Source organism: Petrotoga sp. 9T1HF07.CasAA.8.2 (genome assembly GCF_002895585.1).
Lineage (GTDB): Bacteria > Thermotogota > Thermotogae > Petrotogales > Petrotogaceae > Petrotoga > Petrotoga mobilis.
The window spans coordinates 115,343-167,736 of sequence record NZ_AZRI01000012.1 but is presented as its reverse complement, the minus strand read 5'-3'; the positions used below and the strand labels follow the sequence as shown (position 1 = coordinate 167,736).

Sequence of the window (52,394 nt, the reverse complement as noted above, 5' to 3'; positions counted from 1 at the left end):
AAATTACGAAGTTGTTCAACCTGAAAAAGAAGCTGAAGCTGCACAAGAAAAATCTGTCGGGTAAAAAAATAAAAATAGTAAAAATAAAATAACCGGTACTGTTTTAAAACAGTACCGGTTATTGATTTATCTATTGGTTAGAAAAAGCGTTTTGTATGTACAATCCTTGTGCGTTCAATTGTTGAATGGCTTGTTCCATAGCTGAGAACTGGGCATAATATTGTGCTTCTTTTCTTTGAAGCCTGTCTAATAGGTTGGTCATTTCATTTGCTAGTCGTCTCATCTCGTTACCTATGGTGCCGTTCGTTCCGGCAATTTGATCTATATAGCCATTGAACTTAGTTACTTCATACAAATAATTCTGAACAGATTGAGCGTAACCATATTCTTTATTAGTTGTATCGTTTGTTGCAAACAACTTCCAAACATCTTCAGCATTAGTATTCAAAGCCTCTCTAAGTTTATCTTCATCGACGCTCAATAGTCCTTTCATTGTATTCTCATAACCAGCCCCTAAATCTCCTGAGGTTATGCCAATATCAAAAAGCGCATTATATTGAGAACCAGACTGTTCTATATCTACAGGTGAGTAAACCATATTTCTTAAATTATAAAATATTTTCTCTAAGTTATTATCCCCTTTTAGCATCCCTTTCATATAATCTTCTTCTGTCATCTCTTCAGTAGGCTTATCGGTAACTCGGTCTTCATGTAATAAATCATAAACATAATTAATCGTTTCGTTGTACTTATCGACAAATTCCTTTATCTTTTCAACACTCTTGTCTATATCTTGTTCAATAGAAATTTTCACATAACTACTAGAGGTTGATTTTAAATCGATCGTTGTACCGAAAACGTTCAAAGTGTTTTCTGTTAGGCCGTCATAAGTGGTGATAGTCATGCTCCCATCAAAAGACAATTCAACCTGTCCCAAACTCCCTAAGGTCCTAACAGTATTATCGCTGTCTGCTGCAGGTGTTCCATTTAAATTAAGTTTTGTAATTAAGGTTTCACCGTTAGAGCCCGAAGTGGCAGATAAGTTAATATCAACATTTCCATTTTCTTTGTTGAGAATAAAAAATTTACCGTTTGCATCATCAAATTTTGCTTCTACTCCCAAGGTTGAATTGTTTATTTTGTCTATGAGGTTTTGAATTGTTTCACTGTCTGAAACGGTTATAGTATCAGAATCACTTCCTTTTGTTATGGTAAAAGTTGAATCCCCTGTTGTACCTATAACCTCTCCTACAGTTGAACTTTTTTTAATCGTTGAGTCTATGTTCTCCCCTAAAAGAACGGTAGGTGAAGCCAAAGAATTAACTTTCAGGTAAAAAGTTGAGTTATCAGCATCTGCAGGAGCAGTAGCGGTTAATACACTTTCGTCAGAAGATATGGCACTTTTTGGGATCAAAGTACTTTTCAATTTGAAAGTGATCAGATAATCATAAAAATCCTCCAACTTGTTGTCAACTTGCATCCACAGATTTTGTTTGTAGGTAAGAGTATTAAATTTTTCTTGAGCTCTATTTAAAGGTTGTTGTTCTACTTCCATTAATTTTTGGACCATTGCTTGTGTATCCATTCCTGAAACGGCGCCAGTTAATTGAAAAGTACCAACATAAGGGTTACTATCCATGGTCTTCACTTCCTTTGTATTATTTCTCACCTATTCATTATCGACTTATCTTAAGAAAACTTTAACGATTAACCCAGTCATACTATTGATTCATTTTATTAATTCTTTATGGAAGTTTGTGTATCCTAAAGGAAATACCATAAAAATTATGAAAAGAATAACTTCTTTATATAATTTTAAAGCCCCTTAACAGCAAATCTATGCTATAATAATTAAGAACAGAAAAAAACATATAATAAACGGAGGTAAAAGATGACCGTTCTAAGTGGAATGAGAGCTACTGGTAAATTACACATAGGAAACTTTGTTACCTTAGAAAATTGGGTAGAGATTCAAAATAAATCAGACAAAAATTTTTTCTTCGTCGCTGATTGGCATGCCTTGACCTCTCATTATGATACACCCGAGATAATACAACCATCTACTTTTGATATAATCAGGCATTATGTGGCGGTAGGGTTGGATCCTAAAAAAAGTGTTTTATTTGTTCAATCCGCCATAAAAGAACACGCGGAACTTTATTTAATTTTTAGTATGATAGCATCTGTTTCACGATTAGAAAGAATACCAACCTATAAAGAACAAATAAGCAACATATCAACTAGAGATTTAACTAACTTAGGTTTTTTGGGATACCCTGTTTTACAAGCTGCAGATATTTTAATATATAAAGGAGATAGTGTGCCTGTTGGTGAAGACCAAATTTACCATTTGGAATTCACGCGAGAAATCGCCAGAAAGTTTAATATGAAGTACAAAGAAATATTTCCTGAACCACAACCGATCATTTCCAAAGTGCCAAAACTACCGGGTACAGATGGAAGAAAAATGTCTAAAAGCTATGGTAACGTTATAAACATAGAAACTAATGAGAAAGAGTTGAAAGAGAAAATTCTACCCATGATGACCGATCCGGCTAGGATAAGAAGAACAGATCCTGGAAATCCTGAAAAATGCCCAGTATGGGATTACCATAAGGCATTCACCAAATCCCAAGAAGAAAAAGATTGGGTATGGAATGGTTGCACCACAGCCGGGATCGGGTGTGTTGACTGTAAAAAGTTGTTGATCAAAAACATGAAAGAAAGACTTGAACCAGTTTGGGATAAATTAGCTTCTACTTCTGTGGAAGATGCAATAGAAATAGCTGAAGATGGGAACGAAAAGGCAAGAAAGGTTGCCAGCCAAACTATGCAAGAGGTTAGAGAGAGTTTACATTTAAGATGGTAAGGAGGAACGTATAATTAACTTTAACTATGTTGATATAAAATTAGACATATTTTCTGGCCCTTTTTTTAAACTCGTTGAATTAATAAAAGAAAAAAAGATTCCTGTTAGGAAAATCTCTGTGAGTTACATCTCAGATATATTCGTTGATTACGTCAACGATAACTTCAATGATTTAAACTCCATAGGAGAATTTTTAGAATTAGCGTCTTATTTGACATTTTTGAAGTCCAAAGAATTACTTCCCAATTCTAATAACGACAAAGAATTTAGAAAACATAGAGAGGTCATATACGAAACCATTGAAAATTACGATGTTATCAAAAAAGTTCAAGAGGTTATTAAAAAAGATTTTGGTGAAGATAAGAAAAAACCTGTTGGAGTTAAGAATAAGGCATCAATAGAAAAAGAGATCGTTGAAAATCAGCTGGTAAAGTTCTTCGATGATTACATCACAAAACAAAAAAAACTCGAGATTATCAGGGAAAGTTATCGTATAGAAGATGCAATAGGAATGCTCGAAAAAAAAGACGAGTTTAATATTCTAGATCTTTTCGAATATGCCCAACATAAAAAGATGAATTTTTTGGTAATGTTTTTAGCTTCCCTAATTTTGGTAAATCGTGGTTTTTTCAAATATGAAAAAGGTCTCTTCATTAAACTCAGCTCGCAAAATCTCGGAAGTGATTTGAATGGCTAAAGAGAAAATAGATGTAGAAATTCGAATGATAGAAGCATTAATATTCTCAAAGCCCAACGGTATATCTTTCAAAGAGATCTCCAAGCGTTTAAAGATAAAAGAAGAAGAATTGAGACATTATATAGAAGAAATAGAACTGCATTATATCGGTGACCAACACGGTGTGGAATTGATAAAAAACGGCAACAAATACAGATTTGAAATAAAGCCAGAAATAAAATCTATGATCTTTCCAAATCCTCGAAAATTTGAATTAACACAAACTCAATTCGAAGTATTAGCGATACTATTTATGAATGGAGATAGCAGGGTTGTTGAAATGGAAAAAATCAGAGGTAAAAATAGTTACTATCAACTAAAGAAATTAATGGAATACGATCTAGTTAAAAAAAGTAAAAAGAAAAACCATACATACTACCATCTTACCGAAAAATTTTACGAATTCTTACCAGATAAAACGTTGAAAAAGTTGGAGGAAATGAAAAAGAATGAAGCTACAAAAGGCTCTTCAAATAATATCTCTGAGTAGAAGACATTCCTCAGAGTACATATTAACTAAAGGCGTGAAAGTCAACGGTAAATTGGTTAAAGAACCGTGGTATGAAATAAAAGAAAATGATTTCATAGAATTTAACAATAAAAAATATTATCTTTCCGAGCTACAAAAGAAAGCTGAAAGCAAAGTTTATTACCTTTTGAACAAACCCAAAGGAGTCTTGTGTACTTTCAAAGACCAATACGGCAGAAAGACAATAAATGATTTGCTGAAAGGAAAGATTGAAGAAAGAGTTTTTTACGTTGGTAGGCTTGACTACGATTCAAGCGGCATTTTGCTTCTGACAAACGATGGTGAGTTAGCCAATTATCTGTTAAGACCTGAAAATAAAGTCACAAAAGTTTATGAAGTATTGGTAAAAGGTACGCCTTCAAAAAAAGAATTGCAGACGTTGGAAGAAGGTATCACACTTGAAACCGGATATAAAACGATGAAATCCAAGGTGAAAATTTTGAAAAAAGAAAAAGATCTATCCCTTTTGCAAATCAGTTTAAACGAAGGTAAAAAAAGGCAGATAAAACTCATGATAAAGGCTTTAGGTTATCAAGTTATAGAATTGAAAAGAATCAAATTTGGACCATGGAGTATAGAAGAAGTCCCTAAGCCTGGAGATATAAAATCCTTAGGAGATGTGGAAGAGGTAAGAAATAGACTTTTATCGAACTTTTCATAGGCAAATAAGTGGGGGGAATAAAACAATGAGGACGCAAACGCGTCCTCATTGGATGGGCCGAAATATCAATCATGATGTTTCGGGGGGATGGGTATTTTTATTATAGCTAATTATTATTAAGGCTCGTATTCGAAAAAATTAAATTATTTTGCATTTTCTTTTTATTTGGAAAGAAAGTATTATCAAATTAATTTAGGAAGTTAAAAAAAATAATCTAATTTTAGATAAATATGGTATAATCTGATGTTTTAAATAAATTAGAGATTTTTAGGTTTTCAAAAAAACACAGGTACTTTCTGGTTAGTTGTAAGATGAAAGACTGCTAAAACAGGTTTTAAAGTTTCTAAAGGTAGCGAAAAAAAATAAATTTGGGGGTGAGAAAAATGAAAAGGTTTTATTATGTATTTTTGTTGTTAGTTGTAAGTATATTTTTGTTTACGTCCTGTGCACTTGAAGAGATTGAGTTAAAAATGGATCCAACTATTCAAGCACCTATTGCAACAGAAAGTATTACAATGTCCGATTTAGTGGATACTGAAGATATTGTAAGTAGTTTAAGTGAAAGTTTTGGTTCCGATGCCACCGTCACACAAAAGTCTGATAATCCCTTGACTTATGGGGTAGATTTGAAAATATTCGACGGACAAGAAATTTTGGTTAAAATAGCACCGTTTGATTTTAGTTCGGTTCCTGCGGACGAATATACTCTTCTAACTTCTCCTGAACCGTTAGCCTCTTTTTCAGGAATTGATTTGGGGATCTTGGAGGATATTCAGTTAACTTCCCTTCCAGCCACTCTTGTAGTAACAAATGCAACAGGGGTAACGGTTGACGCCACATTGACTTCAGGAGGTAGCCCTAAAAAATTAACATCAGGAGTTAAAACTGATTTGGCAGATCTTTTTAATGTTGAAAATGATTTGATTTTGGAATCTATGTCAATAACTTTTGCTAGTGAATCTACAGCGTATGCAACGACAACAATAGCACTCTTGGTGGATTTTCCTTTTGAATTCACAATAACTGAAGACATAGAGTTGTATACTAATGAAGATGAAGTACCCCAAGAGGATATCTTTGGCAGATCTGGTGAAGATTCTGATGTTTTGAGCGATATACTCGATGATATGGAATCATTAATACTTCACATGGATTACGACAACACGACTGGTTTGCCCTTAAAGATGGAAGTTCAAGGGTGGGATGTTGAAAATAATCAAGCTACTGCCTCAGAACCTGAAACGAAGGTAATAACGGTCGGTGAAGATAAAACTGTTGAATTTAATTTAACAGGCCTTATCGAAGATATGAAAGATACGGTTCCTTTCAATTTGGTGTTCACAGTAATATTACCACAATCAGAGACAGGAACTTTGAATATGGATGGTAGGTTAGATCTTAGCCTCTGGTTGGATCTTGGTACAGACATAACAATACCGATTCCTATAAGGGCACAATAAAGGAGGGGATGACTATGAAAAAATTGTTTATAATATTGCTAATAGTTTCTTCGATTTCTTTGATCATTTTTTCAGAAGGATTGAGATCTTTTGATAGTAGTTTGAATCCGCTTTTGTTAGAATCAATAGGTAAAAGAAATTATTTTGAAATTGAGCTCTCTCCAGATATAATGGTCTATCAAAACGCTTACAAAGTAGCAGACCTTTTACCCATATTGACCGCTACAAAGTTTACTGTTGATTTCGACGATATATATGCCTCCTTAGGAGCGGATGATTTATTCTTTATAACCAATGATAATGTTGAAGGACACTTAGTAGTAAATATCTTTGATTTGGGTGTTGGGGTTGTACTCAATGGTGATTTAAAAAGCGATTTGACGGTACCAAACGATTTGATAGATCTTATCGCCAATGGTAATGAAATAAATACACCTGACGAAGGTACGATGTTGTTAAATTTGGATACATCTTTTAAAGCAGGGGCGTACGCTTCTTATAATTTCGATGGTATGTCGGTTGGGTTGGTTTACAACTTATTTTTGCCCATAGTCTATACCGAGGAATCAGATATTGGATACGAGTTTTCTACAGATACAGAGGAAGGAACAATAACGGCCCAGTTGAACATGAACGTTGATTTGTACTCTCCTTTTAACAGTGATGAGCTTGACAGTATAACGTTTAACACCATAACAGATAAATTTTTAACCGATGCAGGACATTCCATAGATGCAGGTGTAACCTTTGGAGAGATTAAAAATCCTGTTGTGGGGATCGCTGTAAAGAACATAACGGTTATACCGGCAAAGGTTTCTTACAAGATCTCTTATCAAGAAACGATTAGTCTTTTTAGTGAAGATTCCAGTAGTTCATCACCTATTGAGGTTGAATCTGTAAATGAAACATATGCTTATCCAATGAGTGTTACTGGATTTTTTAGGATACCGGTAGTTTTACTTGATGTCATTCCATATGGTGAGTTCTATGTGGATACTCAAGAGATCGACTGGGGTGTACAAGCTAAAACTTCTCTTTTCAATTTTATCCCGTTGACAGTTGGTATTGAAAATTATCATGATTATTGGAGTACATTCTTAGGTTTTGGAATAGATAGCAGAATTATTGAAAGTAGAACGGAGTTATCCCTTACTGCAAAGGATCTTGAAAAAATTTTTGATTTGAACGGGTTTACATTCAAATCAAGTTTTGCCATAGGGTTTTAAAAACAAAGGTTTAGACAATCATAAAAAAGGGCGCTTGGCGCCCTTTTTTTTGAAAGTATTTTGCTGAATGTAGTATAATAGAAAAGAATCAATAAAGTTGAATTTTGTAATGAATTAAGCAAAAGGACTATAAATATAAATCTTTCAGGTTGTTAAAGGTATTAAATATCTAGTAGCTGTGAGGAGCAATATGAGTAGGCATATCTATAGGCTAAGGGGAATGAATTTGGATAAACTTATAGAACTTGCACAAATAGGAGACAACCAAGCCCTAGGCATAATTCTTGAAAAGTTTGAACCTATGGTGAAATCGATTGTTGGGAAATATTATGGAACATGGCTGGAATTCGAAGACTTTTTACAAATAGGTTTGGTGGGTTTAATTCAAGCGGTATATAATTTCAGAAAAGATGCAAACGCTAAATTTTCAAGCTTTGCCTATATGAATATCTCTTCGGAGATCAAGTCTTTTGTCACCTACTTGAACAGAAATAAACATAAAGTTTTGACAGAAGCTGTAAGCATGGAAAACACAGATGATGAATTTACAGAAAACGCCGATTATTATATAGAAAGCGTTGATACTGAAAAGAAGGATTTTCTCAAGGAATATTTTTTATCAAAGAGTCTTGAACAACTCGAATGCAACGAAAGGGAAATTGTTGAATTATGGATAGATGGATACTCATATCAAGAAATCGGGGATAAAATGGAAATAAATACAAAAAAAGTCGATAACACCATCCAGAAGATAAAAAAAATTTTCGCAAGAAATATAGAAGAATACAATAATATAGCGGAGATTTTCGGAGGTAAGTATGAAATTTAAGATAACTATCTTTGTGGTAAGTTTAGTAGCAATAGTTTTATCCATTGTCACAGAGATTAGAGTGATAGAACTTAGGAGGGATCTGCAAAGTCAATTCAATCGATTAAATTCAACAGTCAATGAAAAATTGGAGACTCAAGAAAAAGAGATCACTAATCTCAATAGATATTTTGAACCAGATGGTGTGGTTGAAAAATTCATAGTTTCAAACAACTTTTTAGAAAAAAATCTAAACGATCTGGACAAAATTATCACTAATTTAGATGAACCATCAGATGCCGGTTACATTCAGATATATATTATAGGTTCTTCCGATGTGTGGGTGGCGTTTAGAAATCCAGAGGGTAGATACATCTTTCAAGGAAATTTAAAACCAGGGTTGAATCCATACAAATTTTACTTTTTTAAAGAGCCTTCCATCGAAACTCAATATACCTATACACTTCCTTTTAACGCTTCGTTTAGGAGTGGAGTACCTGAAAATACCTTTTTTTTGATAAAAGAACCTGGTCAATACAGACTTATCAAACATCCCGATAAAGAAATTTCAAACATAATGGAAGATTTAAACCTCTATATTCCAACGGTTACAGGAAAATAGTCAATTGTGGTATAATTAACAAAAGAGAAATCATAGATAGCATTGGAGGAATGACTATAGATGGAAAAAACTTACAACCCACAAGAGATAGAGAGAAAATGGCAAAGAAACTGGCAAGAAAAAGATGCTTTTAAAGTGTCGAATGAAGAGTACCAAAAAAAATATTATGATTTGGTAATGTTTCCTTACCCTTCCGGAACCCTCCATGTTGGTCATGTAAAAAACTATGTTATTGGCGACGTTATAGCTAGGTACAAAAGGATGAGAGGGTACAGTGTCATGCATCCATTTGGTTTTGATGCGTTTGGGTTGCCTGCAGAAAATGCTGCGATAGAAAAGGGGAACATTCATCCTGAAGATTGGACTATGCAAAACATCAATATCATCAGAAATCAAATTAAAAAGTTAGGCATCAGCTATAATTGGGAAAGAGAAGTTATAACATGTAAAGAAGATTACTACAAATGGACACAATGGATTTTTTTACAATTGTATAAAAATGGATTGGCCTACAAGAAAAAAGCACCTGTTAATTGGTGTCCAAACTGTAAAACGGTTCTCGCTAATGAACAAGTTGTGAACGGAAGATGTGAAAGATGCGGAACGGTTGTGGAAATTAAACAGTTAGAACAATGGTATTTCAAAATAACTGACTACGCTGAGAAGCTGCTAAATGATTTGGAAAAATTGAATGGCTGGCCTGAGAATGTCAAAACAATGCAGAAAAATTGGATAGGTAAAAGTGTGGGAGCAGAAGTAGAATTTAAGCTGGATAATGGTAAAGGGAGCTTGAGAGTTTTCACTACCAGGCCTGACACCTTGTGGGGAGTTACCTTTATGGCATTGGCTCCCGAATCCCCTCTTGTAGAGGAATTAACAACTCCAGAATATAGTGAGAAAGTAAATCAATTTTTGCAAAAAGTAAGTTTGCAAGATAGGTTTAAAAGAACCGCTGAGGGAGCTGAAAAGGAGGGTGTCTTCACCGGAAGTTACGCAATAAATCCCGTAAATGGAGAAAAGATTCCCGTTTACGTTGCGAATTATATTTTGTATGAATACGGTACTGGAGCAATTATGGCTGTTCCTGCACATGATCAAAGGGACTTTGAATTTGCGAAAAAATATGATCTTCCCATAAGAATTGTTATTATGCCTGAAGATGAGGAGTTGACTGAAGAAATTCTAGAAAAAGCCTACGTTGGTGAAGGTGTTTTGGTCAATTCTGAAGAATTTACGGGATTAAATAACCAAACAGCTATTAAGAAAATCTCTCAATGGTTAGAAGACAAAAAGGTCGGAAAAGTTGTCACCCAGTACAAATTGAGAGATTGGCTCATATCAAGACAAAGGTATTGGGGAGCTCCTATTCCCATTGTATATTGTGAAAAATGTGGGGTAGTTCCTGTGCCTGAAAATGATTTGCCCGTAAAACTTCCTAGGGATGTTGAATTTGAGCCAACCGGCAAAAGTCCTTTGATCGATCATCCCGATTTTAAAGAAACAACATGTCCAAAATGTGGTGGGAAAGCTAAAAGAGAAGTTGATACGATGGATACCTTTGTGGATAGCTCATGGTACTATATAAGATATGTGAATCCAAAACTGGAAGATAAACCTTTCAATAAAGAGGATGTAGATAATTGGTTACCTGTAGATCAGTATATAGGTGGAGTCGAACATGCAATATTACACTTACTTTATTCAAGATTCATTACCAAAGTATTGAAAGATCTTGACTATGTTAGTTTTGATGAGCCTTTCAAAAATCTTTTCACTCAGGGTATGATATACAGGAACGGGGCTAAGATGTCTAAATCAAAAGGTAACGTTGTGTCTCCTGAAGAAATGATAGAAAAATATGGTACAGATGCCTTGAGAACTTACATTCTTTTTATGGCTCCTCCCGAAAGGGATGCTGAATGGAATGATTCAGGCATAGAAGGGACATATAGATTCTTGAATAAGGTTTGGAATACGTACATGAAAATACAGGAAAAGATAATTCATCTTGAAAATAAGCCAAAGTATCCTTTGAAAAATAAATCTGAAAAGGATTTAAGAAGAAAGTTGCATCAAACTATTGAGAAAATAACGAGCGATATAGAAGGCAATTTTCAATTTAACACTGCTGTAAGTTCACTTATGGAACTTTTGAATGAATTAAACTCATATCTGAATAACACGGACGATAAAGATTGGAACCTCAACTTACTAAAAGAATTTTCTGAAGATTTTGTATTGATGTTATCTCCTATTGCGCCCCACATAAGCGAAGAATTATGGAAGAATTTTGGAAAAGATGATTTTATATTTAAAGCAAGTTGGCCTGAGATCGATAAAAATGCGTTAAAGGCCGAAGAAATTACTATAGCTGTACAAATAAACGGGAAGTTGAGAACTCAGATAACGGTTGATGTTAGTTTAAACGAAGAGGAAGTAAAAAGTTATGCTTTAGAAGATGATAAAGTTCAAAAATATATCTCTGGTAAAAAGATTGAAAAGATTATTTACGTTCCTAAAAAGATTATAAACATAGTGGTCAAATAAGAAATAACAAATAGGAGGTGAAAAAAAGTTTTTCACCAGTTTGTAAATGAACTATCATTAACACGTTGGTGAGAACTTTCTCATGAATATGAAATCACCAAAAGTGCCTAAACCTACAATAAAAAGACTAGCCATGTACAATAGATTTTTAAGAGAGTTACGGGAGGATGGAATACCAAAGACCTCTTCTCATGAGATCGCTGAAGCTCTAAACATAAAAGCCTCTCAAGTTAGAAAAGATCTATCTTATTTTGGAGAGTTTGGGAAGAGGGGAGTAGGATACGATGTTGAAAATCTGTGTTTAAAGATTCAAAAGATTTTAGGGACGGAAAGAATTTGGAATGTTGCAATTATAGGGGTGGGAAATCTTGGTAAGGCTATCTCTCATTATCCTGAATTAGAAAAATACAAGTTTAAAATAGTTGCGGCGTACGATGTAGATAAAAGAAAAATCAATTCTGTTTTGTTACCCGGTATTCTCATAAAACATATTAAAGAGTTAAAAAATAAAAACAATGATCTTGATTTTGAAATAGCCATATTAACTGTTCCGTCAAATGTGGCTCAAGAGGTTGCAAATATATTGATAGAAGCCGGTGTGAAAGGAATATTGAATTTTGCTCCGGTAACTTTGAACTCCGACGATCGTGTTGTTATTGAGAATGTGGATTTTGTTATTTCTCTTAAAACATTAACGTATGAAATAGTCAGTAAATACGACTAAAATCCGATATTTGAAAGCCTAAGTGTTCTCAACTGAGTACAATTAAGTAGTAGGAAAACAATAAGGAGGCTCTTGTATTTTGCTTAACATAAATTACCCCGTTTCTCTAGATACATTAAAAAAATTAAAAAACGGTGACAATGTTCTGTATACAGGAAAAATTATATTTGTTACTCCTGAGGCTCTAAAAAGACTTGAAAAGTATTATCAATTGGAAGGGGCGCCTTTGTATAAATTTGTTGGTGAATTTGTTACTTGCGGAACTTTTAATTTAGCTCACGGTGAGATAAAAAACATCAATATCACAGAAATATCAGATTATTTTGATTTTTTGTTTGAAGGAGGAGCCAATTCTTTAATTGTAGATAAGTTCACCACCAAAACATTAAATCAACTGAAAAAATACAACAGGCCCATTTTTAAAACACTTTCTAAAACGATTAGTTTTTTTGATCCAAAAGTCCTTTTTTATAAAGATATTAAAAATGGCGGGATTATAGAAGTTTGGACAAAAAGGCTTCCTATAGAAGTGCTAGCATTTGATGAAAAGGAGCAGATAAGAGATATAAAAAATGCCTAATTTTAAAACTCACATATTAAGCGGTATTTTTGGATTTCCTGTATTTTTTTTATTGTTCAATATTGTTTATAGTCATTTGTTTTACGAGGTTTATTATGTTTCCACTGAGATCGTGATTTCTTATTTTCTCTTTGTTGTTGGGAGTGATTTCCCAGATATTGACCACCAAAGCTCTTTTATAAACAGATTATTAAGGTTGTTTTTAATCTTTGGAAGTGTATACTATCTCTTTGAATATGATTTCTTGTATAAAGAATATCTACCTTTTCCTTATAACCTTTCGAATTTTATTATAATAGTTTTAGGCACTTTAGTTGGATTACTTTTGGGAATAATTTTTAACAAACTATCGAAACATAGAGGATTGTGGCATTCATTTTTAACGGGTGGTATACTCTCTTTCCTTATTTACTTACTTAATTTAAAATATAGAACCCCTATAAACATACTTTACAGTTTGAGTTATTTTGTAGGTTTCTCATTGCATATTATTTTAGATAAGGATTTTAAAACAAAATAGGCAAACAGATATTCATCATTGACCTATTTTGTTTTTTTGCTTTTCTAAATTTTCAACCGCTAAAGGTTTTTGAAGATAAAGAGGTTCCAAGTTTTTTATTTTTACTCTCTTTCCTTTGATAACTTCTTCAATTAGAGACTTTTCATCAATGTTTGAATAAAGTACTTCATTTTCCAGTTTGTATTTGTTTTTAAAATATTCTGCTTCTTCATTTATCAAAATACAATTGTTCAAAGAATCTCTTAAAAACTCTCCAAAGACCATTTGTGGGCCAAAGATTCTTTTCCCATTTTCATATATGGCTGCATATGCGGCATTTTCTCGGGCTCTTTTCAAGACAGCCAACTTTTTTTCCTTAAGATTGGGATTGTTATTCACAGCGGAACGGTACAAAACATCAGAAGAGAAAAAGGTATAAACTTCTTTTTCTGGGTTATCTATTAAAAGCCCTTGTAAAGTAGAAATAGCTACTCTGATCCCGGTGAAAGATCCGGGACCTATATCTATACCAAATTCATCTATATTTTTTATATTTGTTTTTGATTCTTCTGCTACTTCCTTGATCGCGTTAGCAAGGTAATTACCGGATTTATTCTCAGTCAAAGTCCTTGTATAAATATTATTCTTTTCATCTTTTAATACAACGAGTATATTTTTTAGAGTAGTTGAAATTACTAAAAAATTCAACTTATTCACCTTCTTTTGTTTTGTCTTTTAATTTTAAAGCGGTCTTATAAGCATTGATTGAAGCGTTATACTTCCCTGCAACTTCATATGATTTTGCCAAAATTAGAAAAGCCTTATAATCTTCTGGATTTTTTAAAATGAGTTTTTCAGCCAAATGAGCAGCATATCTCCCTAATTTCAATGTACATAAAAAGTTGATTTTTGAATAAGAGGGGTACAATTCAAAATAAAAGAAAATTACAATAAAGGTACCTAAAATGGAAAGCAAAAAATAAACAAAGATTCTTCTTGCTGATGCTTCTTGTGGGTCTGTTGGTTGTTCTACCAAAGTTGCTTTGTCACTTTCTACCACAATGGGCAAGTTTTCTATTCTCGTAATATGCATTTGCAATTTCAAAATCTCGGCATTTATTTGTTCGTTGAAAGAGAATGACAACTTTTCAAAGTTTTCATCAACGACAGGTACTTTTTCTTGTATATTTTCTAATTTAGAATTCAAAGCTTTTAATAACGGCAAAAATATGTTGTAAAGTAAATTTTTTTCTATAGTAAGTGCCTTTAAATCCTCTCCAACTTTGTACACTTCAGATATAAAAGAAGACAGTTCTTGTTTTTCGACAAAGAAAACCTGGTCGTTTAATGAAGTTAATTTCTGTTTCAAAGAAAAATAATTTTTAAGTTGAGAATATGCTACTACAGATTCATTTATTGCATTGTGTTTATTTAAAAATGTCAGTAGTTTATATGCTCCTAGGTACTTATCTTCATCGACTAGATATTTGGATTCAGAAATAAACTTTTCAAACAAGATATAATTATTAGCTGGTACAAAAACTTCAATAAACTTTTCAACGTCTTCATCGAAATAAATTGGAGAAGAAAGAGAATTACTTATAGTTGTTTTGATGAAGGTTTCATAGGAATTTACTTGTAAATGTTCTTTCAATCCTTCTAATTTATACAAATATTTATAATAAGATTCTTCAAAATTCCCTGTGTTAAATATGTTATTCAAAATAGGGACAATTTCAGGAAAGATGAATAAAATTTTATTGGTATCATCTTCTGGAATGGAAAAATTGGTGCCTATTACTCCCAAGTTAATGCAAAAATTTTTTAAGTCTTCAGAAATAATAAAGTTGGCAAAATTATAATTTCTATATTTGTTAAACAAAGAGATTTTAGCTGATATCAATGAACCTGTATCTGTAATTCTAGCATCACTGGGATTTTCTATAATGTACTCTAAAAAATATTCCCATGACAATTCCAGAGTTGCGGGGTTTTTTGAAAGATTTTCTATTTCTTCGAGAGTTAAAGCCCATGAAAAAATAGATAGAGTAGAAAGAAGAATTATCAATAATATATTTTTCACTTAACTTGCACCTCTTCTAATTGGATTCATCCAGTCTTCAATATTATACAACAATTTAGCTTTTTTGAATCTTTACAAATCTTTCTTTAATATTTTAGTACTAATAATGTATAATATTTATAAAGAAAAAAATAAGAGAAGGGAGAAATTTAATATGGAGAGTAAATGGAAGGTTTTTTGGGACCCAAAGGCTTTTTACTATCAACAAAAAGATAAAGTTGCAAAAACCTTATCTAGTGCTTTGGGAATTTCCGACTTTTTGGCAAAATTATTAGTATCTAGAAATATTGAAACACCCGAAGAAGGAGATAAGTTTTTGAACCATTTAGAATTGGAAAGTTTTGACCCTTATTTGATGAAGGATATGTCAAAAGCCGTAGAAATTCTCAAACAAATTAAAGAAAAAAAGGAAAAAGTGGCGATCTTCGGTGATTACGATGTTGATGGGGTAACTGCAACTTCAGTTTTGTATCTTGGCTTAAAAAAAATAGGTTACGATGTAACTTCTTACATTCCATCTAGAATAGAAGAAGGTTACAGCCTAAACGTTAAAGCTATAGAAGAGTTAAAAAGTAAAAATTATAACAATATTATTACTGTTGATTGTGGTACAACATCCATACTAGAAATTGAGTATGCGAAAAGTCTTGGAATGAAAGTTATAGTTACCGATCATCATTTACCCCAAGAAAATCTCCCAAAAGCTGATGCAATATTGAATCCAAAGAGGGAAGACGATAAATATCCTTTCAAAGATCTGGCAGGAGTAGGCGTAACTTTTAAATTGCTACAAGCCTTATACAAAAGTTACGATAATTCTTTAGACCCCTTTGAATATATAGATCTGGTGGCAGTGGGTACTATTGCTGACATAGTATCGATAACTTCGGAAAATCGATACTTGGTTAAGATAGGATTGAACAAATTAAAGACTAATCCAACCAAAGGCTTAAAATATTTGCTCGATGAATTGAAAATAGTTGATTCTGAGATAAATTCGCGCACCATCACTTTTAAAGTTGCTCCGAAGATAAACGCTGCTGGAAGAATGTCAGACGCACGGTCTGCGTTTAATTTGTTGATTGAGAAAGATGAAGAAAAATTAAAAAAGGCGGTTTCAGAATTACTCCGACTAAATTCAAAAAGACAAAGTACTGAAAAGGAAATCTATCTGTACTCTTTAAGTTTGTTAGATTTGTACCCTGAATACAAAAAGGATCCGGTATTGGTATTAAGCGGCGAAGACTGGCATATGGGAGTTCTTGGGATAGTGGCTTCCAAACTATCAAATCAATTCAATAAACCCGTTTTGATGATATCAAAAAATCAAGAAATGGGTAAAGGTTCAGGAAGAAGTCCTCAGGGCATAGATTTAATGGAGCTCCTTCTCAAAGTCAATGAAAGAGGGATTTTTGAAGAGTTCGGCGGTCATAAGTTTGCTGCAGGTTTTTCCATTCTTTCTAAAAATATAGAAGCTTTGAGAAAGGAGATTAACGAGGTTTACAAGGAGTTATATGGAGATAAAAAATTAACATCTCAAATTGATGTGGATATGGAAATAGAAGGAATATGGGAAACGATGTTTGAAGATATAAACAAGTTAGAACCTTTTGGGTATGGGAATCAAGAACCAGTTTTTTTGATAAAAAACGCTAAATTAGAAAACATAAGATTCTTTCGTAACGGTTCTCAAAGTTTTTCAGGAACGCTCAATAAAGATTCCTTAATCATAGATATTTTAGGTTACGATTTGGGTTACAGATTAAGCGAGCTAACAGAGAATAGTAAAAGAGACCTATTTACAGATCTTGTGGGTACCTTTAGAATAGAGAACTCTTATAATTTAAAAAATAGTTACGTTAAATTTTACTTGCAAGATTTGATGGTTAATAAGGAAATACAACAAGGTGAAACTGCAAAATTGAACTTTGCATCTAATGTTCTTCATGATGAGCTGAACAAGATCATGAATATAGAAATATTAAACGATAATTTAACTAGAAATAAGGTAGCGATGTTTCTTCCAAGTAAGATAAAAAACGATTCTTTACTGAAAAAGGTTCAGTTATCATTAGAAGAACATCAAAAGCTGATAATTGTTTCTGCAACAAACAGTTTGTTGGAACATATATATAAGATAATAAACACTTATTTTCCTGAGAATTTATTATATTTTGACAATCAATACACCCTTACGCCAGAACTTATATCTAATTATAGTGTGATATTCGTTACAGTACCCAAATTTATTAAAAATCGTGAATTACTTGATTCTATGCAAACTGAAATTATTATTGACGAACCATACTATTCATTATTTCATCCGGTAGTTAGAAAAGTGCCTGAATATCAGCAATTTAGAAAATATGCTCTTCAAAAGTCTAAAATTAGTATTTTTAGTTCTATTTACAGCGAAGAGCTAAAAGAATTTTTAAAAAGAGCAGGATTTAAAATCCTTATATCTTTCTCGAATAATAATAGTTTTGAAGTGGTTAGAGAAAGAAACAATATTCTGGGACTTTTGAAGGATTACACAAATGAAAGAAATGGAAAAATATTGGTTTTGAACGATTATGAGAGGCAAAAATCTTTAGTGAGACTGTTAGACGAAAAATTACAAGTTGATGAGAACGATATAAGGCTTTTCAACCATTCAATGAGTTTTAGGGAAAAACTTATTTCTAGAGAAAAATTTAAAAATGAAAAAGCTAATTTTTATATAACTTCTTTTTCTAACAACGGTATAGCGTTTGAGGTTAAACAATTTTCTCCAATTTTGATTATTGTGGATGTTCCAAAGACGGACATAGAGCTTTTAGACCTGGTTTCTACATGGATGAAAAAAACTCAAAGAACAACTATCATATTGGCTTACAATAATCGGTTCAAAGTTAAATTACTTTACGAGTATTCAAGAAAATATCCATCTTTCAAAGTATTAAAACTAGTCTATGATTTTATAGCCGACGGTCATTACAAAGTAGAGGAGATACAAAATTCTCTTTTGAAGGGTGATAAATCGTTATCAGAGACCGTTTTAAACGTGATGGAAGATGCAGGGTTGATAAAGGTGAATGAAGAAGAAGTAGAAATATTGAATAATTTTAATCTAAAGGATTTACGTGAAAGTTCCAATTTTAAGGAAAATATATTAGATAATTGGATATTGAAAAATTCCATAAATTTCTATGAAAATTTAGACACAAGAGAATTAATTGAGTTCTTGAAAGGTAATCCTAAAGAAGGAGCAAGAAGTTTATAAAATGAGTAAAAATTTGAGAACAACGTTAGATCTTGATTTGGTTTTGCTAAATGAAAATTATCAAATAATAGAAATAAAAGAGATGTTAACGAAGAACGGCGTTTTTTGTAAGATCTTTCCTCCCCCAAAAACTGTGTTACAAGCGTGTGCGCCAGTCTTATGCCTTTCCTCTAAAGATAAAGAAAAAGCCATTTTTATATTAGATAAAAATGGAGTTAAATATGATTTAGTCAAATTGGAGAAAGATATCGTATGGGAGTTATTAAGAACTTAAAAGTTTATGGAATCGATTATGGGACGAGTAATTGTGGGATAGCTATTTTAAAACAAGATGTAAATATTCCATTGCCAAAAGAGACAATAAAGTCTGAAAAACTCTTAGAATTCTTGGTTTCATTGGATTTAAGCCACGACGATTTAATCGTGTTTGGATTACCAATTTCCATGTCTGGGAGATATTCAAAACAGAGTTTTTTGAGTATAGATGAAGCCATAAGGGTAAAAGAAAGAATAGGATGCAAAATTTACTTTGTAGATGAAAGATTGACCACTTCCTCTTTGTATAGCGAGGTTAGAGGAGAAGTTAGTTATAAAAAAGTAAAAAGGACCAAAGACCAGAATAGTAGTGTACTCATTCTATCCAATTTTATTCAGAGCCCTGAAAATGCCATTGCCTTAGTAGAAAAAGAAGTTTATAATCTAAAAAAAGATTTTTCATGTTACAAAGATATTTTGATCTGGGATGTTCCTATTAATAATGAGTTGGAAAATTTTTCTATCTTTGCCAAAGACCCTTGGATATTTTGGTACTACTACAAAAAAGGGTACGAAAGTACCACTTTGATATCAGACCTAAAAGATTATTATGATTTAATCATAACATCTAAAGAAAACAGAGAGAAAATTCAATTGAATATTAATTGTAAGGAATTAATGTGCCTGTAGCCTAACGGATAAAGCGTTGGACTCCGGATCCAAAGATGCGGGTTCGACTCCCGCCAGGCACATTTTGCAGATTTATGCAAAACGGTTTTTATAATAAGCTTTGATTTTGAATTAGGGGGTTTTTAATGGGCGAAAACCCTTAATGTAAAATGACGAAAGAGTTTCTAAAATCCCTTTAAAGAAAAAACAGGAGGTTAATTATGGCAAAATCTGATTTAGGAATAGATTTAGGAACCGCAACCTTTGTAGTATATCAACGTGGTCAAGGGATTATCCTTGAAGAACCTTCAGTGGTAGCAGTTGATAAAATTAAAAAAAAGTTGTTAGCAATTGGAAAAGAAGCAAAAGATATGGTTGGGAAAACTCCCAGTCAAATACAAATTATTAGGCCTGTACAAGATGGGGTTATTACGGATCCCAGCATCATAGAGGAAGTGTTGAGATATTTCGTCAAAAAAGCCAAATCTAAAGGCTTTAATATGTACAAACCACGATTAATCATAGGGATACCTGCTTTAACTACAGACGTTGAAAGAAGGGCGGTTAAAGAGGCGGGGAGTAGGATTGGAGCTTCTAAAGTATTTCTTATAAGCGAACCTTTAGCCGCCGCTATAGGCAGTGGAATAGATATAACAGAACCTAACGGACACATGGTCATTGATATAGGAGGGGGTACAACCGACTTAGCAATTTTGAGTTTAGGAGGTTGTGTCATAAGTGAAACGATAAAAGTTGCAGGTGAAGCCATGGATCAAGAAATAATTAAATATACTAAAAGAAGATATAAATTCTTGATCGGTGAAACTACCGCTGAAAGGTTAAAAATCGACATAGGCAAGGCTTTTTCTCAAGAAGAAAATCTTGAAATGGAAGTTAAAGGTCAGAATATCAAAACAGGACTTCCTTCTAATTTAAAACTAACTTCGGACGATATTTTCTATGCAATCAAACCAATATTGAATGAAATAATTAATAAAATAAAAAATATTTTAGAAAAAACTCCTCCAGAATTAGCTGCGGATATAATGCAAAATGGACTTATAGTAGTAGGAGGAGTAGCAAGACTAAGAGGATTGGATAAATTAATATCAGAGCAAACTGGCGTAAGAACGTACATTCCGGAAGATCCTCATCTTGTTTGTGCAAAAGGTACAGGAATTTTGTTAGAAGACATAGAATTATTAAACAAAGTACAAGTAAATTAGAAACATCCACCACAGGGGGAAATAAAATGAGAGGAATATACAATGCAACGGCTGGTATGCTCAACTCTTTTGCTGAATTGAACTCTATTTCCAACAATTTGGCTAATCTTAACACAGTAGGTTACAAAAAGGATTTTAACCTATTTAAAAGTGTATACGAAAAAGAGATTAGATCATATCAAAATGCACAGGGAAAAGGCGAACCGATAGGAAACATTTATAGTTCGGTTGTTTTGGACGATGTAATTCCAAATCTCGAACAAGGATCTTTACTTGAAACAAACGGAAAGTTAGATTTTGCAATAGAAGGCGATGGATTTTTTAAAATAGAGAGAAACGGTAACTACTTTTACACACGAAATGGCGAATTTTCTCTAAGTCCTGAAAATTACCTTGTCACAAAAAGTGGTGATTACGTATTAGATGAAGAAAATAACCCCATAGTTGTAAATCCGGATAATTTTTTTGTGGATGAAGAGGGTAATATATCAGGGACAAACACAAGATTAAACGTCCTAAATGTAGAGAATTTGAATAAATATGGTGAAAATTATTTCACAGGAGAAGAGATAGGACAAGCAGATAACTTCTATATGAGACAAGGGTTTCTAGAGGGTTCAAACGTTGATGCTTTAAATGAGATGATTAAGATGATCGAAGCAAATAGGAAGTTTGATATACTACAAAAAGCAGTATCAACAGGGGATTCACTCAACGCAAAGCTCATTGAAATAACTTCAAACTTTTAGCTAATTTAGATAATTATAAAGATTTTTAAATGGAGGGGTAAATTATGTTAGTGTCTTTGTATAATGCTGCAACTGGTATGAATGCGGAACAAAGAAAGTTAGATATCATTTCAAACAATTTAGCGAATGTGGATACAACAGGATATAAAAAACAAAGAGCTGAATTTCAAGATTTGTTATATTCCTCTGTAAAAGAAGCAGGTACTCCAACTGCTCAAGGTTCAACCTTACCAACAGGTCTTTATGTAGGTCACGGCACACGTTTGGCTGCAACAACACGGATCTTCACATTAGGAAACATAGAGCCAACAGACAATTCTACCGATATAGCGATCATGGGAGATGGATTTTTTCAGGTTCAGATGCAAGATGGAAGTATAGCCTATACTAGAGATGGTTCTTTTAAATTGGATGCCAACGGTAGACTTACTACCAGTGATGGATTGATGGTTATTCCAAATATAGTGATTCCTCAAAATTCTGTGGGAATAAACGTTTCTCCGGATGGAATAGTGAGTGTTTCTTTGGGAGATGGAACGATTCAAAATGTAGGGAATCTCACCACTGTTAGATTTTTAAACCCTGGAGGGTTAAAACCCATAGGTAATAACTTATATTCTGAAACGCCTGCTTCCGGTAATCCAACGGAAGGGATACCTGGGCAGGATGGATTTGGAGCTTTACAACAAGGTTATTTAGAAAAGTCTAACGTCGATGTCGTTAAAGAAATGGTAGATATGATAGTTGCACAAAGAGCTTACGATATTAATTCTAAAACTATCACAACCGCTGATGAAATGTTAAGAACAGTTTCAAATGTTAAGAGATAAACCGTAATCTCCCTTGAGTATTTTTGATGGTAGTTGTTAAATGACAGGGAGTTGATGACTTTGACACGATTAATCAAAATTATATTTTTTTCTGTGATGTTGTTTGCATCATCAATTGTTTTTTCGAGCATAGTTTTTACAATTCCGGCAGTTATATTCAGTGAAGATTGGATTTTTTCTCTCAAAGATATATTCCCAGAAATGAAGTCAGATAGGACTATCTCTTATATAGTTAATGATAAGATAATTTATTCTGAAATAGAGCTTTCAAAAATTTTGTACGGTTTAATGAGTAGTTATTACAGCGATTTTGAACTAGTTTTTGAAGAAAGTACGGTTACGGTTGTATACAAAAACGATCAAAAAGACCTAGATGTTAATTACATTGATTTAGAAAGTTTTTTACAGCAAAAGATAAAAGAGTACGACAATTCTTTGACTGTGAATAGTATTGATCTAAAGGTTCTTCCTGAAAAGGTTTTATCAGCAGAAGTGATAAAGATCTTTCAAAGCTACGATAAGTTGTATTTAAGCTTGAACATTAAAGACGATAAAAACAATCAAAAGGTACTTACAGTTATTGCCAATGTATCAAAATATGAAGAAGTGCTTGTATATTCCAAAGATTTAACCAGAGGAACAATGTTGAATGAAGAATTAACAGAACCAGCTACTAAAAACGTTCTAACCATCAACAATAAACCTGTAGATGTAGAATTGTTAAGATCTGGAAGTTATGAATTAACAAAAGATGTAAAAAAAGGTGAAATAGTAGATTCAACTTATTTGAAGCGTATACCTGATGTTAAAGCTGGAGACATTGTAACGGTTTTGGTAGAATTTGAGGGCATAAAGGTTTCTACTTTGGCAAGGGCTATGACAAATGCGAATTTTGGAGATACTTTGAGCGTTAGGAATGTTGAAAGCGGAAACATAATAACTGGTAAACTAAAGGAAGGTCCTATACTTCTTGTTAGTTTAGGAGGTTTGTAAGAATGACTAATAAAAAGTTTTCAAAAGTTTTTATTTTTTTCTTGATTTTTTTATTTTTAACTAGTTTTGGTTTCTCTGAGTCATTGTGGAATAAAAATGATGAAGAAGGTAATTCTATTTACAACTATAACCAGGATTTTGGAGTAGGAGATGTTGTAACCATCGTTGTTTCAGAAAATCCTTCCCTCTCTTTATCGGAAAATATGCCTGATTATAAAAAGGCGTCTGTTGATACGGTTAACTCAGTAGTAAATAAAATGGGAGGGGTAGATTTATCTAATTTTTTACCTATTGGGGCTGGAGATCCAACGCAGGTTAGTGTACAAAACAATCAAAAAAGTTCTTCTTCTTCTGCAGAGGTCCAACTATTTGTATCTGGTATAATTCAAGAAAAAGACCAAAATGGACTTTTAAAAATTAGAGGAGAAAAGGAAATTAAGGTGGGGAATAACAGGAATACTATGATTGTTGAAGGTTATGTTTCTCCCAAAAACATAGCAAAAGACGGAACTATTTTTTCTTCTAGTTTAGCTAATGCAAAGATTTGGTACGATGGAGATATAGTTTTCCAACAGGATCCTAACGAACCGTCATGGTTAACTTCTATACTTTCAGGAATAGCAAATATATTTTTTTAGAAGGGAGTCAAAATGAGAAAAAATTTATTTGTCACCTTTTTATTAATTTTAATTATAAGTGGTTATGCCTTTGCTGGAGTTAGAGTAAAAGATATCTCGAATTTCAGAGGTGCAAGGGACAATCAATTATTTGGAATCGGTTTAGTTACAGGTTTAGATGGTACAGGAGATTCGGGGGATGTACCCTCTGAGATGATAAATAATATGCTGACCAACTTTAACATCAATCTTACCTCTTATGTTGAAACAGAAAACACCGCCCTTGTTATGGTTTTCGCTGATATACCTTCTTTTTACAAGGAAGGTATGAGATTAGACGTTACTGTAGCTGCCATAGGAGATTCTGATTCAATTGAAAATGGAGTCTTAATGCAAACGCCTCTTTATGGTGCTGATAATAGAGTTTATGCTGTTGCACAAGGTAATGTTTTAACTGGTGGAGCCAATGTTCGTTCATCATCTAACCTGCAAGAAAGATACAAAGTTGTTGGTTATATCCCTGAAGGGGCTATTATAGAGAGAGAAATTCCTGCTCGGATTGTAGATGAAGACACGGTGACTATCAACTTGAAACAACCAGATTTTACAACATCGGCGAGGGTTGCTAACGCAATAAATTCAACTTTTTCATTAAAAATTGCAAAAGCTCTTGATCCCTCTTCAATTAAAGTAGAAGTTCCAAAATATTTTGAAGATGATATTATATCTTTTTTGGCTTTAATTGAAGAGATAGAGGTTACTCCCGATGTAAAAGCTAAGATAGTGATCAATGAAAGAACGGGCACAATAGTTCTTGGAGGAGATGTCGGAATGGCTGATTTCACTGTTAGTTATGGTAACTTCAGTGTAAGTGTTGAAAACGGCAAAATAAGTGGTAAACCTGCAACGGTTGCGAACCTGATTACAGCTTTAAAAACGGCTGGAGCAACACCTCAAGATATAATTGCAATTATTCAAAGTGCTAAAACTTACCTATATGCCGACTTGGTGGTGATGTAAATGACTAACGTAATTGGACCAGCATTTAATGTATCTGGTATAAATTATAATAAAATAGGTATGAGAGAAGCAACTGAAGCTTTCGTGTCGGACATCTTTGCAAAGATATTGAACTCTGCACAAGATGATGAACTATTTAAAGAGAATAAATTAATTCCAGAATCAAATGCAGAAAAGTGGATTAAAGAATGGATAAATGTTGAATATGCTAATCTATTGACTCAACAAAGCTTAAAACCCTTGGTTAATCAAATTGTTAGTTCATTTCCTCCAGAACGTTAAAATTATTTTTCATTTTTTGTGCAAGAATTATTTCCTCTTGTTCTAAAACACCTTCTGATATTTCTTCTTTGAAGACCGACTTAAAACCTATTTCAAAAGCTCTGGCAATCTCCATCTTTGAAATAGGTTTTTTTAAAATTGTTTCTAAATCGATGGTTGAACTAATTAAATGCCGTTTTATCCAATCAGTATGAGAGTATTTAAAAGAGTTGATGTAAGTTTCATAGTCATGCTTAATTGGAATTGAACCATGTTGAAGAATGAAAGTTGCCGTTCTGTATTGTGCGCTTCCAATTAGTTTCTTTCCATTAACTTTCACTTCATAAAATGAGGGTGCATCATAGCAAAGATCTTTAGTTACACCTTCTTTTTTTGAACTTTCAAGATCCGCTTCAATTCCTAATTCGTGTAATGATCTTATTAGAGCTTGAGAGATTTTTAAGTAGCTTGCAAGTAGATTATTTGGTAAGTTTTCGTAGTTAATATAGGTTGAAAAAGAATAGGTTATTTCATTATTGTGTAAAACCGCCCTACCACCTGAGGGCCTTCTTACAACAGAGATATTGTTACTTTTTATAAACTCCCAGTTTAGGTTGCCTGTTTTTTGATGTTTTCCAAGGGATAAGGTGGGAACTTTCCATTGGTAGATCCTTAATGTAGAAATTTTTCTTATTGCACTGAGTTTGGCTATTGATATGTCTAATGCCATATTCATAGAACCTTCATAAGGCTTATCAACAATAATTTTGATCATTTCGTTTCTCCTAAAGGGAATTTTTTTGGAATACCTACTTGCCTTGGATAGTTTTGAGAGGTAGTTCCAATTTTTTTAAAAAGTATAAAATACCTTTTCTTCTTGTCTTCTCCGATTTCGTATTCAATTTCTTTAAACTCTGCAATATTTAACTTGTTCAACACGTTTTGTGTATATTTTTTCTCATTTTTGAAGTAAGATGGGCCTTTGAATAGGGATATATAGCTATTTACTTTCACAAGTGGGGTCAAATATTCTAATGCGATATCACTTCTGGCTAACGCTTTACATGTTGCAAAGTCAAAATATTCTCGATGGGTTTTTGCGAAATCCTCTGCTCTTTCACAGAACAAATAAACGTTAGTTAATTTTAACTCTTTTATAAAAGTTTTCAAAGCTTCTACCTTTTTTGATACGCTATCTACTAGATAAAACTCTTTTTCTGGGAAGTATATAGCCCATACTAAACCAGGTATACCTCCTCCGGTTCCTATATCTATAATTTTTTTTGAATTTAAAAAGCTGTCTTCTGCCTCAATAGGAATTATACTGTCTAAAATTAGGTTTTCAAAGGCATCCTTTTCGTTTTCATAGGCAGTCAAATTTACTGGATAGTTAATCAGCATATCAATGTATTTATTAATTTTTTGGACCTTTTCATCCGATTCTTTCATTGACAAAGAGCTCCTTATATGTTATAATTCCTGTGGGTTGGACATTTTATTCATATTGTTTTGGAGACGTAGCCTAATTGGCTAAGGCGTCGGTCTTGAAAACCGATGGGGTTACACCCCGTGTGGGTTCGAGTCCCACCGTCTCCGCCATTCTTAAACTTAAAAAACCGCCTTTTGGCGGTTTTTACTATACTTATCTATATCTTACCGAACCTGTCAAACGGGTAAATTCTTAAAAAAGTTGTTCCAATAATATTCTCAACAGGAACAAATCCAAAAAAGCGGCTATCTTGACTTTCCAATGTGTTATCACCCATGAAGAAATAGTATCCTTCTGGAATTTTTATATTTACAAGGCCTTCTTCATCTTTGAATATTAAGGAAGGTAAATCCAATTTTGAAAGTTCATTTTCATAAAAATCGGTAAATAAGAGTGTATCTCTCATTTCTCTGTACCATTCAATAGTGGGTTTAGCTGGTATCAACCTACCCGTGAAGTTATCCTTATACATAAAAAATAAATCAGATGTAGCAATTTCATAACGGTATTGATCGGGATAGGCTATATAATCAAAAAATTTAGGATCCTCAAATATTGCATCTCTTAAATAATAAATATTTTCAAATTCAGGTAGTATTTCTCCGTTTATTTCTAGTTTTGAAACCTTGTTTTTTATCTGGGTTGGGATATAATCTACACTTTCATAATAATCAATAATAAAATCTAACCATTCGGGAGTACTTTGAATTTCTCCGTTTTTAATATCTTCCCAAAACGTTTCTTCAACCGGTACCAGTCTTAAGGTATCCCCCGGTTTCCCTACCAATCTCTTAACGTATTTTACATGGCCCTCAAATTGTGCTGGAGCAAAAAAATCCATAAACCTATCAAAAGTACGTAACTGTTGTTGGGCCCTAATGTCCACAAAAGGTGTCCAAAAGACCACTATCGAGCCTCTATTTGGTTCGGCAAATTCATAAGTAACTTTTTCTACAAACAACCTGTCGTATACTTGAATTGTTGGAACCATAGAAGGTGTTGGAACCATCATTGTTTCAAATACGTACAGTCTGATAATTGTTCCAAATATCAATGCATATATTATGGCGTAAATCCAATCTAAGGTCTCATCTTTAATTTTCTTCTTAGTAGCCTCTTTCAAAAGGCTCAATCCTTCCTCTCTTTGATCCTTATCTTCCCTTTAACATCCCTCAGGTAATAAAGTTTAGCCCTTCTAACTTTACCTTTTTTCAGTACTTCTATGCTGCTTATTGATGGGGAATGAAATGGAAAGATTCTTTCAACACCTACTCTATCTGCTCCCATTTTCCTAACAGTGAAAGAACGTCCTAGGCCAGCGCCTCTTATTTTTATTACTAGTCCTTCAAAGGGTTGGATTCTTTCTCTTTTCTTTTCACCTTCCCCTTCAACAACTTTCACGTTGACTCTTACAGTATCTCCCGGCCTAATTTCAGGGATATCTTCTTTTTTATAATTTGTTTCTACTGCATTTATGATTTTGTCCATTTTTAAAACCTCCCAAATATTATTTTTCATAGTGACTTTACATCGTTTGCGTAGCAAACGAGATTTTGGAAAACATTTCTAAAGCAGCACATCATTTGTTCCACAAATGAGAATATGGAAATTGTTTCTAAAGCATTTTAAAGAAACATTTTGCACAAAGCTGCAAAACCACATTCTCTACAACAGAAGAGTCTAGAAATCAAACAATTTCACCTATTAATCTATCAAGCGTTATAGCAACCGCTGCTCTCACAGAAAGATGATTGAACTCTCCATTAGCTCTAATAGGTTCTAAATCGTAATCACAAATTTCTCTAATCTCTTCTGGCATTCCCCAACCGGTTCCAAAAAGAATTAAAAAGGGATGGTCAGAATTTTTTATCTTATTCTTTAGTTCCTCGAAAGAAACTACATTATTTCTTGCTTTAGCAGAAGTGAAAACTATCTTTGGTCGTTCTCCTTCATTTTTTTCTATTTCTTCGATAACGTCCTCCAGGTAATTTTTTATTTTAAATATTTCAAGCGCTTCTTTTCTGTTGGGATTAAATTCTCCTCCATATCCGTTGAGCCAGTAATCTAAAACTTTTTCTACAATCTTTCGTTGAGCAGGCAAGTTAGTAACTAAGAAATAGTTTTTAACATTATAAGTTTTACAGGTTCTTGAAATATCGTGAACATCAAAATTTGTAACGGCTGTTGAAACAATACTTCCGTCTTTTTTTAGAATAGGATAGTGAATTAAGGCCACATATAGTTTATCAAACATCTTTGGACTCCTTAAAATTATCAGGGTTTTTGTTAAACATTTCTTGAATAATCTCTACTAAAATCTTTTTTTCTTCTTCATCTAATTCTTTCTTTATAAATAGATCTGGCCTCTTCAATATCGTTTTTAACAAACTGTCTTTTTTTCTAAAGATTCTAATACGTTCATGATCCCCACTTAACAGAATTTCCGGCACTTGCATCCCTCTAAAATTCTGAGGTTTGGTGTAGTGTGAATAATCTAAAAGCCCATTGTAAAAGGAATCGTTTTCCACGCTTGTTTTTGAACCTATTACTCCGGGCAAAAATCTTAAAAGAGTTTCAATAATAACCATGGTAGGGATTTCACCGCCGGTTAAAACATAATCTCCTATTGAAACTTCTTTGTCAACGATCTTTCTAACCCTTTCATCTATTCCTTCGTATCTTCCACAGAAAAAAACTAATTCCTCTTTTTTTGCTAACTCAAAAGCTAAATCGTTATTAAATACTTCGCCTTGGGGAGAAGGTAAAACTACATAAGGTTTGTGGTTCTTAGATAGTATGTATTCATCGTAAAAACGATAAAAAGGTTCTGCCAGCATAACCATTCCATTTTCTCCACCGTAACCAGGTTTATCAGTTACTTTGTGTTTATCGGTTGTGTAATCTCTTAAATTGAGTATATCTATTTCAACTAATTTTTTTTCTATAGCTTTTTTGATTACTCCATAGTTTCTTATTATATCAAACATACCGGGGAAAATAGTCAAAACACGAATTTTAATCCGCTTGATTTGTTCCATTTTCGTACCACTCTATCTTTTTTACTATAATACTTTTATCCTCTTTTTTTAACTCAACAATGTAATGATCTGTCATTGGTATGAGAACTTCTTTATCATCTTCAAGGTTTTTTATAGAAATAACGTCGTTTGCACCTGTTTGAATTATTTCTTCTACTTTTCCAACGTATTCCCCATCTTCATAGTACACCTCAGAATCTAAAATCTCATACCAGTAATATTCCTCACTATTAAGAGAAGGAAGATCTTTCTTATCGATAAAAACTTCATACCCTATCATTTTTTTAGCTTCGTCCATGTCCTTTATTCCACGTAAGTTCAATACAAAAAATTTATTTAATGGTTTAACTTGTAGTACCTTACTAAAGAAGAAATTTCTGGTTGAGGTGTTGTATAAAAGAACTTCTTCTAAGTTCGTTATCACATCTTTTACGTTGGTAAAAGGTACTATTTTTACTTCTCCGTGCACTCCATGGCTATTAACAATTTTTGCCACAGAGATTTTGTTGTCCAAAAGATTGGATAAACTGTTCAATTCACTCACCTGATTACTTTTAAAATAAATTTCTTTTCAGGGTCTTTTTTTGCTGCGTTTAAAAGAATATTTATGGATTTAATAGTCCTGCCGTCTTTTCCAATTATTTGACCTACATCTTCAGAATTTGCGTATATTTCAAATATTACATTTTGTTCCTCAGTGGACTCTACTATCTTTATCTCATCGGGATGTTTAACAATGTTGTTCAAAATGTCTAAAAGCAGATTTTTCATTCTTTCAATTCTTCTCCTTCTGGTTCAACAATTTCATTATATTCTTTGACGTCCTTTTCTTTTCTGGATCGAAATTTTATTTCATCATATCTTTTCATAACACCCATTTTTCTAAGAATTCTTCTTGCTGTGTCTGTGGGTTGAGCACCTTTTAAAAGCCAATCTAAAGCCTTGTCTTCATCGACTTTGTACTGGTTTGAGTTATTTAGAGGATCATAGTATCCTATTGATTCTATATATTTTCCGCTCCTTTTGTTTCTTGAGTCTACGATAACTATTCTGTAAAACGGTTGATGTCTCCTTCCCATCCTGTTCAATCTGATTTTTACCATTAATACACCTCCATATATTTTTAATTATTATTGGTATTTCAAAACGGTAGATTGTTCATTAGTTTTCTGCCCTTTAGTTTCTTCATTTGCTTCATAGTTTTTTTCAGTTGATCGTATGATTTCAATAGTCTGTTAATATCTTGCAGAGTTGTCCCACTTCCCTTGGCTATCCGCTGTTTTCTTGAATAAGTAAGTATTCCTGGGTTTTTACGTTCCTTAGGGGTCATTGAATTTATTATTGCCTCGAATTTTTTTAATTCTTGCTCACCTTTTGTTACATCTACTTGCTCCTTTGGGACACCGGGAACCATTTCTAAAAGACTACTTAGAGGCCCTAATTTTCTTATTTGTCGAATTTGCTCGAGAAAGTCTTTTAAATCAAACTTTCCATCCATAAACCTTTCGGCATCTTCTTCTGCTTTCTTTTTATCTATATCTTGTTCTACTTTTTCTATGAAAGAAAGTACGTCTCCCATTCCCAAAATTCTTCCAACATATCTATCTGGGTAAAACTCTTCCAAATCATCTATCTTCTCACCAACACCAACTAATTTGACGGGTTTTCCAGTTATGTACCTAATAGAGATGATGACCCCGCCTCGAGAATCACCGTCGAGTTTTGAAACAACAAAACCAGAAAGATCCAATTTATCGTTAAATTCTTTTGCTGAATTAACTGCATCTTGACCAACCATTGAATCGACAACCATCAAAATTTCATCAGGATTGATTAATTTTTTTATATTTTCTAGCTCTTCCATCATCTTTTCATCGATGTGTAAACGCCCTGCGGTATCTACAATAACAATATCATGCAAAAGCTTTTCTGCATATTTTTTACTTTCTTCTACAATTTTCAAAGCGTTTACTCTGTCACCAGTAAAAACGGGAATGCCAATATCCTCACCCAACTGTACAAGTTGATCGATAGCCGCTGGTCTGTAAGTATCGGCAGCAACTAACAAAGGGTTTTTTTCTTTTTTCTTATAAAAATTTGCTAACTTAGCGGCGGTTGTTGTTTTACCGCTTCCTTGCAAACCCGTAAGCATTATAAAACCTGGATTACGAGAAATGGTAATTTTATTGTTTTCTTTACCACCCATCAATTCTATTAAATCGTCTCTAACTATTCTGATAAATTCTTGATCAGGGGTTAAACTTTCGAGAACCTTAGATCCAATTGCTTCTTCTTTGACTCTGTCAATCAGTTCTTTTACCACTTTATAGTGAACGTCTGCTTCCAAGAGAGAAAGTTTCACTTCTCTAACAGCATCTTTTATATTTTTTTCGGATAATTTTCCTTTACCCGATAGGTTCTTGAAGACTCCTGTCAGCTTTTTTTGTAAGTTTTCAAACATTATTTGCTCACCCCATGACTTAAAATAATCCTTCCTTAGTATACTATAAAAAGAAAGAAATTTGGTAAAAAGTATGAAAAAAGTAGAAGACGAGGTATAATTTAAAGTTACTATTACATTAAATTTTTTATAATATAAATAGAAGAACACTTATTTTAAAATACGCGTTGTATTTCTCTATTCATAAGCTTATCACATTATTGTTAACAAATCAATTCACTCTAATTTAAAGAAAAAAATGCTTGATAGATCTCTACTTTTATGTTATAATATTGTAGCAATACGCCTGTAGCTCAACTGGCAGAGCGGCGGTCTCCAAAACCGCAGGTTGGGGGTTCGATTCCCTCCGGGCGTGCCATTTTTATTTCTCCTTTGCTCCCCACCCATCGAAATTCTAAAAAATTCCCTTAAATGCACTTAAAACGTCTTTTACTATCTTTCCTTTCCCCATCGTAAAAAGATGTACTCCTGGAACTCCCAGTTCTAAAAGTTGCTCAATTAGTTTTATTGCGTGCCTTACTCCTATAATATATTCATCTTGAGATGATTTTGCGTCTTCAAACTCTTCCACAATGGATTTAGGTATATTAACATGAAAAGTTTTAGGGATGTTGTATAGTGTTTTTTTGCTTCCCAACGGTTTGATGCCTGCAATTATTGGCACTTCTATGCCGAGATCTCGAACTTTATTAACGAAGTTTTTGTAATACTCGATGTCAAAAAACATCTGAGTTATTATGAATGTTGCCCCCATATCGACCTTTAATTTCAAATAGTCCAAATCTTTTTCAAAGTTTGGGGATTCAAAATGTTTTTCTGGGTATCCTGCAACGCCCACGCAGAAATTTGTAGAATTATGTTCTTTTGTTGGGAACGTGTATATTCCTCTGTTCATATTTGCTATTTGCTCAACTAATTGACTTGCATGTTCGTATTCATCGGTTTCTTTCCATGTATACCTTTTCTTATCTCCTCTTACGACGAATATGTTTTCTATCCTTAGATAGTTTAGGTCTATTAGAATGTCTTCTAGTTGATATTTGTTAAAGCCTGTACATATTAAGTGAGGAACAACTTCGATATTATATCTATGTTTTATTGAAGCACTTACCCCGACGGTCCCAGGCCTCTTCTTTTGGATGATTTTCATGATCTTCCCATTTTCTTCAACATATTCTATTTCGTTGGCATGCTTAGTGACATTGATAAATTTAGGATAAAATTCGATTAAATTATCCACAACATTAAATATTGAATCAATACTTTCTCCAACATTAGGTGGGATAATTTCAAAGGAAAGAACAGGTTTGTTTGATTGTTTAATCAAATCTACTATCTTCATTATGGATCACCCCGGAAAAGATATAATAAAACATTTTTTCAATTTTAACATACTAGCAAAAAATAGTCAACAGTTAATGGGCTAAATAACAAAAAGGGTGGAGAGGTCTCCACCCTGTAACTATAATAAGATCAATATCTTATTTTTAAAACTCTGATTGTTTCTGAATTTCTTACCTGTTGATTAATAATTAACTGTTTTGCCTCTTTTATAATTTACCGCTGCTTGTGCAGCTGCTAATCTAGCGACTGGTACTCTGTATGGAGAACAGCTTACATAATCCAACCCTACCAAGTGTGCAAACTCAATAGAATCGGGGTCTCCACCGTGTTCACCACAAATTCCTACCTTCAATTTTGGGTTTGTTGATCTTCCACCGTCCAAAGCAAGTTTTATTAATCTTCCAACGCCTTCTCTATCGATTTGTTGGAATGGGTCTTTTTCGTAGATACCTTTTTCAATGTAATCTCCAATGAATTTTCCATAATCATCTCTTGAAAAACCTAAGCCAAGTTGTGTAAGATCGTTGGTTCCAAAGCTGAAGAAATCAGCCTCAGCACCAATTTGATCAGCAACAACACAGGCCCTGGGGACTTCGATCATTGTTCCGATTTTGTATTCTAAGTCTACGTTGTTTTCTTTTATTAATTCGTCAGCTATCCTTTTGACAGATTCTTTAAGGATGGTGAGCTCTTTTACGTTTCCAACCAATGGGATCATTATTTCTGGTTGTACCTTTTTACCTTCTTTTATCATATCTATAGCGGCTAAAATTATTGCTTTTGTTTGCATTTCTGCTATTTCTGGGTAAGTGATAGCTAATCTCACACCTCTGTGACCCATCATTGGGTTAAATTCTTCTAGATCTTTAACTGTACTTCTTAATTCTTCTTCACTGATTCCAATCATTTTTGCTACTTCTTTTATTTGTTCATCATTCTCTGGAACAAATTCATGAAGAGGTGGATCCAAAAGCCTTATTGTAACAGAAAATCCTTCCATCTCTTCAAATAATCCTTTGAAGTCTGATCTTTGAAATGGTAACAGTTGTTCTAAAGCTGCTTTTCTTTGTTCTTCTGTTTTTGAGACGATCATAGTTCTCATCTTGTTTATTCTTTCTGGTCCAAAGAACATGTGTTCTGTCCTACAAAGTCCAATTCCTTGAGCTCCGAACTCCCTTGCAACTTTTGCATCTCTTGGGATATCTGCGTTTGCTCTGACCCCTAAAACTGAAACCTCATCTGCGTACTCAAGCAATACTGAAATATCCCCTGCTAATCCTTCGGGTCTAACTGTTTTGATTTTTCCAGCGTAAACTTTTCCTTCGTTTCCATCGATGGAAATCCAATCGCCTTCCTTTAATTCAACTCCATTAGATTTTATAACTTTATTTTTTAAATCGATGACTATATCTTCTGCTCCAACAACAGCTGTCTTACCCATTCCTCTGGCAACTACGGCAGCATGAGAAGTCATGCCTCCACGTGATGTTAATATTCCTTCTGCAACGTTCATACCGCCAACATCTTCGGGGGATGTTTCGGGTCTAGCGAGAATTACTTTTTCACCATCTTTTGCCAGCTTTTCAGCATCGTCTGCGCTAAAAACAATCTTTCCAGTTGCAGCACCAGGAGATGCGGGTAATCCTTTCCCAATGTATTGGGCATTTTTTAATTCTTCAGAATCGAAAATAGGATGTAGTAATTTTTCTATATCTGCGGGCTTAACTCTCATCACTGCTTCTTGTTTGCTTATGAGACCTTCTTTTACCATATCTACCGCAATTTTAACAGCCGCAGCAGCAGTTCTTTTTCCGCTTCTTGTTTGAAGCATATATAATTGCCCTTTTTCAACTGTAAATTCTATGTCTTGCATATCTCTAAAATGTTTCTCCAATTTATCCATAACCTCAAGTAACTGGTTATATGTTTTAGGATTGATACTCTTTAACTCATCCAAACTTTTTGGAGTTCTTATACCAGCAACGACATCTTCGCCTTGTGCATTGGTTAGAAATTCACCGTAATATTTCTTTTCACCAGTGTTTGGATTTCTTGTGAAAGCCACACCTGTACCGCTATCTTCTCCCATGTTACCAAAAACCATAGCAACTACGTTCACAGCGGTTCCTAAAAGCCCTTGTTTGTCCATTTCATTAATTTGTCTATACTTTATAGCCCTTGGATTGTTCCAACTTCCGAAAACTGCTTCAATAGCAATCCAAAGCTGTTTCATAGGATCTTGTGGGAACTCTTTTCCCTCTTCTTTGTACAGTTTTTTGTATAATTCAACAACTTTTTTAAGATCGTTCGCATCTAATTCCAAATCTTGTTTTACGCCTTTTTCTTTTTTGACTTCATTAAGGGCTTCTTCAAATTTTTCATGGGCGATACCCAGTGCAACATCACCAAACATTTGGATAAATCTTCTATAAGAATCCCAAGCAAATCTTTCGTTGTTAGTTAGCTTGGCTAATCCCTCTACTGATTCATCGTTAAGACCTAAATTCAATATAGTATCCATCATTCCAGGCATAGAAACAGCAGCACCTGATCTGACTGAAACCAAGAGAGGATTTGCGTTGTCACCGAATTTTTTACCCGTAACGTTTTCAAGCTCCCTCATGGCTTCTTCAACAACCGATTTAAGATCTTCTGGGAATTTTCTGCCATTATCCCAATAATATTTACATACTTCCGTTGAAATAGTGAAACCTGGAGGTACTGGCAAACCTAAAGATGCCATTTCTGCTAAGTTAGCACCTTTTCCACCAAGAATGTCTTTCATTTTCGAGTTACCTTCTACTCGGTTTTTATTCCACACGTATACGTACTTTTTTCCCATCTGTTTCCCTCCTAGCTATTTTTATGAAAAAATTATAATTACAAAAAAACCAATGTGATTAAATCATCACACTTTATTTAATTATATTCTAATTACTTTTTTTCTATTTCTCATTTGGGTAAAATTTAACATACAATTTTAATAATTTAAAATGCTTCTTCCCTAACTAATTTAAAATTCATAGATTTATTCGAGTCGTCTATCAATAGATAGGAAATTAATTTTTTTTTGACGAACTCATTTCTATTTATTCCAAAATTTCTATTTACCATGAATTTCCATGTTCCAGTATTAATATAAACTTCTTTTAAGCCTCCGTTTTTTATGATATTAAAGGACGCTCTATGGTTATGGCCCATAACTATTCCCTGTATTTCTCCCTTAGCAAAAGAGATATCCTGATCATAAAACCCAATAAGATATTCTTTCGGTATATAGAATTTATCATTTAAAAGTTCTTCTGCTTTCATTAAAAGAGAATTCGAATTTCTCATACTTCTAAAGAACATTCCTGCCCTAACTATAGCTTCACCTAATTTCATGCCCCCTAAGTTATTCACGAATATATTGGATAGAATATTTACACCCGGAAAATTGATTTTCATCCATTTCTTTACCTGAGGAGTTTTAATTAGTTGTGTGAAGGTTTCGATCCATTTGTTTTTTAAATTGTAATTAAGATCATATTTTTCTTTTACGATATCCAACCACTTGAAAACATCCAACTGAGGATAAATATTTTGATAATCTGAAAAAAGCTCAGCAGGTAGAATTTTCCCGGCGACTTTTCCAAAATTATAATTCATGTATTTGTTCATGTACTCTGCAAATGGCGGAATAAGGTTTCCATCTTTATCTTTGCTCAATCGATTGACTATATCGAACTGATTACCATGTATAACAAATAATCTTAAGTTTGGATCATAATAATAGGGTAAAATTTCACAATTCTCGAATGCTTCTTTGATTTTTTCGTTTATTTTTTGATTCAAAAGAACATAGTAATCGTGGTTACCTGCGATATAATAAATGTTATGTTTTTTTGAAAATTTTCGGAGCTCTTCGATCATCTTTTCATGGCTAGCGAATATTGTATCTATTAAAGACGGATCAAATTTTTCTGCATATTCAGAAGCTGTATCCATCATGAGACCATCATTGATTAAGTTAGATAACTCGAAAAAATCTCCAACGATATATAACTCATTGTTTTCATCATCAAGATCACGTAGTAACTTGATTAGTCTGTCATCGTATATAAAGTCATCTGATTCATTACCTAAACCGATGTGCAAATCACTCAGAAAAACCTTCATTTGGTTTCCTCCAGCAGATTTTTTCGAAATTCCGAAGGTAATTATAACACAAACATTTTCCTCTTTTTATAAGATTTATTAAAAATATATGAACCTCAAATTCGACTTGCATAATAACAAAATGTGTGGTATAATTTAATTACGATAAAAATTATCGGCATTTAAATCAAATTATGGAGGTGTAATAATGGCTTTTGAATTACCAAAATTGAGTTATCCCTACGATGCTCTAGAACCTTACATAGATGCTACAACAATGGAGATTCACCACACTAAGCATCATGGAGGTTACGTTAAAAATTTAAATGCTGCCTTAGAAAAATATCCTGAATGGGCAAGCAAAAGTATAGAAGACATTCTCAAGGATTTAGACAATATACCAGCAGATATTAGAACAACAGTAAGGAATAACGGAGGCGGACATTACAATCATTCCATATTTTGGACAATAATGGGACCCAACGGTGGTGGCGAACCTTCTGGAAAGTTAGCTGAAAGTATTGATAAGACTTTCGGAAGTTTCGACAAATTTAAAGAGGAATTTTCAAATGCTGCAGCAACAAGATTTGGGAGCGGATGGGCTTGGTTAGTATTAGATAACTACGGGCATCTTTCGATTCTATCCACACCGAATCAAGATAATCCTATTACATACAGTTTAAAACCTTTGTTAGGCTTAGATGTTTGGGAACACGCCTATTATTTAAAATATCAAAATAGGAGACCGGAATACATACAAGCTTGGTGGAACATAGTTAATTGGGAAGAAGTTACTAAAAGGTATGAAATGTTGCTAAAATAAATAATAGTAGAATAAAAAGATCTCGGTTGCTTATGCAACCGAGATTACTTATTTTACTTTTGGGAGTTTTCAAAAAGTTTTGTCTTTTGTAGACCGAATAGCACTATGTATGCAACGAGAATTCCTACGGTGAATTGTAAAACATTCCAAGGTACCTCAAAAATCGGCATCACCCAATTACCAACTATAATTCTACCTGTAAAAAAGTATCCTATAACCATCCATAGACCGGCTATCATACTTCCCATCAAATTACCTAATCTGAAGATTTTTGAATCCTTCCCCCTAAGAAACAACGAAATTAGTATTATGGCTATTGGTATTGCTAAAAGAATAATGTTGATTAATCCCCTAGCGTTTAATAAAAAATTTTCTAACTCTTCTATATTTTCATATCCCAATTCATTCATTAAATTGTTAGTGAAAGGAGAAGTAGCTAAATTCTCTATCAAGTTTTTTAAGAATAAGGAAAGAGTTAAAGAAAAAGCCAACCATATACCTATACTTGAGAGAAAAATTGTAAGTTCTTTTTTGCCAGAATATTTGTTTCTATAACTATCGGAAATCCAACCGACTAAAGCCCCCATAACGGACTTTATAATTAAAGTAGGTATAGCCCAATAAGCATAACCTCCAACCAAATCCGCCAAAGCCGAACCTAATCCTCCGGCTAAAGCTCCAACCCTCCTGCCAAACAAAATTGCTGAAATGAATATCATGCTGTCTCCCAAATGTACGTAGCCCCTTGTGAACGGGACAGGAACTTTTATCGCAAAGGTTAAAACAAAAACTAAGGCAATCATTATACCAGAAATTGCAACATCTTTCGTTTTCAATATAAATTCCTCCCTCTAAGTAGAAATCCAATAATAAACTAAAAGCTGTATTTTTCACTTAATTATACAACATCCACTCTTTGAATACAACAGTTCAAATATATCTTTCGTTAATGAGAAAATATTTTCTATGAATTTTTTTTCATTGCTTGAATAATTGCCTGTAAAAAGCTATATTCACTTATAATCAGCTCTGGCGTCCTTTGACTTTTTAGTTTATTTAAATTATAATAAGAACTGTTAGAAAATAAATTTATACTTTATCCCTACGGAATGGGGAACGAAACGGGGTGGGGAGCGGGGCAAAGGGGAGCAAGTCTCAGAAGAGATAATAAAAATGAGAATGAGGAGGGCAAGATATGAAAATATCTCAAAGAGTTTTAAATACACAATTTTCTCCTATTAGAAAATTAGTTCCATATGCAGAAAGGGCAAAGGAAGAAGGTAAAAAAGTTTACCTTTTAAACATAGGGCAACCTGATATTGAAACACCTAAAGCATTCTTCGAAGGGATAAAAAAGTACTCATCCAAAGTAATTTATTACAGTCATTCTGCAGGGCTATTAGAGTTACGTGGGGCTTTTTCCGATTATTATAAGTTGTGGGATATAGACTTTGACTCCCAAGAGTTGATCGTCACTACAGGTGGAAGCGAGGCAGCAATTTTCGCTTTGGCATCTGTTGCAGATCCAGGAGATGAAGTAATGGTTATAGAGCCTTTTTATGCTAATTATAAAGGTTTTGCAGAGATGCTAAATGTAAAACTTTGCCCAGTGAAATCGGATCCGGAAACCGGCTACGCTGTTCCAAGTATAGAAGAATTCGAAAAGGCTTACAACGAAAACGTTAAGGCAATAATCTTTTCAAATCCTTCAAACCCGACAGGAGCTGTGTACAGTTACGAAGAAGTAAAAAGAATCGTTGACTTTGCAAAAGAAAAAGACATATTTGTAATATCAGATGAGGTATATAAAGAATTCACTTTTGATGGAACTAAGCATGTATCCGTCATGGATTTTGAAGACAAAGACAGATTCATCTTGATAGACAGTGTGTCAAAAAGATACAGTGCTTGTGGCGCAAGAATTGGAGTTTTTGCTACAAAAAACAAAAAACTTTTAGAGCAAGTTATGAAATTTGCTCAATCTCGATTATCTCCACCTTTGTTGGCTCAATTTGGTGTTTTAGGGTTACTAAAGGATTTGGGGAAAGATTATTATCAAGGTGTTGCATTAGAGTACCAAAAAAGAAGGGACGCTGCATACGAAGAGATAAAAAAGATCGAAGGAGCCGTTTGTAAGAAACCCCATGGTTCATTTTATCTCTCCGTTAAACTACCGATCGATGATTCTGAGGAGTTCATTAAGTGGATGCTTACAGACTTCGATGTGAATGGAGAAACTGTAATGGTTTCACCGTTGTCAGGCTTTTATGCTACACCAGGTGCTGGCAAGCAAGAAATAAGGATCGCTTATGTATTAAACAGCGAAGAGTTAAGAAAGGCTTGTAATATCCTAAAAGAAGCTGTGACCGTTTACAATGAGAGAAAAATAAAAGTTAAATGATATCAATAGGCGCCGTTTCAATATACGGCGCCTTTGAATTAATTTTCTGAATTTTTGTCAGTTTGTTCTTTGGCAGTTTTGGGCGATGAAGGTTTAACGTACTTTTTGTTTTCCGGCTTTTGCCTTGTGAAATATATTGCCAAAGATAATCCAATAAGGTTGGCAATAAAAATAACGCTTAAAATCATTGAAGAGTATACAACAATAGACAAAGCAGAAAGCACACTAAGTAGTATGATCGAAAATGTCATACCGTATTTTTTGTTAAATAGAAACAGAAAATAAAAAAATATTAAACCTCCTACCAATCCGACAAATAAACCTATAAAAAGAAAGTTTAAAAAATCCGAAAAATTAAAATACTCGAAAAGTCTTTGATTGACACTTTCAAGATAAAACAAGTAGACAGAAAGTCCCGCTACCACGATACTTCCAATAATTGCTATGCTTCTTAAAAAAACTTTCAAGTTATTCATTCTATCCCCTCCTCGGCGGTTGAATTTTCTTGGCTAATATTTTCTTCTTGCGGTGCATGAGCTGAATATGTAAACTTTCTATACAAGTTTTCTATTAATATTATAACTAACAAAAGTAAAAGAGAAACTAAAAAACCGTTGAGCGTTCGTAAGACACTCAAGTTCAACGGTGTGTGTATATGTAAAAAAGTGTCAAGTATCGATACCGGTAGTAAAGCCTTAAAAAAGTCCCATATAAAACTTCTCCCTGAAAGAGGAGTTGTATAATAAAACAAGTACGAAATAAGTTCTTTTGTTCGCGGCCTTGCTATAAGCGCTCTTTCTAACGCATCCCTAACTCTTCTTTCAAAATTTGTAACAAAAGCCCAGTTTGAACTTCTTACTATGTATATAATTCCAGCAAATGCGACAAAAATAAGTAATAAAATATCCGACTTGTTAAATTTAAACTCTTTAACCTTCTTAAAAGATTCCGCGATATTAAATTTGCTAAATCTAAAACCGGTAAAATCCATAAACGCTTTCAACAGTACTAACAAAGGCAAAACTAAAAGTAGAATTTTGATCCCTCTAACGTTGTTAAGCTTGAAGATAAATAAAGAGTTGTAAGCGCTCATATACACTAAAACTCCAAATAATAAAGCATAGCCAATTATTTTTAGGAGGTTATTTTTAGAAATTCTAAAAAAGATGATGACTGAAAACAAAGTTGCGGCCAAAGTGAAAGACCAATTGTATAAAAAGAAAAAAGCCAAAATATATAAGATAGCAAAAAGGGGTATATATACTAATAAATTCATTGTGATGAGTCCGAAACCTATCCATGGCACGATAACTGAGGGAGAAAAGTACTTAACTGAATCGATTGTAACTGGGGTTCCTAAATCTTTTTGAACTAATCTTATTAGCTCTGGGGTCCTTGGATGATCGGGGAACAAAAAGTATCTTATCTTTCTCTCTTTCAATGCCCTATGAAATCTTTGAACTATCATCTGATCATCAAATTTATCTATTTCTCCAGGTTTGATGTAATGTACATATCTCATATTATTAAGGATGTCCTTATTCATTTTATCTTTTATTTCTGTAAAATACTTATCAAAATCAGAAAACTCGACAACTAGTAGGCAATCGTATTGGTTTGTTAATTCTCTTAGAAAAGATTGATCTTCTTCGAAGCCTTGAGATTCAAAGTCTTTTAATATGGCATATTGGTTATAAACCAAGTAATTATAGCCGCTTTTTTGTTCAGAATTCAATTGATCTTCTGTAGGCAGTATAGAATAATTTTTAGAATTTTGATAATCAATATAAAAGGCGTAAAAGAAGAAAATCAAAGAGCTAAATAAAGTAATAAAAATTATCGGCTTTCTTATTTTGTTCATTTTAGATCCCTCAATTCCTCTTTGGGCTTTTCTCCAGTTTGTCCAATACAGTTTGAAGATCTTCACTCAGCGGTGCATAAAAATCGTAATGCTTATTATTATAATCAAAAGAAATCTTACTCGCATGAAGAAAAATTCTTTTTAAACCATAATTCTTTCTTAAGATTGTGTTTTTCTTTTTATCCCCGTGATTATCATCCCCAGCGATGGGAAAACCTAAATCAGCGAATTGAACTCTTATTTGATGTTTTCTGCCTGTGTATAATTCAATCTCTACCAAAGAATATAGCTCACCAAATAAATCGAATTTTTTCTTAAGGTTAAATTTTAACTGTGCTGTTTTACCATAAACTGTAGAAACTAATTCTCCACTTTTTTTATTTAAATTCCCTACCAATAAGGTTAAGTAGTATTTCCTTGTTTCTCTACTTTTGATTAACTGTGTTAACTCACGAGCTGTTTGCTTGTTTTTTGCCACAACCATTACCCCAGATGTTAATTTATCTAAACGATGTACCAAGTGAGGCTCAAATTCACCTCGTGAGTAATGCATCACTCCTTCGATTATCGTTGCCATTTCTTCTTTAGAACCCGGATGTACAGACACTTTGGCAGGTTTGTTTATCACTAGAAGGTCTTTATCTTCATAGATAATGTCAAAAGAGACTGGTCTTGCCTTTAAAGAAGGTTGAGTAGGTCTGGATAATTCTTCTAATTTATTTTCATCCAGAATAATTTTAACGTTGTCTCCTATTTCTAAGATATAATTGTTCTTTTTGACCCTCTTTTCATTGACTTTAACAAAACCTTTTCTTATCAAACCATAAATAGCTCCCAATTTTATTTCGGGATAATTTTTTCTTATAAACGTGTCTAACCTAGAATAATAATTTTTTTCGTTCACTGTTGTTTCTTTTTCCAACCTTAAATGAGCCTCCCTTAGATTAACCTCCTTGCCGAAAAAAAGAAAAACTTTTTTGACGCAATATTCATTCGTTTATTTATTATATCACCTTTTTGTTTTTCTTGTGAAAAAACCTTGGAATATTTTATATCCCTAGAAAAAAATAAAATGTTCTTTCTGGTTTTGGGATTTTTTTGAAAAATTTAATCTTTTTTCTTATCTTTTGTATTACCTTAAAAATTTTAATATAACTTGACTTTGTTGAATTGAGTCGGCATAATAAAAATGGTGTCACAATGAATCAACTTCTAAAAAGGGGTGAAAAATTCTGTTGTTTTTTAGAAAATTAATAAAAAGAGCTTCAAATACTGAATAGGAGGAGAAAAAATGGAGATAAAAGCAAACCCAGAACCTTTTAAAATTAAGATGGTGGAACCTATCAAAAAAATTTCAAGAAAAGAAAGGGAAGAAGCTTTAAAGAGGGGTGGTTATAATTTATTTGCCTTGAAATCAGAAGAAGTCTACATTGATTTGTTGACTGACAGCGGTACTGGCGCAATGAGCGATAATCAATGGTCAGGATTGATGTTGGGAGATGAATCTTACGCAGGAAGTAAAAGTTTCTACCATTTATGGGAAACAAGTAGAGAAATCTTTGGACATAACTATTTTGTTCCAACTCATCAAGGAAGAGGAGCAGAACAGGTTTTATTCCCCCTTTTAATTAAAAAACCTGGTCAATACGTTTTGAGTAACATGCATTTTGATACAACTAAGGCACACGTCGAATTAGCTAAAGGTAAACCTGTCGACTTAGTTATAGAAGAGGCTCTTGATACAGATACCTATCATCCCTTTAAAGGAAATTTTGACTTGGAAAAATTGGAATCCTTTATATTAGATAAAGGAAGTAATAGTATTGCTTTTATCATAATAACTATAACTTGTAACAGTTCGGGTGGACAACCTGTTTCTATGCAAAATATAAGGCAAGTTAGTGAAATAGCCAATAAATATGGGATTCGTGTATTTCTAGATGCAGCTCGTTACGCTGAAAATGCTTATTTTATAAAGCAAAGAGAAAAAGAATATTTTGAAAAATCCATAGAAGAAATAGTGAAAGAGATGTTCAGTTATGCCGATGGGTTCACCATGAGTGCAAAAAAAGACGCCATAGTAAATATAGGTGGATTAATTGGGATTAAAGAAGATGAAGCCCTGTTTAATCAAGTAAAAGCAGCTCTTGTCCCTTTAGAAGGATTTCCTACATATGGTGGTTTAGCCGGTCGAGATATGGAAGTGATGGCAAGAGGTTTAAAAGAAGGAATTCAATTTGATTATTTGGATTATAGAATAAAACAAGTAAAATACTTGGGAGATAGGTTAAAAGAGGGTGGAGTACCAATTCAATATCCAACTGGAGGACATGCTGTTTTTGTGGATGCTAAAAAAATGCTTCCTCATATACCTTATTACCAATTTCCAGCTCAAGCATTGGCAAACGCACTTTATTTAGAGTCTGGAGTTCGTGGTGTAGAAGTTGGATCATTAATGATGGGGCGTGATCCTCAGACGGGTGAACAACTTGAATCTCCTTTTGAATTTTTAAGATTGGCTATTCCAAGAAGAGTCTACACTTACACTCACCTTGATTACGTTGCTGAAGGATTATTAGCTGTAAAAAATATATCTAACTCACTCAAAGGATTAGAATTCACATATGAACCAGAAATCCTTAGACATTTCACTGGCAGGTTAAAACCAGTAGAATAAAGTGGCATGATTGAAGAGATTCTAAAGAGAGCAATTTTACAACATCAGGAGGTTGATAAAAAATGAGTAAAAAAATAGCGATCAAGACAAAAAATGCTCCTTCTGCAATTGGCCCCTATTCTCAGGCTATTAAAATCGGAAATCTGGTTATAACAAGTGGTCAAATTCCTTTTACGGCTGAAGGCGAACTAGTAAGTGGTGATATTAAAGATCAAACCAGGCAGTCTTTAACAAACATTAAAAAAGTCCTGGAAGAAGCGGGTTTAAGTATGGATAAAATAGTTAAATGCACCCTTTTTATCCAGGACATGAATGAAATGGCAGCAATAAACGAAGTTTATCAGGAATTCTTTACTGAACCTTATCCCGCCCGTAGTGCTGTGGAAGTCGCTCGACTGCCCAAAGATGTCAAAATTGAGATTGAGGCAATTGCCTCCGCTGAATAGCAAATATCGCAGCAACCAAAAGTATCTTTAAAAAGCTCCCCTATCCAGTAGGCAAATTCCTTACTTTGATGGTTAAAAGATGAGTTTTTAGTGAACTGAACATAAGAAAGGGGATCTGAGGGGGGATAAAAACACCTATTTTCCACTTCCTGCAGTTAACCCTCTAACCAAATTGTTTTGAACGAGTAGTCCGAAGATTATCATGGGTATAACAGTGATCAACGCAGCAGCGCTCATTACCCCCCAATCAACATTCTTTTCACTTACAAACATATTCACAAGTACTGGCAGTGTTCGGGTCTCCTGACCAGTTAAAATTAAGGCGAATAAAAATTCATTCCATGATACGAGTGCACATAATATCGAAGTTGCCGAAATTCCTGGTAATACTAAAGGAAGAACTATTTTTCTCAACGATTCAAATCTTGTACACCCATCTATCATAGCAGCTTCCTCTAGTGATTCAGGAATTTCAGAAAAAAAGCCTTGCATCATCCACACCGCAAAAGGTACGCTGAAAAAAGAACTAGCAATGATAATAGGGATGTATGTTCCTGATAGATTTAGAATGCGAGAAATTAAGAAAAAAGGTAACACCATAACAATCGGTGGAGTCATACGTGCTAACAGTATAATAAATGACAATAGACTTGCATGTTTCCATTTAAAACGAGCCAATCCATAAGCTGCTGGTATACCAAGAATTAGAGCTAAAATAGTGGAGGAGGCGGTAACTATAATACTATTGAAGAAGGCTCTTACGAATTCCGTGTTGCTAAAAAAAATCTTATAATTTCTTAAAGTGAAATTTTCTGGGATCCATTTTGGTGGAATTGTGAACTGATCAATAGGTGTTTTAAAGGATGAAAAAAGAATCCACATAAGGGGATAAAGCGTCCAAATTAACGCTATAACTACTATTGTCAATGACAATACTTTTATAATTTTACTTTTACTCATTATTATCCCACCCTAATATTTTCATATAGATTAAAGTAAAAACAATCGCTAAGAAAAATGAGATCAGATTAATCGCTGACGAATATCCCATTTGGTATGATTGAAATGCAGTTCTATAACCATAAAAAGAAAGTGTTTCTGTAGCAGAACCTGGTCCACCACCCGTCATGATAAAAATGGTGTCAAATACTCTTAAAGACGTTAACGTCCTAATTACAATAGCAACCATGATTGAGGGTCGTAGTAAAGGTAGAGTTATATAAAAAAATCTTTGAATAGCTGAAGCTCCATCCACATATGCGGCTTCATATGGTTCTTGTGGCAAAGCTTTTAAACCAGCCAATAAAACTAAAGTAACAAAAGGGGTATATTCCCAAACATCCGCTAATATGACCATGAACATGGCAGAGTTTGGATTTGCTAACAATGGATTTTCTGCTATTGAACCAAATCCTATGTTCATTAAAAGTTGTGGTAAAGGACCGTAATCAGGATTTAAAATAAATTTCCACACGAATCCGACTACAACTGGAGCAATCATGAAAGGAATTAAAATTATCGATTGAACAACTTTCCAACCTTTAAATTCTGTATTTAGCGAAAGAGCTATTATAAAACCAAATATTAGTTCCAAAAGAACTGAAACTATAACAAAGTAGAAAGTTCTTCCCATGGTTTCCCAGGTAAAAGAGTCTCTAAAAGCTCTTGTATAATTTTGTAATCCTACAAAACTTATTCCTAAATCAGGTCTTAAAAGGTTCCAATTAAAGAAAGAAATGACTACAGTATATACAATAGGAATCAAAAAAATCGATATTATGAAAATAAGTGTGGGTAAAACATATCCAACATTATTTAATTTGTTCTTAGGCTGCAATCAACAAAACCTCCTTTGGAGTAAAGCCCCGTTAAAACGGGGCTTTATTGGATTCAATAATAATAACCATGATCTTTCAATAGTTGGAAAACACCATCTGCAGCTTCATTCAAAGCTTCTTCGGCCGTTTTTGACCCGCTTAGATATTCAGATACCGCAGGAGCTATATAATTATTTACTATGGAATTTCCTTCTGGAATGAGCGGGACCATAGGAGTTGGGATAGAGTTTTCCATTGCTTTTGAAAAGCCCTCCAACCATGGAAATTTTTCTCTCAACTCTGGATCGTTTATAGACGAAAAACGCGCTGGGATGTTACCGTAAGGAGCAGCATTTACTTCATTTTGCGTTTCAGTCACAAACTTTATCCATTCTAAGGCTTCTTCTTTATTCTTACTTGCAGAGCTAATAGTAAAACCCCATGAAATATACAACATTGGTAATTTTTCATCTTTCAATTCTTCCGGTCTTGGGAATCCAACAAAGGATGATTTACCAATAACTTTTGAAGTTTTTGGATCTTCTGTGTAAAGCATGGCTGTTGTCCATAGTTCAGCCATAGCGCTTCTTCCTTGTGTGAATTCTGTCAAAGCATCCTGAAATACATAGGTTTTTGCAGCAGGATTTGCGTATTTAAACATTTCACCCACTTCTTCCAAAGCTTCAATACCTTCTTTGGAATTAAAAACAGGTTTCATTTCATCATTTAAAAGACTTCCTCCTCTTGCCCATAATCTTTGCAGGAAATGAGTGGCAAGAAATATACTTCTTTGGCCCATGAGAGTTACACCGTATAATTCTGGAGGTCTATAGAAAAATTCAGCGATATCTTTATATTGTTCCAACGTTTGTGGTGGAGTTAGTTCATACCCGTATTTTTCTTTGAAAGCCGCTTTCTCCTTAGGATCGTTGAACAAATCAGTCCTGTAAACTACACCTCCCAACTCATTCATATACGGAATGAAATACAAATTTCCATTTTGCCAGGCGTTTTCTATACCGGAAATATCTTCTAAATTTAACTCTTCGTATCCTTCTATCTTGTTTATGGGGTATATATATCCAGCAGTTGCTAAAGCAGGATACCAAAGCATTGAAACATAAGGTACATCAAAATCGACTCTTCCAGAGGTAAAGGTTAACATCAGCTGATCAAAATAATTTGCATAAGGGAATTGCTGAATAGTTGCCTTTATCCCTGTTTCTTTTTGAAAATCATCCATAACTGTTTTCCACGCTTCAGTGTGTATACCTACTTCACTCACTAAATTCACTTCTGAAAACATATTTGCAAAAACTAATAAAGAAACAAAAAGAATAACTAATACTCTACCTTTCCGCACTTTGAACACCTCCTAATTAAAGTTCGTTTTGGTACAAGTCTTTAATTGCCATTAAAGTAATATCAATAGCTTTGCTTGTTGAAGACTTTATTATGTTTCTATTAGTATCTGGGACGCTTAGATCTACTTTGTCTCTATTAGATTGTTTGAATCTATTTGCATAACATATGCCAATAAATCCTGCTTTTATACCTCTTAACGATGAGACAACGAAAAGAGAAGAAGCCTCCATATCCATTGAAACAACTCTGTATCTGCTCCATCTTTGAAAATATTCAGGATCCCTATTGTAAAAACAAGAATGACTCCAATTTATCCCTGTTTTGAAATCAAGATTTAGACTCTTTGCTGCAGAAATAAGTCTTAAATATACTTCTGGTGAAGCTACCGCAGGGAAATTCTGTGGTACATAATATTGACTAGCTCCATCATCTCTCACGCAAGCATGAGGAATTATGACATCTCCTTCTTCAATTTCTTCTTGTAATCCAGCAACACTTCCAATCCTAATCAGTATCTTTGCCCCAATATTTATAAGCTCTTCGTAGACAATGCTTGCAGAAGGCCCACCCATTCCTGTTGAAGTGACTGATACAGGGTAATCTTCATAATAACCGGTATAAGTAATAAGTCCTCTGTTTTCTGAAACTTTTTTGGGATCGTGTAGTTTACTGATAATACTTTCTACTCTGCCTTGATCACCGGGAACAATCACTACAGGAGCAACGTCACCCGGCCCACATTGAATATGGTATTGAATTTGATTTTCTAATCCTGTTGGAACCCTAAAATCTTGTTTAAACACAGAATCTCCTCCTTGTAGTTTTAAATACGTTATATTTTTCTTCTGAATACACTCAATTTGAAAATAGAGGTATTTATGTAATCCAATGAGTGAAGTAAGGGAATATTATTTTCATCGTAGTGAACTTCTAATAAAAGAGTGACTGCTTTTTTCTCGGGAATTTTCAATAAGTTGGCAAGTTTCTTATCAGCATCAATAGCTTCTATTTCTGAGATAGCATGTTTAATGGGTCTCATAAAATATTTGTCTAAATAGGTAAAAATCTCCTCATTTTTACTGTTTTCATCTTTTAAAACGGAAATTATTGCGTCTTTCCCTCCGGGAATCCTGTTGATAACCATATACGTTTCTGCGTATATAACGGGGATACCGTCAGCCGTATAAACTCTTTTAATTTTGATTAATGGTTCTTTAGGAGTAATTTCCAATTTTTTTGAGAGCGAAGGAGATGCGTCTACTTCCTCAAACTCGTTTAAAATAAGGTCAGGTAATTTTCCTGAGGTCGAAATTATAGTTGAAACACCCCTTAAATAATCTAAGCCTGTTTGAACAATACCTTCTTTCTTCACTACAAATGTACCAAGTCCTTGTTTTCTAATGATCAAACCTTCTCGCTCAAGGCTTACTAATACTTCTCTGATTAATGTTCTGCTAACCCCTAAATTTTCACATAGTTCCTGTTGAGAGGGTAATTTATACCCTTCAGGGAGTTGAGTTATTTTTGTTCTTAATTCATTCAATATTTCTTTATATAAGGATCTACCAGCTTTTGAAATCATTTAGCACCTCCTCAGATTAAAACATGAAAATAAAATAACTTTTAGGTTAAAACTAAATAACATATCATACTTCATATCTTTATTCTAATTATAACTTTAATTTTTATATTTTGCAAACTTAATTATTTGTGATTTGAGATGATTAAGAGTAATTAAGAGCTTTTATAGCCGATTACGTTGAAAATTCTTAAAAATGCTCTTTCTAAACATCGTACTATGATCTGGTAAAATACATTCAAGGGAGCATAAAATGGTCGGTATAGAGAAAGCAACTACGAAGGAAAGCGAAGATAATGGATGCAGAAAAAGAAAATACTATAGCTATCAAGTTTTATAAAAAGTTAGGATATAAAAAAACAAGTGAATCAACGTTAGAATTAAGTCGGCAAGGGAAATTGAGTTTTTTATGTATGGAAAAAGTATTATGATTGAAAACAAAAACTCGGCTAAATGATTTTTAGCCGAGCTGTGAAAGATAAAAAATTAACCATAAAATTTTTCTGTAAGAATCGTTGAAATTTTTTCCAAAAGGTTAAACTCATGAGCTAATTGAAAAATAGTGTATCTATTTCTGATTTCTCGGGCATGTATTATACTATCTTGAAAGACATCTTTTGGAATACCTAATTCTTTTGGGTTATATATCGAACCTACCATTTTGTGAATTGAAATTAAGTACTCGGGATCTGGTGGAGTTAATCCTGTTGGAAGTTTATCTTTCATTAATTGATAGATCATCGAAACAACAACCGTTCCTACTCCAACAGAATTTCCATGTAAAGGGTGTGGTATATTTTTTGATATAGCATCCATTTCCCAATAATGAGCTAAATGATGCTCTGCTCCTGACGCTGGCCTAGAGTATCCTACAAATCCAATGGCTACTCCAGAGATAATTAAAGCTTCCATTATCTGTTTAGTGACTTCTTCGCTCCTTTGACTTATTTTCTCAGCGTTTTTTACGCAAAGATCCCTTGCTTTCTCTACAAATTCAACGGTTTTTTCACAATAATATTCATTGTTAATTAATTTAGAAAGTTTCCAATCCGTCAAAGAAGTAAACTTTCCAATAATGTCTCCGAATCCTGCATGAATCATTTCTAAGGGTGAATTTTTTAGAACTTGTGTATCTGCTACAATTGCTTTTGCATAAGTTGCTTCATACGTTTTTTTAAAACCTTCTACAATTAAAGGGGAAACCATTGAAGCATATCCGTCCATTGAAGGAGCGGTTGCGAAGATTACATAAGGGATATTGAGTTTGTGACTTAAAAATCTACAAAGATCGTTTATAGTCCCAGAGCCAACGCCAATTATTAACGATGTATTCTTAGGGATTTCTATCAATAATCTTCCGACGCTTTTTTCATTTGGAATCAAATGATCTTCATTTTGAAAAATAAACTCAGTTATTTGGTAATTTTCTCTTTTTAAGAGTGTGATTAGTTCTTTCCCCCAACTCTTATAGGTATTTTTATCAGCCACAACAAATAAATTTTCAGAGTTAATAATATCTATAAAACTACTTTTATCATTCAGAATATTACTCCCTACAATTATTTTTTCAATATCTACTTTATGAGTTCTTCCACATTCACATTTGAAATTCAAACCAGCCATTTGTTCTATTTTAAGATTTAAAAGATCAACCATCTTTTTTCCTCACTTTTTTTGAATAAGACTATTTCTTTCTATGAACTCAGCTTTTTCAACAATTTTTTCTGGTT

53 protein-coding genes and 3 tRNA genes (1 of these 56 cut by a window edge) are annotated in these 52,394 nt (G+C 33.5%); 29 read left to right on the top strand and 27 right to left on the bottom strand.

The genetic code is table 11. The annotated features are described in order from the left end of the window. Positions 1-130: 130 nt before the first annotated feature. A complete protein-coding gene (gene fliD / locus X925_RS03010) occupies positions 131-1,639 on the bottom strand; it encodes a flagellar filament capping protein FliD (RefSeq protein WP_121959079.1) in 1,509 nt (502 codons plus the stop codon). Between the two features lie 252 nt (positions 1,640-1,891). On the opposite strand from fliD, the gene trpS reads away from it, so the two are divergent. From trpS to X925_RS02950, 12 genes are all read left to right on the top strand, one after another. After that, positions 1,892-2,869 carry a tryptophan--tRNA ligase gene (gene trpS / locus X925_RS03005; protein ID WP_121959078.1) on the top strand — a complete coding sequence of 326 codons (978 nt, stop codon included), beginning with the start codon at positions 1,892-1,894 and terminating at the stop codon, positions 2,867-2,869. A 10-nt stretch (positions 2,870-2,879) separates the two neighbouring features. Continuing rightward, positions 2,880-3,566 carry a segregation/condensation protein A gene (locus X925_RS03000; RefSeq protein WP_121959077.1) on the top strand — a complete coding sequence of 229 codons (687 nt, stop codon included), beginning with the start codon at positions 2,880-2,882 and terminating at the stop codon, positions 3,564-3,566. Next, the gene (locus tag X925_RS02995; protein ID WP_121959076.1) at positions 3,559-4,095 is read left to right on the top strand and encodes an SMC-Scp complex subunit ScpB; all 537 of its coding nucleotides are present in this window, start codon (positions 3,559-3,561) and stop codon (positions 4,093-4,095) included. Before X925_RS03000 ends, X925_RS02995 begins: the two co-directional genes overlap by 8 nt. Beyond that, positions 4,055-4,795, top strand: a complete 741-nt coding sequence (locus tag X925_RS02990) for a pseudouridine synthase (RefSeq protein ID WP_199171464.1) — start codon at positions 4,055-4,057, stop codon at positions 4,793-4,795. Before X925_RS02995 ends, X925_RS02990 begins: the two co-directional genes overlap by 41 nt. Before the next feature lie 383 nt (positions 4,796-5,178). Continuing rightward, on the top strand, positions 5,179-6,255 hold the full coding sequence (locus X925_RS02985) for a hypothetical protein (protein WP_121959075.1): 1,077 nt from the start codon (positions 5,179-5,181) through the stop codon (positions 6,253-6,255). 14 nt (positions 6,256-6,269) lie between these two features. Further along, positions 6,270-7,481, top strand: a complete 1,212-nt coding sequence (locus X925_RS02980; protein WP_121959074.1) for a hypothetical protein — start codon at positions 6,270-6,272, stop codon at positions 7,479-7,481. Positions 7,482-7,701: 220 nt separating this feature from the next. Continuing rightward, complete coding sequence (locus tag X925_RS02975) at positions 7,702-8,310, top strand: sigma-70 family RNA polymerase sigma factor (RefSeq protein ID WP_233186734.1); 609 nt, start codon at positions 7,702-7,704, stop codon at positions 8,308-8,310. Beyond that, positions 8,300-8,911: a hypothetical protein gene (locus X925_RS02970; protein ID WP_012208194.1), complete on the top strand. Its 612-nt coding sequence runs from the start codon at positions 8,300-8,302 to the stop codon at positions 8,909-8,911. The genes X925_RS02975 and X925_RS02970 overlap by 11 nt, the downstream gene beginning before the upstream one ends. A 60-nt stretch (positions 8,912-8,971) precedes the next feature. Then, positions 8,972-11,458: a leucine--tRNA ligase gene (leuS, locus tag X925_RS02965; protein ID WP_121959073.1), complete on the top strand. Its 2,487-nt coding sequence runs from the start codon at positions 8,972-8,974 to the stop codon at positions 11,456-11,458. Positions 11,459-11,540: 82 nt separating this feature from the next. Beyond that, complete coding sequence (locus X925_RS02960) at positions 11,541-12,182, top strand: redox-sensing transcriptional repressor Rex (RefSeq protein WP_233187720.1); 642 nt, start codon at positions 11,541-11,543, stop codon at positions 12,180-12,182. Between the two features lie 79 nt (positions 12,183-12,261). Further along, on the top strand, positions 12,262-12,762 hold the full coding sequence (locus X925_RS02955; RefSeq protein ID WP_121959072.1) for a hypothetical protein: 501 nt from the start codon (positions 12,262-12,264) through the stop codon (positions 12,760-12,762). Next, a complete protein-coding gene (locus tag X925_RS02950) occupies positions 12,755-13,282 on the top strand; it encodes a metal-dependent hydrolase (RefSeq protein ID WP_121514522.1) in 528 nt (175 codons plus the stop codon). The genes X925_RS02955 and X925_RS02950 overlap by 8 nt, the downstream gene beginning before the upstream one ends. Positions 13,283-13,297: 15 nt before the next feature. Here X925_RS02950 and tsaB read toward each other — a convergent pair whose 3' ends face one another. Further along, positions 13,298-13,969, bottom strand: coding sequence for a tRNA (adenosine(37)-N6)-threonylcarbamoyltransferase complex dimerization subunit type 1 TsaB (tsaB, locus tag X925_RS02945; RefSeq protein WP_158245389.1), 672 nt, complete (start codon positions 13,967-13,969; stop codon positions 13,298-13,300). 1 nt (position 13,970) lies between these two features. Continuing rightward, positions 13,971-15,344: a tetratricopeptide repeat protein gene (locus X925_RS02940; RefSeq protein ID WP_121959070.1), complete on the bottom strand. Its 1,374-nt coding sequence runs from the start codon at positions 15,342-15,344 to the stop codon at positions 13,971-13,973. Between the two features lie 154 nt (positions 15,345-15,498). Between X925_RS02940 and recJ the strand changes: the two genes are divergently transcribed. The 11 genes from recJ (at position 15,499) to X925_RS02885 (ending at position 25,247) form a co-directional block, all read left to right on the top strand. Continuing rightward, positions 15,499-18,606, top strand: coding sequence for a single-stranded-DNA-specific exonuclease RecJ (gene recJ / locus X925_RS02935; protein ID WP_158245388.1), 3,108 nt, complete (start codon positions 15,499-15,501; stop codon positions 18,604-18,606). A 1-nt stretch (position 18,607) separates the two neighbouring features. Then, positions 18,608-18,880, top strand: a complete 273-nt coding sequence (locus X925_RS02930) for a putative Se/S carrier-like protein (RefSeq protein ID WP_012208186.1) — start codon at positions 18,608-18,610, stop codon at positions 18,878-18,880. Then, positions 18,859-19,551, top strand: a complete 693-nt coding sequence (locus tag X925_RS02925; RefSeq protein ID WP_121959068.1) for a RuvX/YqgF family protein — start codon at positions 18,859-18,861, stop codon at positions 19,549-19,551. The genes X925_RS02930 and X925_RS02925 overlap by 22 nt, the downstream gene beginning before the upstream one ends. After that, positions 19,542-19,613, top strand: a tRNA-Arg gene (locus X925_RS02920). The genes X925_RS02925 and X925_RS02920 overlap by 10 nt, the downstream gene beginning before the upstream one ends. A 138-nt stretch (positions 19,614-19,751) precedes the next feature. After that, positions 19,752-20,756 (top strand): rod shape-determining protein, encoded by a 1,005-nt coding sequence (locus X925_RS02915; RefSeq protein WP_103065983.1) that lies wholly within the window; start codon positions 19,752-19,754, stop codon positions 20,754-20,756. Between the two features lie 26 nt (positions 20,757-20,782). Further along, on the top strand, positions 20,783-21,505 hold the full coding sequence (locus tag X925_RS02910) for a flagellar hook-basal body protein (protein ID WP_103065982.1): 723 nt from the start codon (positions 20,783-20,785) through the stop codon (positions 21,503-21,505). Between the two features lie 44 nt (positions 21,506-21,549). Beyond that, a complete protein-coding gene (flgG, locus tag X925_RS02905) occupies positions 21,550-22,335 on the top strand; it encodes a flagellar basal-body rod protein FlgG (protein WP_012208182.1) in 786 nt (261 codons plus the stop codon). A 60-nt stretch (positions 22,336-22,395) separates the two neighbouring features. After that, entirely contained in the window at positions 22,396-23,328 is a 933-nt protein-coding gene (flgA, locus tag X925_RS02900; RefSeq protein ID WP_158245249.1) for a flagellar basal body P-ring formation chaperone FlgA, read from the top strand. Between the two features lie 2 nt (positions 23,329-23,330). Further along, complete coding sequence (locus X925_RS02895) at positions 23,331-23,966, top strand: flagellar basal body L-ring protein FlgH (RefSeq protein WP_103065980.1); 636 nt, start codon at positions 23,331-23,333, stop codon at positions 23,964-23,966. A 12-nt stretch (positions 23,967-23,978) separates the two neighbouring features. Next, positions 23,979-24,965 (top strand): flagellar basal body P-ring protein FlgI, encoded by a 987-nt coding sequence (locus tag X925_RS02890; protein ID WP_103065979.1) that lies wholly within the window; start codon positions 23,979-23,981, stop codon positions 24,963-24,965. After that, positions 24,966-25,247, top strand: coding sequence for a hypothetical protein (locus X925_RS02885; protein WP_103065978.1), 282 nt, complete (start codon positions 24,966-24,968; stop codon positions 25,245-25,247). It abuts the gene before it with no gap. Here X925_RS02885 and X925_RS02880 read toward each other — a convergent pair. Both X925_RS02880 and rsmG read right to left on the bottom strand, forming a co-directional pair. Beyond that, positions 25,222-26,001: a biotin/lipoate A/B protein ligase family protein gene (locus X925_RS02880; RefSeq protein ID WP_103065977.1), complete on the bottom strand. Its 780-nt coding sequence runs from the start codon at positions 25,999-26,001 to the stop codon at positions 25,222-25,224. The two genes, X925_RS02885 and X925_RS02880, sit on opposite strands and share 26 nt — an antisense overlap. Continuing rightward, the gene (gene rsmG / locus X925_RS02875) at positions 25,998-26,675 is read right to left on the bottom strand and encodes a 16S rRNA (guanine(527)-N(7))-methyltransferase RsmG (RefSeq protein ID WP_103065976.1); all 678 of its coding nucleotides are present in this window, start codon (positions 26,673-26,675) and stop codon (positions 25,998-26,000) included. The genes X925_RS02880 and rsmG overlap by 4 nt, the downstream gene beginning before the upstream one ends. A gap of 62 nt (positions 26,676-26,737) precedes the next feature. Between rsmG and X925_RS02870 the strand changes: the two genes are divergently transcribed. Further along, positions 26,738-26,825 (top strand) — tRNA-Ser (locus tag X925_RS02870). A 47-nt stretch (positions 26,826-26,872) separates the two neighbouring features. Here X925_RS02870 and lepB read toward each other — a convergent pair. The 8 genes from lepB to ffh form a co-directional block, all read right to left on the bottom strand. Next, positions 26,873-27,838: a signal peptidase I gene (lepB, locus tag X925_RS02865; protein ID WP_103066002.1), complete on the bottom strand. Its 966-nt coding sequence runs from the start codon at positions 27,836-27,838 to the stop codon at positions 26,873-26,875. Positions 27,839-27,843: 5 nt separating this feature from the next. After that, positions 27,844-28,203, bottom strand: a complete 360-nt coding sequence (gene rplS / locus X925_RS02860) for a 50S ribosomal protein L19 (protein WP_103065975.1) — start codon at positions 28,201-28,203, stop codon at positions 27,844-27,846. Between the two features lie 199 nt (positions 28,204-28,402). Then, on the bottom strand, positions 28,403-28,969 hold the full coding sequence (locus tag X925_RS02855; RefSeq protein WP_103065974.1) for an RNA methyltransferase: 567 nt from the start codon (positions 28,967-28,969) through the stop codon (positions 28,403-28,405). After that, positions 28,962-29,753, bottom strand: a complete 792-nt coding sequence (trmD, locus tag X925_RS02850; protein WP_103065973.1) for a tRNA (guanosine(37)-N1)-methyltransferase TrmD — start codon at positions 29,751-29,753, stop codon at positions 28,962-28,964. Before trmD ends, X925_RS02855 begins: the two co-directional genes overlap by 8 nt. Continuing rightward, positions 29,731-30,288 carry a ribosome maturation factor RimM gene (gene rimM, locus X925_RS02845; protein ID WP_158245387.1) on the bottom strand — a complete coding sequence of 186 codons (558 nt, stop codon included), beginning with the start codon at positions 30,286-30,288 and terminating at the stop codon, positions 29,731-29,733. Before rimM ends, trmD begins: the two co-directional genes overlap by 23 nt. 5 nt (positions 30,289-30,293) lie before the next feature. Beyond that, positions 30,294-30,524, bottom strand: a complete 231-nt coding sequence (locus X925_RS02840; RefSeq protein ID WP_103065971.1) for a KH domain-containing protein — start codon at positions 30,522-30,524, stop codon at positions 30,294-30,296. Continuing rightward, complete coding sequence (rpsP, locus tag X925_RS02835) at positions 30,521-30,856, bottom strand: 30S ribosomal protein S16 (RefSeq protein WP_103065970.1); 336 nt, start codon at positions 30,854-30,856, stop codon at positions 30,521-30,523. The genes X925_RS02840 and rpsP overlap by 4 nt, the downstream gene beginning before the upstream one ends. 38 nt (positions 30,857-30,894) lie before the next feature. Continuing rightward, complete coding sequence (ffh, locus tag X925_RS02830) at positions 30,895-32,214, bottom strand: signal recognition particle protein (protein WP_103065969.1); 1,320 nt, start codon at positions 32,212-32,214, stop codon at positions 30,895-30,897. Positions 32,215-32,496: 282 nt separating this feature from the next. Between ffh and X925_RS02825 the strand changes: the two genes are divergently transcribed. Then, a tRNA-Trp gene (locus X925_RS02825) sits at positions 32,497-32,572 on the top strand. Between the two features lie 36 nt (positions 32,573-32,608). Here X925_RS02825 and X925_RS02820 read toward each other — a convergent pair. The 3 genes from X925_RS02820 to X925_RS02810 all read right to left on the bottom strand — a co-directional run bounded on the left by X925_RS02820 (position 32,609) and on the right by X925_RS02810 (position 37,716). Next, positions 32,609-33,556, bottom strand: coding sequence for a methylenetetrahydrofolate reductase (locus tag X925_RS02820; RefSeq protein WP_103065968.1), 948 nt, complete (start codon positions 33,554-33,556; stop codon positions 32,609-32,611). Between the two features lie 183 nt (positions 33,557-33,739). Beyond that, on the bottom strand, positions 33,740-36,400 hold the full coding sequence (ppdK, locus tag X925_RS02815) for a pyruvate, phosphate dikinase (RefSeq protein ID WP_103065967.1): 2,661 nt from the start codon (positions 36,398-36,400) through the stop codon (positions 33,740-33,742). Between the two features lie 146 nt (positions 36,401-36,546). Next, a complete protein-coding gene (locus X925_RS02810; RefSeq protein WP_103065966.1) occupies positions 36,547-37,716 on the bottom strand; it encodes a metallophosphoesterase in 1,170 nt (389 codons plus the stop codon). Positions 37,717-37,903: 187 nt separating this feature from the next. Here X925_RS02810 and X925_RS02805 point away from each other — a divergent pair, with 187 nt between their 5' ends. After that, entirely contained in the window at positions 37,904-38,518 is a 615-nt protein-coding gene (locus X925_RS02805; RefSeq protein ID WP_103065965.1) for a superoxide dismutase, read from the top strand. A 53-nt stretch (positions 38,519-38,571) separates the two neighbouring features. Here X925_RS02805 and X925_RS02800 read toward each other — a convergent pair whose 3' ends face one another. After that, on the bottom strand, positions 38,572-39,354 hold the full coding sequence (locus X925_RS02800; RefSeq protein WP_199171214.1) for an ECF transporter S component: 783 nt from the start codon (positions 39,352-39,354) through the stop codon (positions 38,572-38,574). A 359-nt stretch (positions 39,355-39,713) separates the two neighbouring features. Here X925_RS02800 and X925_RS02795 point away from each other — a divergent pair, with 359 nt between their 5' ends. Then, the gene (locus X925_RS02795) at positions 39,714-40,919 is read left to right on the top strand and encodes a pyridoxal phosphate-dependent aminotransferase (RefSeq protein WP_103065964.1); all 1,206 of its coding nucleotides are present in this window, start codon (positions 39,714-39,716) and stop codon (positions 40,917-40,919) included. Positions 40,920-40,957: 38 nt separating this feature from the next. Here the strand turns inward: X925_RS02795 and X925_RS02790 are convergent, their stop codons facing one another. From X925_RS02790 to X925_RS02780, 3 genes are read right to left on the bottom strand one after another with little or no spacing between them, the layout of a single operon-like run. Further along, a complete protein-coding gene (locus X925_RS02790; RefSeq protein WP_012208161.1) occupies positions 40,958-41,395 on the bottom strand; it encodes a hypothetical protein in 438 nt (145 codons plus the stop codon). Then, positions 41,392-42,780: a DUF5693 family protein gene (locus tag X925_RS02785; protein ID WP_121959067.1), complete on the bottom strand. Its 1,389-nt coding sequence runs from the start codon at positions 42,778-42,780 to the stop codon at positions 41,392-41,394. Before X925_RS02785 ends, X925_RS02790 begins: the two co-directional genes overlap by 4 nt. Before the next feature lie 10 nt (positions 42,781-42,790). Next, entirely contained in the window at positions 42,791-43,702 is a 912-nt protein-coding gene (locus tag X925_RS02780; protein ID WP_121959066.1) for an RluA family pseudouridine synthase, read from the bottom strand. A 369-nt stretch (positions 43,703-44,071) separates the two neighbouring features. Here X925_RS02780 and X925_RS02775 point away from each other — a divergent pair, with 369 nt between their 5' ends. Further along, entirely contained in the window at positions 44,072-45,457 is a 1,386-nt protein-coding gene (locus X925_RS02775; protein ID WP_012208158.1) for a tryptophanase, read from the top strand. A 62-nt stretch (positions 45,458-45,519) separates the two neighbouring features. Next, a complete protein-coding gene (locus X925_RS02770; RefSeq protein WP_121514494.1) occupies positions 45,520-45,903 on the top strand; it encodes a RidA family protein in 384 nt (127 codons plus the stop codon). A 135-nt stretch (positions 45,904-46,038) separates the two neighbouring features. On the opposite strand, the gene X925_RS02765 is transcribed toward X925_RS02770, so the two are convergent. From X925_RS02765 to X925_RS02735, 7 genes are all read right to left on the bottom strand, one after another. Next, a complete protein-coding gene (locus X925_RS02765; protein ID WP_012208156.1) occupies positions 46,039-46,863 on the bottom strand; it encodes a carbohydrate ABC transporter permease in 825 nt (274 codons plus the stop codon). Continuing rightward, positions 46,856-47,740, bottom strand: coding sequence for a carbohydrate ABC transporter permease (locus X925_RS02760; protein ID WP_103065959.1), 885 nt, complete (start codon positions 47,738-47,740; stop codon positions 46,856-46,858). Before X925_RS02760 ends, X925_RS02765 begins: the two co-directional genes overlap by 8 nt. Positions 47,741-47,793: 53 nt before the next feature. After that, on the bottom strand, positions 47,794-49,083 hold the full coding sequence (locus X925_RS02755; RefSeq protein ID WP_199171462.1) for a sugar ABC transporter substrate-binding protein: 1,290 nt from the start codon (positions 49,081-49,083) through the stop codon (positions 47,794-47,796). A gap of 16 nt (positions 49,084-49,099) precedes the next feature. After that, complete coding sequence (locus X925_RS02750; RefSeq protein WP_121959065.1) at positions 49,100-49,888, bottom strand: nucleoside phosphorylase; 789 nt, start codon at positions 49,886-49,888, stop codon at positions 49,100-49,102. A 29-nt stretch (positions 49,889-49,917) separates the two neighbouring features. Continuing rightward, positions 49,918-50,667 carry a GntR family transcriptional regulator gene (locus tag X925_RS02745; protein WP_012208152.1) on the bottom strand — a complete coding sequence of 250 codons (750 nt, stop codon included), beginning with the start codon at positions 50,665-50,667 and terminating at the stop codon, positions 49,918-49,920. 483 nt (positions 50,668-51,150) lie between these two features. Next, the gene (locus X925_RS02740; protein ID WP_121959064.1) at positions 51,151-52,320 is read right to left on the bottom strand and encodes a sn-glycerol-1-phosphate dehydrogenase; all 1,170 of its coding nucleotides are present in this window, start codon (positions 52,318-52,320) and stop codon (positions 51,151-51,153) included. Positions 52,321-52,329: 9 nt separating this feature from the next. Continuing rightward, positions 52,330-52,394 carry the 3' end of a substrate-binding domain-containing protein gene (locus X925_RS02735; RefSeq protein WP_146026674.1) on the bottom strand. The gene runs 997 nt beyond the window's last position, so 65 of the gene's 1,062 nt are visible here — the last part of the coding sequence; its start codon lies beyond the right edge, outside the window — the gene reads right to left on this strand; the stop codon is at positions 52,330-52,332.

Bases quoted from the DNA above. Each gene is read 5' to 3' on its own strand.
- fliD (WP_121959079.1), bottom strand. From the start codon at position 1,639: ATGGATAGTAACCCTTATGTTGGTACTTTTCAATTAACTGGCGCCGTT.
- trpS (WP_121959078.1), top strand. From the start codon at position 1,892: ATGACCGTTCTAAGTGGAATGAGAGCTACTGGTAAATTACACATAGGA.
- X925_RS02995 (WP_121959076.1), top strand. From the start codon at position 3,559: ATGGCTAAAGAGAAAATAGATGTAGAAATTCGAATGATAGAAGCATTA.
- X925_RS02990 (WP_199171464.1), top strand. From the start codon at position 4,055: ATGAAGCTACAAAAGGCTCTTCAAATAATATCTCTGAGTAGAAGACAT.
- X925_RS02985 (WP_121959075.1), top strand. From the start codon at position 5,179: ATGAAAAGGTTTTATTATGTATTTTTGTTGTTAGTTGTAAGTATATTT.
- X925_RS02980 (WP_121959074.1), top strand. From the start codon at position 6,270: ATGAAAAAATTGTTTATAATATTGCTAATAGTTTCTTCGATTTCTTTG.
- X925_RS02975 (WP_233186734.1), top strand. From the start codon at position 7,702: ATGAATTTGGATAAACTTATAGAACTTGCACAAATAGGAGACAACCAA.
- X925_RS02970 (WP_012208194.1), top strand. From the start codon at position 8,300: ATGAAATTTAAGATAACTATCTTTGTGGTAAGTTTAGTAGCAATAGTT.
- leuS (WP_121959073.1), top strand. From the start codon at position 8,972: ATGGAAAAAACTTACAACCCACAAGAGATAGAGAGAAAATGGCAAAGA.
- X925_RS02960 (WP_233187720.1), top strand. From the start codon at position 11,541: ATGAATATGAAATCACCAAAAGTGCCTAAACCTACAATAAAAAGACTA.
- X925_RS02950 (WP_121514522.1), top strand. From the start codon at position 12,755: ATGCCTAATTTTAAAACTCACATATTAAGCGGTATTTTTGGATTTCCT.
- recJ (WP_158245388.1), top strand. From the start codon at position 15,499: ATGGAGAGTAAATGGAAGGTTTTTTGGGACCCAAAGGCTTTTTACTAT.
- X925_RS02930 (WP_012208186.1), top strand. From the start codon at position 18,608: ATGAGTAAAAATTTGAGAACAACGTTAGATCTTGATTTGGTTTTGCTA.
- X925_RS02925 (WP_121959068.1), top strand. From the start codon at position 18,859: ATGGGAGTTATTAAGAACTTAAAAGTTTATGGAATCGATTATGGGACG.
- X925_RS02915 (WP_103065983.1), top strand. From the start codon at position 19,752: ATGGCAAAATCTGATTTAGGAATAGATTTAGGAACCGCAACCTTTGTA.
- X925_RS02910 (WP_103065982.1), top strand. From the start codon at position 20,783: ATGAGAGGAATATACAATGCAACGGCTGGTATGCTCAACTCTTTTGCT.
- flgG (WP_012208182.1), top strand. From the start codon at position 21,550: ATGTTAGTGTCTTTGTATAATGCTGCAACTGGTATGAATGCGGAACAA.
- X925_RS02895 (WP_103065980.1), top strand. From the start codon at position 23,331: ATGACTAATAAAAAGTTTTCAAAAGTTTTTATTTTTTTCTTGATTTTT.
- X925_RS02890 (WP_103065979.1), top strand. From the start codon at position 23,979: ATGAGAAAAAATTTATTTGTCACCTTTTTATTAATTTTAATTATAAGT.
- X925_RS02885 (WP_103065978.1), top strand. From the start codon at position 24,966: ATGACTAACGTAATTGGACCAGCATTTAATGTATCTGGTATAAATTAT.
- X925_RS02880 (WP_103065977.1), bottom strand. From the start codon at position 26,001: ATGATCAAAATTATTGTTGATAAGCCTTATGAAGGTTCTATGAATATG.
- rsmG (WP_103065976.1), bottom strand. From the start codon at position 26,675: ATGAAAGAATCGGATGAAAAGGTCCAAAAAATTAATAAATACATTGAT.
- rplS (WP_103065975.1), bottom strand. From the start codon at position 28,203: ATGGACAAAATCATAAATGCAGTAGAAACAAATTATAAAAAAGAAGAT.
- X925_RS02855 (WP_103065974.1), bottom strand. From the start codon at position 28,969: ATGTTTGATAAACTATATGTGGCCTTAATTCACTATCCTATTCTAAAA.
- trmD (WP_103065973.1), bottom strand. From the start codon at position 29,753: ATGGAACAAATCAAGCGGATTAAAATTCGTGTTTTGACTATTTTCCCC.
- X925_RS02840 (WP_103065971.1), bottom strand. From the start codon at position 30,524: ATGAAAAATCTGCTTTTAGACATTTTGAACAACATTGTTAAACATCCC.
- rpsP (WP_103065970.1), bottom strand. From the start codon at position 30,856: ATGGTAAAAATCAGATTGAACAGGATGGGAAGGAGACATCAACCGTTT.
- ffh (WP_103065969.1), bottom strand. From the start codon at position 32,214: ATGTTTGAAAACTTACAAAAAAAGCTGACAGGAGTCTTCAAGAACCTA.
- X925_RS02820 (WP_103065968.1), bottom strand. From the start codon at position 33,556: ATGAAGATAGTAGATTTGATTAAACAATCAAACAAACCTGTTCTTTCC.
- ppdK (WP_103065967.1), bottom strand. From the start codon at position 36,400: ATGGGAAAAAAGTACGTATACGTGTGGAATAAAAACCGAGTAGAAGGT.
- X925_RS02810 (WP_103065966.1), bottom strand. From the start codon at position 37,716: ATGAAGGTTTTTCTGAGTGATTTGCACATCGGTTTAGGTAATGAATCA.
- X925_RS02805 (WP_103065965.1), top strand. From the start codon at position 37,904: ATGGCTTTTGAATTACCAAAATTGAGTTATCCCTACGATGCTCTAGAA.
- X925_RS02795 (WP_103065964.1), top strand. From the start codon at position 39,714: ATGAAAATATCTCAAAGAGTTTTAAATACACAATTTTCTCCTATTAGA.
- X925_RS02790 (WP_012208161.1), bottom strand. From the start codon at position 41,395: ATGAATAACTTGAAAGTTTTTTTAAGAAGCATAGCAATTATTGGAAGT.
- X925_RS02785 (WP_121959067.1), bottom strand. From the start codon at position 42,780: ATGAACAAAATAAGAAAGCCGATAATTTTTATTACTTTATTTAGCTCT.
- X925_RS02775 (WP_012208158.1), top strand. From the start codon at position 44,072: ATGGAGATAAAAGCAAACCCAGAACCTTTTAAAATTAAGATGGTGGAA.
- X925_RS02770 (WP_121514494.1), top strand. From the start codon at position 45,520: ATGAGTAAAAAAATAGCGATCAAGACAAAAAATGCTCCTTCTGCAATT.
- X925_RS02765 (WP_012208156.1), bottom strand. From the start codon at position 46,863: ATGAGTAAAAGTAAAATTATAAAAGTATTGTCATTGACAATAGTAGTT.
- X925_RS02745 (WP_012208152.1), bottom strand. From the start codon at position 50,667: ATGATTTCAAAAGCTGGTAGATCCTTATATAAAGAAATATTGAATGAA.
- X925_RS02740 (WP_121959064.1), bottom strand. From the start codon at position 52,320: ATGGTTGATCTTTTAAATCTTAAAATAGAACAAATGGCTGGTTTGAAT.